We start from the raw sequence: 57,671 nt of genomic DNA on the forward strand, positions 1-57,671 counted from the left end.
TGGAGACGATGCCGAAAAAGAATACCCAAAAAGCAAGAGAACACCTAAAGGAAATATTCAGAGCTGCAACAGGAGAGATATCCAGAACGCTTAAAGACGAATTCATTGAAAAATATGAGGATGATAAACGATTTGAGAAGGTAATTAAAACGTTAGATGGTGGTTATGAAGATGCCATTCAATTTTATGTTGAACCGAAAAATACGCATAAACATATCCGCACCACCAATGTATTGGAAAGGCTAAATAGTGAAATAAGAAGAAGAGAACATGTCATTAGAATATTTCCAAATCAAGATTCCGCGTTCAGATTAATAGGTGCTGTATTGCTGGATTTAGATGAATCCCTTGATCCAGGAAACAAAAGATATATTTATGAAAGAAACCAGTAAAATTCATAAAATTATAAAGCACTCATATATGTTGCCTTATTCATATTGTTTTTTAAATCGGGGTAATTTGACATGGAGCCTCTAGCGAGTGTGATTTCATTACCCAGAAGCCAGGTAAAAGTACAACCTGGCTATGCCGAAACAGGCTATCACACTCGCCCCTCCATATCAAATTGTGGATTAGCGTTATTTATCTCAGTGCTTTGTAATTTTGATTATATAATATGCCACCTGATCGGTTAACATTGTAAAACTAATTTACACAGGATTTGGGACTTGACTGGATTAACATCTCATTTAAAGCAGTTTTTTGAATCTGAATATGGAGATGTAGATATTATCAATAAAGGCATAGATAATCTAACGTCAAAGGGGTTATTAAATAACATTGAACGGAATGAAGAAGTACGATCCGTAGTGTCCAAGACCAATATTGTTTTGATTAATATCGGAGGGAATGATTTAATAAGACGCTTTAAAAAAGGGGGGCCGAAAGAGATTGTTTTAAATATATTTAGGATCCGCAAAAATTATAACCGTAACCTGGAAGCAATTATTGCGCATATTAAAGAACTTAATCCTTCCGCCGCGATTATCGTGAATAGTTTATATAATAGCCTGGATGAAAATTATCAATATTTTGGGTTTACAACAGTACTATTTAAGTTATGGAATATGTCCATTAAGCAGGAATCGATCATTAAAGTAAACACCAAGGGTTTATCGCGGGATAAAGATATTTGGGTTGATATGGTTCATCCCAACGATAAAGGATATGAAGAACTCTCTAAGATAATTATCCAACAATTAAAGCCCTTTCTAATCGATGAAAGTTAAAATATGACTTAGATAAATTATGGGCAGTTTCTCATACACAGTAAACCTTCTAATAAAGAAAGATAAAAAAGTGGCGTACTTCTTATAAAGGAGAACACCACTTTCAATTTGCGTTACTAACTTGCATACATTTCTTCGATTTGTTTCTGTAATTTCCTATCACTTACATACTCATCATAGCTGGTCTCTTTATCGATCAGACCATTTGGTGTAATTTCAATCAGTCGATTTGCAATACTGTTGATAAACTGATGGTCATGCGATGTAAACAGGATGGACCCTTTAAATTTCATAAGACCGTTGTTCAGCGAAGTAATCGACTCCAGATCCAAGTGGTTTGTTGGTTCATCTAGCAACAGTACATTCGCATTGCTGAGCATCATTTTAGATAACATGCAACGAACTTTCTCCCCACCGGATAAAACATTCGCTTTTTTAAGTGCTTCTTCACCTGAGAACAACATCCTGCCTAAAAATCCGCGTAGGAATGTTTCTGTTTGATCTTCTGGTGAATATTGGCGTAACCAATCTACTAAAGGCAGTTCATTGTTTTCAAAGTAGGGTGCATTGTCTTTCGGAAAATATGACTGGGATGTTGTGACGCCCCATGAATAAGTCCCGGCATCTGCTTCCATTTCACCCATGATAATTTTGAATAGGGTTGTTTTTGCAATATCGTTTTTACCGACGAATGCAATTTTATCATCCTTGTTCACGATAAAGCTTACATTGTCGAGCACTTTTTTACCGCCAATTGTTTTGGTTAATCCTTGGACACGCAATAAGTCATTACCGATTTCGCGTTCTGGTGTGAAAGCGATGTAAGGGTATTTACGTGAAGATGGTTTAATATCATCCAATGTAATGTTATCCAACAGTTTCTTCCGTGACGTTGCTTGTTTGGACTTTGATGCATTGGCACTAAAACGAGCAATAAATGCTTGTAAGTCTTTGATTTTCTCTTCTTTTTTCTTATTTTCATCTTGTGCCATTTGCGATGCCAATTGGCTTGATTCATACCAGAAATCATAATTTCCGATATAAACCTGGATTTTCCCGTAGTCAACATCTGCGATATGGGTGCATACTTTATTTAAAAAGTGACGGTCATGGGAAACAACAATAACCGTATTTTTAAAGTTAATCAAAAAGTCTTCCAGCCATTGAATTGCTTGGATATCCAGTCCGTTTGTCGGCTCATCCAGCAGTAGAATATCCGGGTTACCAAATAATGCTTGTGCAAGTAATACCTTTACCTTTTGGTCACCGGATAATTCACCCATATTGAGCATGTGAAGGGATTCCTCAATTCCAAGTCCTTTTAACAAAACAGCTGCATCAGACTCTGCTTCCCAACCATTCATTTCGGCAAATTCACCTTCAAGCTCTGCAGCACGCATACCGTCTTCTTCTGAGAAGTCCGGTTTCATATAGATCTCGTCTTTCTCCTGTTTTACTTTATATAACGTTTCATGGCCCATTAATACGGTATCAAGTACTTGTCGATCTTCATAAGCAAAATGATCCTGTTTCAGAACAGCAAGCCGTTCGCCTGGGGAAAGGGAAACGGTGCCGGATTGTGTATCTATTTCACCTGATAACACTTTAAGAAAAGTAGACTTACCAGCGCCATTCGCACCAATTAAGCCATAACAGTTACCAGCAGTAAATTTTATATTAACATCTTCAAATAATTTCTTATCACCAAAACGTAAACTAACATCTGTCACATTTATCATGTATCTTGTATCCTCCAATAAATAAATTGCATTCAATGATAGCTTACGGTATTTAAGGGGTTTCGTCAATGTAAAACGGTCAACTTAAGGGAAAAGAACGATTGTCTAAGCTGAATTTTCGTAAATTGTAGATAAATGGATGGAATGATGCTATTGACCATCATTATGTCAGATGTTAAAATTAAATTGATTACTTGATCAAATAATTGGTTGAGTGACCAATAAAGGGGGGGTTAATGATGGATGACAATAAATCAACCGGGGGACAATCGTTTATCGCTGAAGCCAGGAGGGAACAAATTGTTGATGCAGCAATCAAAACCCTGGATGAAATTGGATACCTGAAATCCAGTCTTGCTCAGATTGCAAAAAGAGCGAGAATAAGCACGGCACTCATTTCATATCATTTTGCAGATAAAGAGGATCTGATGAATCATTTGTTAATGAAACTTGTGGAGGAATCTACGTCATATATATTAGAAAGAGTTGGTCGGGAACAGATGCCACAAGAGAAATTAAATGCCTTTATTGTCGCCAGTCTAGCATATCAAGGAACACACCACGCGCATAATGCAGCTTTAATAGAAATTTTCTTTAATGCCAGGACTCCGGATAATATCCCATACTATAAGGTGAATGATGATGAAGTAGACGCAATCATGGAGGAACTTAGGCAAATACTGCATGAGGGGCAAAAACAAGGTATCTTTGGAGAGTTCAATATTAGTGTAATGGCGAATATGATACAAGGTGCAATCGGTGAATATATGTTTAATGCTTCTATAACAAAAGAAATGGACCTGGAGACATATAGTGGCGAGCTTGTACGCATTGTTGAAAGGGCAGTAAAGGGGAGTGCAGGAAATGCGGAAGCTTCCAGTGGAGGTGTAACTTAGATGAGAGATTCACAATGGTCAAGCGAACCTAAAATAGTTATCGGTTTTTCTACAGCTACGGGAATCCTTTTGTATGGAGGATTTGGCTTTGTGGGACTTGTATTGGGCTATTTCATCCCACAAATTGTAACATTCGCCTTAAAATTTCCTTGGGTACCTTTTGAGGGACCTATGAGACTGATCCATTCGATTGATGGATCATGGGTGGGAATTGCCTTAACATTACTGGGGTTAGTCGCAGGATTGGTTGTCGCTAATATTTCCATAAGAGAGACCCTAATTATTACAATTACAGGTAGGGAAGTACAACTGGACAAAGATGGTCACACACAAACAATCGATCGAAAGGATGTCCAGACTATTTTTTTAGATGGCAAACAACTGGTTATTCTTGGTGACTCCGGCTATGAACTCGCGCGAGGGACAATCGATGAATCTCCAGTAAAGGTCAAGAGTGGCTTTGAACAGTACCGTTATCCTGAGGTCACAGAAGGTGATCCATACATGGATTTGTATCGACGCTGGATACCGGATGATCCGGCTATTTCTTCCTCTGCCAATGCGGTTATGAGAGCAAGGGAAAAGGCATTAAAAGAGAAAAACAAGGAAGAAATAGCGGACCTACGAAATGAACTTGCGAAAATGGGTTATGTCGTACGTGATGAAAAAAACCGTCAGTACTGGCGTCAGGTACCGAATGCTTAAAGGTATCCGTTTTGCTTTTATGAAAAGAGGCTTAACCTAAGCTTATTTCTACAGATATCTATAGTCAAACTTTCCCATCAGAATAAAATCCATGTAAAATATTAGAAATCAGCTTGTTTTATTGGGAAATCTTTGCAATAGTAGAAAAAAGACTATATTTTTTTACGAAAATATGTAACAATAAAGCATCACCTCAGAACATGAAGATTGGGGGAGGGAACAGATGGAGGACAGAACAATATATTTTCTCTTTACTGACACGGGAACTTATTTATCCAAAGCGATTAATTACTGTACAAGGCAAACTTTAAATCATGTATCCATCAGCTTTGACTCGGAATTGTCTGAAGTATACAGCTTTGGACGCAAACAACCGAGAAATCCTTTTATCGGTGGCTTTGTTAAAGAAGATATTCGCAGTGATTTCCTGAAAAATTCTAATTGTGCTATCTACAGCTATACGTTTACGGAGCAGGAATGTACATCTATTTTAAATAACATTAAAGAAATCGAAGCAGATCAGAGCAATTATAAATATAATTTTATAGGTCTTATCGGTGTTTTGCTGCAAATTGAAATCAATCGAAAACATGCCTACTTTTGTTCGCAATTTGTTGCAATGATGTTAAGGGATTCAGAGCACTTTAATATTTCTAAACCAGCTTGCTTCACCACGCCAACTGACATTCGTATGCATGAAGGAATGCAGTTGATATATGAAGGTAAACTCAAGGATTATCAAGTTCACCGGGTATCTCATGAAAGAAAACTAGTGAAGGGCAACCAAACCGTTCCTAAGCAATCATTTATATTTTTAATATCATCAAAGGTAAAGCGGTTTGTCATTAAATAAACAGACCCATTCACATTTGTGGATGGATCTGTTTTTTAATTGCCTCAGTTTACCTCAGGTCTGACATCAAGGTCGGGCTCAATGCCCAGTGTACTGTAAGGAATTCGGATTTTAATGGCAATGTCATTGTTTTCAAGATCAAATTGTTCTACTGCAACTTCAAAGTTACTGCGTATATCCATTTTTGTCACTGCAACATAAATTTCCTCTTTTTTAGGATCGACGGTCACCCATTCTGGCATTGGTAAATATTTCTTCAAGTATTCCATTATTTTCTTATTGGGTAATTCCAATAACCCGATGGAAATAGATTTCTGTTTCAATATCACATCACCATTATCCTGAACCTGCGGATCTAGGTGGATAGATAATGGTACAGTACTGGAGAATACCGGTAATTCCCCGATCAAATGAACGTCATCCCCTTCCAAGGAAACACTATAGTCGTGTTTTGTGCCTCTCAATAGTTGATGGATGTAGGCGTTGACAAGCTCATTTAAATTTTCCTTCGTAGTTCGCACGACAAATTCGGAGCTTTCCTGTTCGTCTGGCTCTTTTGGTGCCGCTCTTTCAGTTTCAGATACCGGCCAAAAAATCAGCCCCAAAAGCACCACCAGCACAATGATGTCTACGACCAATAATGTGTAAAAAAATTGCTTCCACTTCGTTTTATGTTTGATTCTATCTTTACGTTCGGACATGTACCTCATCCTTCATTATTAGTTAAATAGGATAAAACCCTTTTTGCCATTCGTTTATAACCTAGATCATTCGGATGGAAATTATCGTCTGCGAACAATTCTTCATCCGTATCCGGATCACTAAATAAATCATCGATTGGAATAAATGTGGCTCCTTCATAATCAGCAGTAATCGCTGTTCCAATATTATTCCACTCTTTGACAATGGTATCCAGTTCATCAATATCCTCAAAATATTTTCCAAAAGGATTATAGAAACCAATTAGATAAATTTCCGTGTTGGGATTTAGTTCCTGGATTTTATTAAAGATATCCCGGAGTCTTTGTTCATAGCCAACTCGTTCTTTTACAAAATCTTTAAAAGACAAATCGGTAATATTTTCTTTGACGACTTTCATAATATCATTAGCGCCAATTGTTATCAAAACAATATCGGAATCTTTAATAGCGCTGGAAACAGCTTCATCATCAAGCCGGTTCAGTAGCTGATCGGTGCGGTTGCCACGCACGCCATAGTTATCAAAATGAACGAGTTGGCTTTTTTCGTTGACAGTTCGATCCAATATGCCAACATAGCCACCTTCTCCCTGACTGTCACCGACGCCTTGCGTTAGCGAATCCCCAACGGCGGTAACATGTGTTTCTTTATTGGAAAAGTAGTCGACTGTTCCTTGAACAGCATCTGAAAGGACATCAGAGATTTGCCTTTTCTCTGTATCGTCATCTTTCGCCGTTTCTTTATCCTTCTTCGGTTTGTCAGCTTCCATCGCTTGTTCCGTTTTTTCTGGTTTGTTTTCAGCTTGATCTAATGGTTTATCGGGTGTTGTACCCGGCTGATTTATAATGAAAATAATAGCTATTCCTATCACAAGCAGGAGTAATGCAACGTATATCACAATCTTTTTCATGTGTACCACACCTATGCTGATATATTATATACATTGATACAGTAAATTGTCTCATGTATTCTATAAATCTGAAAGTAATTCTTATCATTTATAACAGAATTATTCACGATCTAAAAGCAAAACGGTCCACACATAAGCGTAGAATAAAAAAATCGCCTTTTATTAGGCGATTTTTAAAAAAAGGGGTTACTTCTATTTTTTCCGTTTTCAAGTGAATTTAAACCTAAATTAAGCAAGAACTTTATTAATAGTAGATATCTTTTTTGAAAATAAGGTACAGAAATCTTCTAACATGGCACTTGCGGTCGGTAACGCACCTGCACCTGGTCCAGTTAATGTTAAATTACCAATTAGATCTGTTTCAATATATACAGCATTATCAACACCCTCAATGGCGTATAAAGGATGCGTGGTAGTTACGGAAATCGGTTCAACAGCTGCATGTAATTTTCCTTCAATTTGCTGGATTGTTGCAATATGTTTTATTTTTTCCTCTGCGGTTTGGCTGTTGGCAAGATCTGCTGCAGAAATATCAGAGATCCCTATCCGTTTTATATCCGCCCAATCAGGTTGTTCGCCAAAAGTAAGCTCACTTAAAATCATCAATTTATAAAGTGCATCATATCCTTCGATATCATTGGTTGGATCAGCTTCGGCATATCCTAACGTTTGTGCTTGCTCAAGCGCGATTTCAAAGGAAGTATGCTGTTCACGCATTTCCGTTAAAATGTAATTACTGGTTCCATTTAATATACCTTGTATTTTGTGAATTTGATTCACTTGCAGTAGCTGTTGAATCGTTTGGATGATGGGAATCCCGCCAGCTGTTGTTGCATCATATCCGAGCGTTGTGTCATGCTTTTGAGCAAGTTGTTTTAGTTCAAAACCATGGCGGGCAAACATTTCTTTGTTTGCAGTAATAATACTTTTGCCTGCAATAATACATTGTTTTAAATAAGAAAATGCGGGCTCAATGCCAACGATTGCTTCGAAAACAACATCAATATCCGGATTTTGCAAAATGGTCTGGATATCGGTTGTGATTGTAATCTCTTTATCCAGATGGGTGTACTTATCCGGATGTTCAATCAATATTGCAGAGATATGGACAGGTCTCCCAGTTACCTGTTGCAGGCGATCTTGATGTGTTTGAATCGTTTGATAGACACCTTCTCCAACTGTGCCAAGCCCTAATAAGGCAACATGAATGGGTTTCAATACGACACCTCCGAATAATTTTAAAAAGGCTTTTTTCGCAAGTTGTGTTGCTTTTTAATTTTCATATTGATAGAAATTGTGACATAAGAGCATGTTGATTTCCGCTGCGGTCAGTCGCTTTCCGCAGGCAACGCTTCAAACTTCCTTGCCCCGGCAAGGGGTATGCCGACGTTGTCCGCAAAGGACGGTTTTAGTCGGCCCTCATCGCCCGCTTCCTCCGGGATTTTCAGCTGTTGCTTTTCCCGCAGGAGTCGACTGCCCTCCGCTCCAATCAACGATCACATATATTGTTTGAGAAAATCAGGCAATAAACGTAATGAAGTTGCAAAGCACAATACCAGCGGAGGAAATATACGTAGACTCCTGCGGGAAAGCGAAGACGATGAGACACCGCAGTGAGCGTTCTTTGCGAGTGTGGAGGCTCATCGCGAGCCCGCGGAAAGCGTAGTGTATTTCCGAAGCGACATGTTACGTCATAGGTTTTGACTTTGTGTAAAAAATAACGAATCTATTCGGTGGGACAAACCTTTGGTACAGTCCCCATCTTAGGGGAAAGAGCCTTTAAAAAAGGAGTGGATGTAGGTGCGATTCCACTCCTTTTCAGGTCAGATTAAAAATTTACACTTCCAAAGGAATTGCAGTAGATTGATTGTTTCTTAAACGGATTGTTTCATAATATAAGCTTTTCCCAGAAATGACAGTGATATCTGCTGCTTTTGCGTTACTTACTGTTTCGCTATTTGCCTCAGGTTCTTCCACCCATAGAATTTTCCCCTGTTTGTTCGCCAATTGTTCAATGATTGCAGACGATATAACCTGGTTATCGACCCAAACTGCGTCAACGTCACCTTCAATAGATGCTAACGGATTTTCCTTATTAACGGTAACAACTTGGAAACCGAGCGCTTTCAGATCATTCACTTGTTGTGTGAAATCATGTGTCGCTACTTCCAGTCCGATAGCTGCGATAACCTTTTTCCGAATTCCCCCGTCTTGACGTTCGAATGGGGAAGAGAGTAACCATGAAATGGCATCTTCTTCTGTTGTTTCAAGCACTGGCCTCTCATCCGTTGCGCCAGCAATTGCCTGATCTAAATCAGCTAAGATGTCCTTTGGTGTTTCAATTCCAACGGATAAGCGGATCAATGATTCGGAAACGCCGCTTTTTACCAAGTCTTCAGCACTTAGTTGCTGATGTGTGGTTGAAGCTGGGTGGATGATTAATGATTTCGCATCCCCAACGTTGGCAACGTGTGACCAAAGTTTAACCCCATCAATTAATTTTCTCCCTGCTTCGCGCCCGCCTTTGATGCCAAAGGTGATAATCGATCCGAAGCCATTAGCTAAATATTTCTTCGCAAGTGCATGTGATGGATGATCTTCTAAACCAGGGAAGTTTACCCATTCCACTGCTGGATGACTTTGCAAGTAGCTTGCCACTTGTTTTGCGTTCTCATTATGACGTTCCACACGTAAATGTAGCGTTTCTAAACCTTGCAGTAATAGAAATGCACTTTGTGGACTTAAAGATGGACCAATATCTCGTAGTAGCTGCACCCGTAGTTTCGTTGCAAATGCCGCATCACCTACATCGACATAGTGAAGCCCATTATAGCTTTCATCGGGTTCTGTAAAACCAGGGAAACGTCCGTTACCCCAATTAAAACGGCCACCATCGACAACGACGCCACCGATTGTCGTTCCATGTCCGCCGATCCATTTCGTTGCAGAATGTACGACAATGTCCGCACCCCAAGTTAGTGGTTTTGTACCATAGGGTGTTGCAAAGGTATTGTCGATAATTAATGGAATATCGTTTTCGTGTGCAATTTTCCCAATCGTTTCTATATCAAACACATTCAGGCTAGGGTTGGTAATCGTTTCACCAAAAATCGCCTTTGTTTTATCTGTAATCGCTGCTTTAATTGCTTCTGGTTTTGTACCATCGACAAATTTGACATCAATGCCATAACGCGGCAATGTATGTGCGAAGAGGTTATAGGTCCCACCATACAAATTACTGTCGGCGACAATTTCATCGCCTGCACCAGCAATATTTAAAATGGCTAATGTAATGGCAGCCATGCCGGAAGCAGTTGCAACTGCGGCAACCCCGTCTTCTAAATGGGCAATGCGTTGTTCAAAGGCATCGACAGTTGGATTCATAATCCGAGTATAAATATTTCCTGGTTCAGCTAGACCAAATAGGTTTTGTGCATGTTCCGTGTCGCGAAAAACATATGAAGTAGTTTGATAGATTGGAACAGCTCTTGAGCCTGTTGTTGGATCTGGTACTTGCCCTCCATGAAGTAGTACTGTTTCTGGATTGTGAAAATTGAATTGTGACATAAATAAATTCCTCCCTGTGTTTTTGCTCTGCAATTGCAGGTAGTGCCTTTATTCGTCTGGATGAAGAGGGTAAACAAAACACCCCCTTCCTAAGAAGAGGGTGTTATATGTAACGATCCTCCCCTTATCTTCCAGATCATGATTGATCTGTAGGATTTGGCACCGAAAAAACAATGGCTAGATCGCTTTAAGGTTGCCGGGCTTCAAAGGGCCTATTCCCTCCACCGCTCTTGATAAGAGATTCAATTTTTAATTAATACCGAGTATAATACTTAGTATTCATTCTGTCAAGTCTATTCTGAAAACAAATTATATTTGCGGCGTTACTAACTTAATTTTCGCACCATTAAAATACGTTCAAAGGGTTAGATGAGTTAAACCTAGAATGTTTCTAAAACTTCCCTTGACAACCTTGTGAAATAAAGGATTGTTTTTTACACAAAAGATAAAAACTGCGACGTATGCGTGAGGTTGTTATCAGCTGCGGACCGTTGCTTTCCGCGGGCCCGGCTTCAGCCTCCTCGAGAAGCCCACTCTGCGGGGTCTTCAGACACGTGCTGTTCCCGCAGGAGTCAACGGTCCTCCGCTTCAAACAACCATCATAATAGTGGGAACGGGTTATCTAGTACTATTGCTAAACACCATGTTAGTGGAGGAAATACATGTAGACTCCTGCGGGAAAGCGAAGACGATGAGACCCCGCAGCGTTTTTTGCGAGGAGGCTCAGCGCGAGCCCGCGGAAAGCGAAATGTATTTCCGGAGCGATGAAATAGAAAGCCTAATTACGTCGCAGTTTATATAAATGCGATAATACAAAGCGACAAAATTAATGAAAAGGCTCTATCAAGGCGTATTTGTCAATTTTAGTCTGCTTTATATGCATTGTCCCTTTTCACCCTTATCGGTTTTTTATAGGAAGATAGCATATAGATGATTAATGCGGACCAGATAAATATAAACGCAATAAGGTGCGCTTGGGTAAAGGCTTCATTATAAAGGAATACCCCAAGAAGCAGCATGATGGTTGGCGCAATATATTGTAAAAAGCCGAGCATTGCTAAGGGAATCTGTTTTGCCCCACTTGCAAATAAGAGTAATGGAATTGCGGTAGCAACTCCAGCCCCGACTAATAACAGATTGGTGGCAGTCGTTATATTCCCAAATGTAAAGGCGTTTTCCGGTAATGCGGCAAGATAAATAAGCGCAATTGGGGTAACAATCATTGTTTCTATCGTTAAACCAAACATTGCACTGACATTGACCATCTTTTTCAATAAACCATAAAATCCAAATGTAAATGCCAAAAGAAAAGAGATCCATGGAAATACACCAAAATTGAATGTCAGGTAAAGGACGCCGATTCCTGCAAGCACAAAAGAGAATGACTGATTTCTAGTCAGTTTTTCCTTTAAAATAATCATACCGAGTAAAATGCTGATCAATGGATTAATATAATAACCCAGGCTTGCCTGGATTACATGATCGGTATTTACAGCCCATATATAAGTGAGCCAGTTCAGGCTGATTAAAATAGACGCAAGGGAAATACCAATCAGTGCCTTTTTGTCTTTGATAATCTGTTTGCATTCCTTGATAAACCCGTGCCAATTACGGGTGAACAGGACGATGACAATCATAAATACAAACGACCAAACAATCCGATTAGCCAATATTTCTCCAGGTGAAACAGAATCGATAAACTTCCAATAGATTGGTAGAAATCCCCATAATATGTAGGCACCTATTGTATAAATAATACCAATTTTTTCTTGATTGCTATTCATGTTGCCCCCCCTTATATTTGAGGTGGGGATTTTACTGCCCACCAAACTGCGATAAATAAGCTAATTCTAGAAGAAATAAATGAATAAAGCAAAGATCAAGCTTGGCGAATTATTGTATACGCTTTCAAGTAGAAGTGGAATAGCTTATAATATAGCTAGAACAAGTATGGATATTGTGGAATGGGGAGGTCTTTTTCATGTCAAAGAAACATAAGCATTTTGAAACAACGGTTATTCATGAAGGCTACGATGCAAAGGAAATGTTAGGTAGCTTAGCGACACCATTATTTCAAACATCTACCTATACATTTGAATCTGCGGAACAAGGAGAACGGCGATTTGCTGGGGAAGAAGCAGGTTATATTTATTCCAGGTTAGGCAACCCGACAGTACGTGTATTGGAGGAACGGATTGCGGCACTCGAAAATGGGGAGCGCGGACTTGCTTTTGGATCAGGTATGGCAGCAGTTTCGGCAGTGTTAATTGCATTGACCAAGGCAAACGATCATATCGTCTGCTCATCGGGGCTATATGGCTGTACATTTGGATTATTAACAATGATGCAGGAAAAATATAATATTTCACATGACTTTTCAACAATGGAAACGAAAGAAGAAGTACGTGCAATGATCAAACCGGAAACAGCATGTATTTATGTGGAAACACCGATCAATCCAACGATGAAATTGATTGATCTGGAAATGGTTGCGGAAGTTGCTAAGGAATTTGCCATACCCGTTGTGGTTGATAATACATTCTCGTCACCCTATTTACAGCGCCCGCTTGATCTGGGGTGTGATGTTGTACTCCACAGTGCAACAAAATATATTGGTGGACATGGTGATGTGATTGCGGGCTTAGTCGTTGGAAAAAAGGACTTTCTTGATGGGGTTCAGATGACAACACAAAAGGATATTGGTGGCATCATTTCGCCATTTGATGCCTGGTTGTTAATCCGGGGATTAAAGACGTTACCGATAAGACTTGATCGGCATTGTGACAACGCAGAGAAAGTCTTCGAAAAGCTAAAAAATCACCCGAAAGTCGCAAATGTCTACTATCCGAATGATGCAAGTCATCCGGATTATCCGATCCGTAAGCGGCAAATGAAACGCGGTGGCGGGGTGATTGCGTTTGACATTAACGGAACAAAAGAAGATGCGCAGGCATTATTAAACAATCTGTCGTTTTTAAAAATTGCCGTTAGCTTAGGAGACGCAGAAACATTGATTGAGCATCCAGCAACAATGACACATGCAATCGTTCCGGAAGCATCAAGAAAAGAAATGAAAATAACGGATCAGCTTCTGCGTTTATCGGTTGGGCTTGAAGCGTGGGAAGATATTTGGGCAGATCTGGATCAGGCATTAAATAACTTATAATAATAGTGGATAAAACACGTCTGTCGAAGGGAACTAAAAGAACAGACGTGTTTTCTTTTACTTTAAAAAGGGGATGAACCTATATACATGGGAAAATCTTCAACTCGAACGGTATGCTTGGAACTCGACTTTATCGCAGTTTGGTGGTCAGTAAAACCTCCACCTCAAAAATATTGGGGATTCAGAAAAATGTATGAGGTGTAACTGACCGCACAAGGTAGATTGGCTTAACTAACATTCAGTGGAGAAAAAGGAAAAATAAACCTCCCACTGAATGAAACTTCACTTTCTGTTATATTTGTTATAAAATACAGTATTGATGTTTGATCATACGTGAACAATAAGGATGGTTTCCGGGAGGGAGATTTTATAGTGGAAATACTGCCCTATATATTGGTCTTTTTTATTGTATTTAATATTACTTTAGGTATTTCTATTATTTTTCTGGAACGAAAGGATGCAAGTGCAACATGGGCATGGCTGATGGTCTTGCTTTTTATTCCGATAGCAGGGTTCTTTCTTTACTTAATATTCGGCAAACCGATCAGTAACCGACGTATTTTCACTTGGGATACGAAAAGCAGGTTAGGTGTAAAAAAAGCTGTTCAGTCACAGCTAAGAGCATTGGAAGAAGGCAGTTTTACGTTTAAGCATCAGGAAATTGCGGAATATGAAGATCTTTTTTATTTGCATTTGCGCAGTGATGACGCTATTTATACGCAGGATAATCAGGTAGAGATTTTTACGGATGGTGAAGAGAAGTTCGACGCACTAATCCGCGATCTGGAAAACGCGACAGATCATATTCATTTATTGTATTACATTATCCGTGATGATGAGTTAGGGAAACGTATAGCAAATGTGCTCATCAAGAAGGCAAGTGAGGGTGTGGAAGTACGGCTGATTTATGATGACATGGGATCACGAGGATTAAAACGTAAATATATTCGCAGCATCCGAAACTCGGGTGCTTTGGTAGAAGCATTTTTTCCGCCGAAAATACCAAAGATAAACTTCAAAATTAATTACCGCAATCATCGTAAATTGGCAATCATTGATGGGCAGATTGGTTATATCGGCGGTTTTAATATTGGGGATGAATACCTCGGCGTGACGAAAAAGTTTGGCTATTGGCGGGACACACATTTGAGGATCGATGGGGATGCTGTTCGTAACATGCAAACCAGATTTATTCTTGACTGGAATCAGGCATCACGTGATCATATTGTCTATGAGGATCGTTATTATAATGCTTTACCTAAAGGCGATGTTGGTGTACAGATTGTCTCCAGTGGCCCCGATTCTGATTGGGAGCAAATTAAACATGGTTATATCAAAATGATTATGTCTGCTAAAGAATTTGTGTACATTCAGACCCCTTATTTTATCCCGGATGAAAGTTTAAGGGATGCACTTAGAATTGCTACATTATCTGGGGTAGATGTTAAAATAATGATTCCGAACAAACCTGATCATCCATTTGTTTATTGGGCAACATTATCTTATATTGGTGATTTATTGGAAGCGGGCGCGGATGTTTATGTTTATCAAGGTGGGTTCCTACATGCCAAGACAATTGTCGTAGACGGGAAAATAGCCTCGGTAGGTACAGCGAATATTGATGTGCGCAGTTTTCGTTTAAATTTTGAAGTGAATGCCTTTTTATATGATAAGGAAATTACACAACGCTTGGTCGATGCATTTATTTTAGATGCTTCCCAATCAACACAAATGACAAAAAAACTTTATGAGAAACGATCACTTGGGATCCGTTTCAAAGAATCTATTTCACGATTAATTTCACCTGTATTGTAATTACGCTTTTTCAAACAGATAATAGGAGGAGTGCAACGATGGAAAAAAAGGCCTGTGCTTATTCACTAACTGTCAAGACATCCCATGTGCTGCCACCGGATACAAACGCACACGGTACATTATTTGGTGGGAAATTAATGGCGCACATTGATGATGTAGCGGCGATTGCGGCAGAAAGACACGCCAGAAAACAGGTAGTAACTGCTTCTACGGATTCCGTTGATTTTTTGGCGCCAGTAAAAGAAGGACATTCGATTTGTCTCGAGTCCTTTGTAACCTGGACGCACCATACATCGATGGAGGTTTTTGTTAAAGCTGTTGCAGAGGATTTGCAAACAGGAAGCAGACAAGTGTGTGCGACAGCTTTTTTAACATTTGTAGCGGTTAATGATCAGGGAAAACCTATATCCGTTCCACCGGTTTATCCAGAGTCAGAACATGAGAAAATGCTACACGATCGGGCACCTGTCCGGGCAGAATATCGAAATGAACGACGTAAACAATCCAAAGAGATGGCTGCCGAATTTGGAACTGATTTTCCATGGCATCGTGGGTAACAATCATTGGAATGGGGAAAAGAAATAAAAAGGCATTCCGTTAAGAGAGGAAGACAGGAGCAATGAACATGTTAGGTATAGCAGAGAGTATAAGTGACTTTTTATATACGTATATTTTAATTATTGTCCTAGTTGGTTTAGGACTATGGTTTACGATCAAGACGGATTTTGTTCAGTTTAGAAACTTCCCGGAGATGTTTCGGGTTATCTTTGATAAAAGGGCTGTTAGTGCAAAAGGGAAAAAAGGAACATCCTCTTTTCAGGCTTTTGCTATTAGTGCTGCATCAAGAGTAGGGACTGGTAACTTAGCCGGTGTTGCTTCAGCAGTAGCACTTGGTGGTCCTGGTGCTGTATTTTGGATGTGGGTCATCGCGCTCTTGGGTGCAGCTTCAGGATTTGTGGAAAGTACGCTAGCCCAGGTCTATAAAGTACCGGAAAAAAATCAGTATCGTGGCGGTCCTGCTTATTATATGGAAAAGGGACTGAAGAAACGCTGGTTAGGAGTTGTGTTTGCTGTAACGATTACACTTACATACGGGCTCGTATTTAATTCGGTGCAGGCAAACACCATTAGTCTGGCGTTTGAAGGCCAATTTGGTATTAATACAAAATTAATCGCAGCATTTCTGGTTGTGTTAACAGCAGCAATTATATTCGGCGGTTTAAAAAGTATTGCCAATGTGACGCAAATTATTGTTCCAGTGATGGCTATTCTTTACATCTTTTTAGCACTTTTTGTACTCATTGCAAACATTGCTGATGTTCCGCAAATGATCTCATTTATATTTTCCAATGCATTTGGTTTTCGTGAAGTTGCTGGTGGTGGCTTCGGTGCAGCAATCATGATGGGGATTAAGCGTGGGCTCTTCTCCAATGAGGCTGGTATGGGTAGCGCCCCGAACGCTGCCGCAACTGCTGAGGTCACGCACCCTGCTAAACAAGGGTTAATTCAGGCCTTTGGGGTATTTTTCGATACGATTCTTATTTGTAGTGCGACAGCATTTATCGTCATCGCTGCAGGTGGGTATGAAGGCAGTGAAGCAGATGGTATCCAAATCACACAAAATGCATTTGCTTATCACATTGGTGATTGGGCTGGTATTTTTATTGCAGTAGCTATCTTCTTATTTGCATTCAGTTCTGTTTTAGGAAACTATTATTACGGAGAAAACAATATTGGTTATATCAAGGAAAGCAAAACCAGTCTACTGATTTATCGCTTAGCAGTATTGGCAATGGTAGTGTTTGGTTCAATTGCCAGCTTTGATTTCGTTTGGGCGTTGGCAGATATTACAATGGCTATCATGGCATTAATTAACTTGTACGCAATAACCAAGCTATTTAAAATTGCAAATCGAGTGTTGCAGGATTACCGGGAACAACGAAAAGCTGGAAAAGATCCCGTGTTTTACCGTGATATATTAGATAATCAGGATGGGATTGAATATTGGGGTCGAGAAGATCATGATTCCGATCAAGATGCTTAACTAAGAAAGCTGTTTTATAAAAGGTTGTTGCTTTTTGGGTCTCTTTATTTTACCGCTTCGGAAATACACTTCGCTTTCCGCGGGCTCGCAGGAAGTGGGGTTGGCTTCCAAGGAAGCTGAAGCGTTGCCCGCGGAAAGCGACTGCCAGTAGCGGAAATTAACATTCCAATGATGTCGAAGTTTATATCTATCACAATAAAGTATACGAAAAGGGTCAATTTGAAACACTGTTTTTCGCAGTTTGGCGGGCAGTAAAACCCCCACCTCCAAAATATAGGGAAACCGAAAATTTTAGGTGGGAGATAACTGCCCGTACAAGCCCGATTGTTTTTAACAGTGTTTTTTAGTTGCGTAATTAATAGAGAGCGCTTACAATTAATGTGCGAGGGAAACTGAATTGTCTGAGGTGTTTATATGATTCATCATAAAAGAAATATTTATATCATCTATACCAAATATGCAGGAGGCATGGTTTAAAACCATTGCCTCCTTTTCATTTGTCTGCTTTATTATGCTAAATCAATACTGTGGAGGTGCAATATGGTTATATTAACCGGCAAAGCATTAACACTGGACGAGGTGGAGCGCGTTGTCTGGAAGCAGGAGCAGGTTACATTATCAAGAGAAGCTGTTGCAAAAGTGCAAGCAAATCGAAATACAGTAGCGCATTTAATTGCCCAAAAGAGAACAATGTATGGAATCAATACAGGATTTGGCAAGTTCAGTGATGTCGTGATTGAAGATGCGGATTTGGATGACTTGCAGTTGAACCTGATTCATTCCCATGCCTGTGGAGTGGGTGAACCTTTTTCTGAAGTGATTAGCCGGACAATGCTTTTATTGCGTGCCAATGCGTTAATACAAGGCTACTCTGGCGTTCGCCCACAGTTAGTCAATCAATTAATTGAATTTGTCAATGCAGGAATTCATCCAGTCATTCCCCAGCAAGGTTCCCTGGGGGCAAGTGGTGACCTGGCTCCCCTCTCCCATTTGGCATTAGCCTTAATGGGGGAGGGAGAAGTTTTCTATCATGGGGAACGCCTACCAACGCTGGAAGTCTTAACTGAAATCAGCATAACGCCATTAACATTAAAAGCGAAAGAAGGATTGGCATTGATTAATGGTACGCAAGCAATGACTGCTGTTGGGGTTGTGACATATTTGGAAATGGAAAAGCTGCTCCATCAAAGTGAACTTACCGCAGCCATGACGGTGGAGGGCCTGCAAGGAATTATGGATGCTTTTGATCCAGATCTACACCGCATTCGCGGGCACCAGGAACAGATCGATGTGGCAGAAAGAATAGCTTACATTTTACATGACAGTGAGCTGACAACCAGACAGGGAGAAATTCGTGTACAAGATGCTTACTCATTAAGGTGTATCCCACAAGTGCTCGGTGCATGCTGGCAGTCTGTCTTATATGCGAAAGAAAAACTGGAAACAGAAATCAATGCGGTAACAGATAATCCGCTTATATTTTCTGAGGAAAACAAGGTAATTTCCGGTGGTAATTTTCACGGACAGCCAATTGCTTTTGCGATGGACTTTATCAAATTAGGGATTGCTGAAACGGCAAGTATTTCAGAACGACGAATTGAACGATTGGTTAATCCGCAGCTAAATGATCTACCTCCATTTTTAAGCCCGAATCCTGGTCTGGAATCTGGTGCGATGATCATGCAATATAGCGCAGCATCACTTGTATCAGAAAACAAGACACTGGCCCATCCAGCGAGTGTTGATTCTATTCCTTCATCGGCAAATCAGGAAGATCATGTCAGTATGGGAACGATCGCTGCAAGACATGCATTAAGCATGCTTACCAATACAAGGCGTGTGGTAGCAATTGAGTTGATTTGTGCCATGCAAGCTGTCGAATATCGCGGTCTAGAAGGTATGGCGACAGCTACAAAGGAATTTTACCAGCAGGCAAGAAGGATTGTACCACGGATCATAAAGGATCGTGTATTTTCGACAGATATTGAAAATATCTCCAATTGGTTGAAGGAAGCGAGGGAAAGCGATGTACGTCAAAATTTGACTAAAGGCGGGGTAACGCATGAATAAAATCAAGAATATGACAAGTAGGGTAGCGGCATATGTCATGCTACAGTTTATAAAAAAACAAAGAGCTGTTAACGTGTATAACAGCTCTTAAGGCAAAGTAACGCTTATTTAACTGATTCATTTAATTCAACATGACTGTCTGCCCAAACCTGTAACGCATTAATAACGGGTTCGAGTGCTTTGCCTTTATCGGATAATATATATTCGATACGAACCGGAAACTCCGAATAAACATTTCGGATAACAATTTCTTCCTTTTCGAGCATCTTTAAACGATCAGAGAGCAATCTTCCGCTAATAGGCAAATCGGCTTCCATTTCTGAAAAACGTTTTGTGCCTTGAAGCAGCTCAGATAAAATAAGCCCTACCCAGCGTTTACTAATAAGCTCCATCGCTTTTTCAAAACGGGGACATAAGTTATTCTCCATGATCATCACCCCAGTCTATTTAGATTAGCTTTCGGATTTAGTGATAACTTTCAGCTATTGTGATTACAAAAAGTAACCTAATACAATAGTAACACACTATGTTGCACCCGTAAACATGGATCAGCAGTCCCCTGTTTTTAAGGAAGAAGGTGATTTTTTCCAAATAGCAAATAATTTGGTAATTTGGGCATCTTTATGAAATAATAACGATAGATAAAAAATAAACTTGGAGGTAAGATGATGGCAGATCAACAAACACAGGAAAAGTATGCAGCATTGGCACTACGTACCGGAGTGAATTTGCAAAAGAACCAGGCATTAATGATCAATGCTCCAATTGAAGGAGCGGATTTCACGAAAATAGTTGTCCGTAAAGCTTATGAAATGGGGGCAAAAGACGTACATATTAACTGGGTTGATGATGAGTTAACTTTGTTAAAATATGAAAATGCGCCAGACGAAGTAATTGAAAACTATCCGGATTGGAAAGTGATGTTACATGATTCATATGCAGAGGATGGGGCAGCCGTATTGAGCATTCGTTCAACCAACCCGGATTTACTCCAGAATATTGATCCGACCAGAGTGGCTAAGGCAAACAAAGCATCTGCGCAAGCAATGTCTAATTTCCGGAAATATACGATGAATGATAAAATCGCCTGGTCGATTATCTCCATTCCGACTGGTGATTGGTCACAGAAAATTTTCCCGGAAAAATCACGTGAGGATGCGATTGCAAGTCTTTGGGAAGCTATTGTAAAAATTGTTCGTGTTGACCAGGATGATCCGATTGCAGCTTGGGATGCACATAACGAAACACTAAGGATAGCACGTGAAGTGTTAAATAAGAAAAACTATAAAAAGTTAGTATATAAAGCACCTGGAACGGACCTTGAAATAGAGCTGCCTGAAGGTCATATTTGGAAGGGCGGATCTGCAGAGAGTGAAGGCGGTGTTACCTTTAATCCGAATATGCCAACGGAAGAAGTATTTACGCTTCCACACAAATATGGTGTAAATGGAACAGTTTCCAGTACGAAGCCACTTAATTATGGCGGCAGCTTAATTGATAATTTTAGCTTAACTTTCAAGGACGGAAAGGCAGTTGACTTTAAAGCGGAACAAGGGGAAGAAATACTAAAACATTTGCTTGATGCAGATGAAGGTGCTCCTCGTTTAGGTGAAGTCGCACTTGTACCACATGAATCTCCGGTATCCCAATCGGGCTTAATTTTCTATAACACATTATTTGACGAAAATGCTTCCTGTCACATTGCATTAGGAAAAGCATACCCGACCAATCTGGAAGGCGGATCGGCAATGGATTCAGTGCAATTGGATAAACACGGTGTGAATGATAGCCTGATACACGTTGATTTCATGATCGGTTCCGAAAACCTCGATATCGACGGTGTCAAAGCAGATGGAACAACAGAAGCTGTATTCCGTAATGGAACATGGGCATTGAATATAAAATAACACATATGGGGACAGTCCCCCACTACGCTAAAGTGGTGGGGGACTGTCCCCAATGCTTACATCAATTCATTTTTAACCAAGACTGCTTTAATTTTTGTATAATCATAACCATCAGGTAGTGCTTCTTTTAAGGTTTTTAACCGCGGTTCATCAATCGTCTCGCGTGCTGCTAATACTTTGGCTTCTTCTTCCTCGTTAAAAAAGATTGGCCATGCGATCGGATGCCCGTCCTTGAATGCTTTGAAAATATGACTCTCAATTGTCTGTTTTGACATCTCACGAATCACTGCGATATCTTTCATGGACTTTCCTGATTGAAACATTTGGTAACTGATCAAATGACTTGGTCGGTCATCTGCTGTTTTCTTTCGCTTTGGTGTGGGAGAATCAGCAATTCGGATTTTTTCTTTTACATCGGGGTGCTCCCCGCGCCATGTTTTGATTACATGCAGAAAGTCTGCGCCAAATTGTTCATACTTCTTCTCACCGACGCCTTTAATGTCCAGCATATCATCCTTTGTAATCGGAATATAACGGCTTAATTCTTTTAATGTTGCATCAGAAAACAAGACGTAAGGTGGAACGTTTCTATCGTCAGCAAGTTGTTTACGCAAGGCTCGTAATGATGCGAATAGGTCTTCATGATAATCAGCTTCTTCACTGGTTGGAATAGGCGCCGTATACATCCAGACGGTCCGCTTTCCCTTTAGAACGTCCACAGAGTTTAGATTCAATTTTAAGGTTGGATATTTACCTTCCTCAGTAGCTAGTAACTGTTCTGCAATGAGAAAATGGATCCATTCAGTGAGCTCCTTTTCGGTATAGGCGGATAAAATACCGAATGTAGAGATCGCAGTTAAGTTAAACTGTCTGATCTTTTTATCCTTTGATCCTTTTAAAACCTTCGCAGTCATTCCAACACCATAACGCTCATCCATCCGCTTCACACAAGATAAGATCATTTGTGCTTCCTCGGTGATGTCCATTTTTTCCTGGCGATTGATACAATTACTGCAGCGACCACAATTGGCCGCGGTAGTCGTATCCTCGAAGTAATTCAAAATAAAAGCGGTTAAACAGCTATGGGTATGACAATAGTTAATCATTGCCTGCAGTTTCCGGTATTCACTTTGCTTTTTATCTTCGTCCTCGATGAGGGATTGTTCAATCAAAAACTTCTGTAATTGCACGTCTTGAGGTGAAAATAACAAAATACAGTCACTTTGTTCCCCATCACGGCCCGCACGACCAGCTTCCTGGTAATAGGATTCAATATTCATTGGCATCGCATAATGGATCACATAGCGCACGTTCGATTTATCTATTCCCATACCAAATGCATTGGTTGCGATCATGACCGCTTTTTCATCATGAATAAAAGCAGCTTGGGCTTGTATGCGTTCTTCCTCTGATAATCCAGCATGGTATTTGGCAACGGTAATCCCACGCTTGGAAAGTTGTTCATACAATCCGTCTGCCTGTTTTCGTGTTGCAGTATAAATAATGCCGGATTCATCTGGATGTTCATTTAAGAAGGATCGGATATACGTCGGCTTATCTTTTCCTTTCACAATATGGAACGATAAATTTTCTCGTTCAAAACCAGTGTTGATAACGTGATCGTTGTTAATATTTAATAATGCTTTGATATCTGAAATTACTTCAGCCGTTGCGGTAGCGGTCAACGCAACAAAAACAGGGATATTCGATAACCTTTTCAAATTGGGTACAATGGAACGATAGCTCGGTCTGAAATCATGTCCCCATTGTGAGATACAATGGGCCTCATCGAAAGCAACCAATGATAGTGGAATCGATTTAATGGTATTGACAAATAACCCGGATTCAAATCGCTCTGGCGCAACATAGACGAATTTATATCTGCGGGCTTTGATATCGCGCAAGCGGGCTTGTTGTTCACCTGCTGGCAACGAACTATTAATATATGTAGCAGCAATTCCTAAGGCGTTTAATGCGTCCACCTGATCCTTCATTAGCGATATTAACGGAGAGATAATAATTGCTGTTCCTTCCATGGACATGCCAGGGATCTGGTAGCATAGTGACTTACCGCCACCAGTTGGCATGACAGCAAGTGTATTGTTTAAATGGATGACATGATCGATTGTTTCTTTTTGCCCGGGGCGAAACGTCTCGTAGCCAAAATAGGTTTGTAGGATTTTTTCTTCTTTTACAAGCATATGGATCCTCCTCTTACTAGACATAGCTTAACATATATTTTCACGAAAAGTGAGAGAGGACTTTAAAAACGAGCTGAATATGAATCAGCTCGTTTTTAAAGTTTTATTCATAAATAGCAATCCAATTAATCCACCAATGATAGCTGGTATCAGCCACCCCAATCCAATCGAGAAGAACGGCAACTTTTCCATGAATGGTGTGATTGTTGGAAGCGTGAAGCCAAATTCTACCAGCCCATCGTACAGGCTGACGATGGCTGTGAATGCAATAGCTCCAATATAAACAGAAGAAGCTTCGCGAAAGAGCTTGTTCATAAATGTAAGCAGAATCAGTACAATGGTGATCGGATAAATAAATACAAGTACAGGAACCGAGTAACTAATAATCGTATCAAGTCCCTGATTTGAGATGATATAACTTGCCAGTGTGACAATGATGATCACCCAATTATAGGATAAATTCGTAATTCGATTAAAGAATTGACCTGCAGCAACAACCAGTCCGACCGAGGTGGTAAAGCATGCGAGTGTAACGATGGCGCCTAAGAGTAATGCCCCAAAGCTGCCGAATATCGTATCAGCAGCAACAGATAAAATTTCTCCACCATTTGTAAATGGGCCCTGTCCCGCCATTTTTGCCCCGATCCAACCGATGGAAACATAGACTGCAATTAAGGCAATTCCTGTAATGACTCCTGCTTTTAATGTTGCTTTGACCAGTCCTTCCTTTGTCCGAATGCCGCGTTCTTTAAAAGCATTCACAACAATAATTCCGAATGCAAGTGCCGCGATTGCATCCATTGTCAAGTATCCTTCAACGAACCCAGTGAAAAAAGGAGAACTCGCATATTTATCAATCGGTGCTTGTAAGGGCTGATCTAATAATAAGAATCCACCAATAGCTAAAGCGACAATCGCCAGTAATAAAATCGGTGTCAAATATTGACCGATTTGATCGACCATTTTTGATGGGTTTAGACTAAAAATAAATACGAGTACAAAGAAAATGGTTGTAAAAACAAATAATGGTAGACTGGAGGAGCCCCCTGTAAAAGGCTCCACACTCATTTCGTATGCAACAGTAGCTGCGCGCGGGATCCCGAAAAATGGACCAATCGCAAGATATACAACCGAAGTAAATACTAATCCGAATATAGGATGGACGTGGTCGGCTAACTCCCGCGCGTCATTTTTTACAAAAGAAATGACTGTTACTGCCAGGATCGGTAATCCCACGCCAGTAATAACAAATCCGATAATTGCGGACCAATAAGAGGTTCCGCTATCAATACCTAATGTAGGTGGATAAATTAAGTTTCCTGCACCGAAAAACAATGCAAAAAGCATGAACCCGATAATAAAGGTATCTTTTTTCATGATTGATGAACCTCCTTGATGATGTTTAGAATGATATTTTCATGGAAAACTGTTTTATCTGAAAATATAGGTAATTGAGATAGCAAAATAGACCATTTAATTGCAAACATAGCATAGCGTAACAACTGCTATATAGGTTGTCAATGCATTTTTTGGATAATTAATAACAAATGCGTGGCAATTCACTATAATGAGAAGAAACTTAAATGATTAAAATGGTTTACATTCTTCGGTTTCCCAATTAGAATGTCTTTATATTTATTGAGAATAGGGAGGGATGATATGGGTACTACACTATTATTCGAAATTACATTAATAGGTCTTTTGGGGATTGGGTCTCAATGGATAGCATGGCGCTTTCGTATGCCAGCAATTGTTGTGATGTCCATTACAGGGCTGCTTGCTGGTCCGATTTTTGGCTTCATGAACCCGGAAGTAGATTTCGGTGACCTATACGGTCCAATTATTTCTGTAGCGGTTGCCATCATTTTATTTGAAGGTAGTTTGAATTTAAGTTTTAAAGAACTTAAAGGACTTGGTAAACCTGTATTTCGAATTGCTACGGTTGGTGCCTTTATCGCATGGATACTAGGCTCATTGACCGCACACTATATAGCCGGCCTTTCCTGGGCAGTAGCATTTGTCATTGGCGGATTGTTTATCGTAACTGGTCCGACTGTGATCATGCCATTGCTCCGTCAATCAAAATTAAAACCGCGCCCAGCTAAAATATTGAAATGGGAAGGAATCATTGTCGATCCCATTGGCGCCCTATTAGCGGTGTTTGCGTTTGAAATAATTGCTTATTTTACATCAACCAATCCAGATGAAACAGCATTGCTGTTGTTCTTTGCTGCATCTGTTTTTGCCGCGATCTTTGGTTGGGCTTGTGGTCGGGGAATAGGTTGGATGTTTGAGGTTGGGCACATCCCGGAATTCCTGAAATCACCTGCAGTATTTATTGTTGTTATTTTCTGTTTTACCGGCGCAGACTTAATTATGCACGAAACAGGGCTATTATCTGTAACAGCAATGGGAATTACATTGGCAAATATGGGGATTAGCTCCATCTCGGATATGCGCCATTTTAAAGAAAACCTTTCCGTGTTGCTAATATCCGCTATTTTTATTATGCTGACAGCTTCATTGAAAATAGAAACATTGCTTCAGATATTTAGTCCGAATATTATTGGTTATGTACTGCTAATGATGTTCATTGTCAGACCACTGTCCATATTTATTTCAACCATTGGCACGCGCTTAACCTTTAATGAAAAGGCGCTGGTGGGTTGGATTGCACCAAGAGGAATTGTTGCTTTAACGGTATCCAGCTATTTTGCTTCCATATTAAAGGATGCGGGATACGAGGATGCAAATATTTTAACAACTTTAACATTTGGTTTGGTATTTTTCACTGTTATTGCCCATGGATTTTCAATTGGACCGTTAGCGAAAAAGCTTAACTTGTCATTAGAAGGCAAGCCAGGAACATTGATTGTGGGCAGTAATCCATTTACGGTAGAATTAGCGAAATCACTACAGAAACTTAAAATACCTGTTATTATTGTCGATTCATCGTGGGAGAGATTGCGTAAAACGCGTGAAGCAGGTATCCCGTTTTACCGTGGTGATATGATTTCAGAGCAGACGGAGTATGTATTAGATACAATTCCATATGAATATTTCATTGCTTTGACCGACGATCATTCTTATAATGCACTGATTTGTACAACATTTATGCCTGAATATGGCAGAACCAATGTGTTTAAAGTAAGTCCGTTTAATCAAATTGACCGCAATTCCACAGATATCGTATCGAAAGTTGGCGGGAGAATCTTATTTGATAAGAAGTTTTCGATGGACGAATTAAATGATAAGCTTTATGCTGGCTATGTTTTCAGGCAAACAACATTGACCGCGCAATATAATTATAAGCAATATGTTCATGATAAAGATAACTCAACGGTATTCTTATATTTAATTACACCGACAGGAAAGCTTAAATTTTATTCAGAAGAAATGAAAACAGCACCTGCCATTGGCGACACGATTGTAAGTTTAACACCACCAAGTAAAGAAAAAGAAAAAATACAAAAGAAATTAAACAATCAACGTAGCAATGGACAGGAAAAGGGTGAATCTTCTCGTACAGCACCGACAAGCTAAAGCAAGGAATACCATGACGGTAAGGATTTCTTGCTTAAGATTCCGAGGTACTAGGCGCTGACCTAGACAGAAAAACGTGAAGCCCTCATGGGAGCTTCACGTTTTTTAAGTTTTATTCATCAATTTCATCCAACTGGCGATTGACTGCCGCAATTTCTTCTTCTAAACGAATTAATTGTCCTTCAGCAGAGGAAACCCTTCCTTTTACATACTCCAATTTATCCATGTCGCTTTGGATACGGACATAATCTGATTTCAATTCCACTAACTTCGCCTGTAGTTCTTGTTTCTCCATCAGTAATCACCTCAATTTCCAGTTTAGCCGAATTTTTCTTTATATTAAAGCATCCTCTTTATTTTCCTTTGACTTTTCATACGTTTGATAGAAATGAACGATAATGGTTTTGATAACTGCATAGAATGGGACGGCAAACAGTATACCAATGAACCCTGCAATACTACCAGCAGCTAGAATAACTGTAATGACGGTTAACGGATGCAGGTCTAAGGATTTCCCCATCACAGCAGGTGAAAGCACGTTGCTTTCTACTTGCTGGACAATCAGCGTGATGATAGCAACCCAAAGAATCATGATTGGATCCTGGAACGCACCGACAATCAATGCAGGGGTAACGGCAATAAACGGACCAAGAAAAGGAATAACATTCATGAGCATGGCGAACAATGCCAGGGTTAATGAATAGTTTAGTCCAATAATGAGATAACTGATAAACAGCAAAATCCCAAGTATAAAACTAACCATCATTTGCCCCTGAATATAGGAAGTTAATGTTTCATCCATTTTGCTTAACAGGCTGTGAATATTTGCTGCCTTTTTCTTGGAGAAGATACGTGTAATGAACGGAATGAATTTTTCTCCGTCCTTGAGCATAAAGAACAGGAAGAACGGAACCAGTATGATTGATGTAATAAAGCCAATCAGCTGGCCGACAACTCCAAATAAATAGTTCAAGATATTTTCTGCGTACCCTTGCAGATTATCTGTGAAGTTGTTGATCGCATCGTCGAGTTGTTCCGGGATAGCGATTTGACTGGATTGCACATCTACAATGATATCTTGCGCCCAATGGATCATTTTAGGCATGTTACCAATGAGGTTGTTAAATTGATACTGGGCAATTGGTCCAACGTATCTCACGATAAAAAACGCGAAAAGCAGCAAGACGATAAATACTAATAGAACGGAAAATAACCGGTTTATTTTACATTTCTCAAATAAGTGCATCAACGGTTTTGTTAAGTAATAGAGTATTCCTGCACCGATGAACGGGACAATAACTGCGCCCAAGTATTTTACTAAAGGGTCGAAAATAAAGTTCGTTGCAGCAATTAACAAGATTAATAGAAAGACAAGAATAAAAAACACCAATATTTGAAACCATCGTTTATTAAACAAACACACCCACTACTTTCAATATCATATTATTTAATATTCATTTTACCTGCTAATGTTTAGAATGGAAAGGGTTTTTCCCTATTCTACTTATTATAACCTTAAATGAAATCGTTTAGTCTAAGATATAGAATCTTCAATAAGAGTATGCTAGAATTTGATCATACAAAGATGATGGGGGATGGCTGTAATGAGTAGCTGGAAAAAAGTCTACCACAAGTGGAATTCATTTCAAAATCTGGAAACCTCACTGAAAGAAGATCTGGATAAAATAAAAGATAATGAACAGTTGCTGGAAGATGCTTTCTATCAAGAATTAACTTTTGGTACTGGCGGGATGAGAGGGATATTAGGACCAGGTATTAACCGCATGAACGTTTATACGGTGCGGAAAGCGGTTAATGGGCTGGCAAACTATTTACTAGCGAACAGAACAAATGTAAAAGACCGTGGCGTTGTTGTGGCATATGATTCAAGGTACATGTCACCTGAATTTTCTATAGAAGTAGCAAAAGTGCTCGGTTCGTACGGAATCAAAACACATGTATTTGAATCACTTCGTCCGACACCAGTTCTTTCATTTGCGGTTCGCCATTTAGGAACAGCAGCAGGGATTATGATTACGGCAAGCCACAATCCACCAGAATATAATGGGTTTAAAGTTTATAATGAAGACGGTGGGCAGATCACGCCGGCAGAAGCGGCTGAAATTATTACAGCGATCCAGCAAACAGAAGATGAATTATTAGTTCCGATTATAGAGAAGGAAGCGTTGGAAGAAGATAATTTATTGCACTGGATTGGAATTGATGTTGACAATGCCTATTTAAAGCGGCTAAAACAAATAACGAGAATGGATAGAGCGCTTCAACAGGAGGACAAGGATTTAAGTATTGTGTTTACCCCCTTACATGGTACGGCTTTGGATCTTGTGTTGGAGGGGCTGAATCAATTACATTTTACCAATGTCCATGTCGTTGCTGAACAAGCCAAACCAGATCCGGAGTTTTCAACGGTGGCATCGCCAAATCCGGAAGAGCACCAAGCATTTACAATGGCAATAGAACTCGGGAAACAGTCAGATGCAGATATACTACTTGGTACGGATCCGGATGCAGATCGTTTGGGGGTAGCTGTCAAGGATAAGGCAGGGGAATATCAAGTTTTAACTGGAAATCAGTTAGGTGCATTGTTACTCGATTATATTCTTTCCCACAGTGATCCAGCATCATTTAAAAATGCATGCATGATTAAAACGGTCGTCACGACAGAACTCGGTCGTGCTATTGCGGATTCCTACAAGGTAAAAACGATCGATACATTAACAGGATTTAAATTTATTGGCGAAAAGATAAAAGAATTTGAGAAAACAGGAGAAAACTTTATCTTTGGCTTTGAAGAAAGCTATGGTTATTTAATCAGTAGCTTTGCAAGAGATAAAGATGCTGTACAGGCTGCCGTGATGGCTACTGAAATGGCCCATTATTGGAAGAACAAGGGTAAAACATTACTGGAAGCACTTGATGTACTATATGAAAAGCATGGATTTTATCTGGAAGGCATGTCTGCTTTAACCCTAAAAGGAAAAGAAGGGTCAGAACAAATAGCAGCCATTATGGCTGGGATTCGTGAACAACCACTAACAACGATCGCGGGTTTGAAGGTTGAAAAGATAGAAGATTATTCATCGGGTGTACGTACCTTCATTGGGGATGGGAATAAACAAGAAACGATTCATCTGCCTAACGAAAACATGATGAAATTTATTTTAGAAAAAGACAGCTGGGTTTGTCTACGCCCTTCCGGAACAGAGCCCAAAATTAAATGTTATTACGGTGTACGTGGAGACAGCGGTCAAGATAGCGAAGTGACTTTAGCGCAGTTAAAGGAAACCATGGAAGGTCATATGGAGAAAATAATTTCCTCCTATTAATGCGTAACTATTGGTATACGTGAATCAGAATTCAAAGTTTTCAGCGCTCACGGCCCGAGGTCCGGCGCTCACGCTTCGGGGTTCATCGCCCGTGTCCCGAGGTCCGGCGCTCACGCTTCGAAGTTCATCGCCCGCGTTCCAAGTTCCGGCACTCAAGCTTGAGGGTTCAGCGCTCGCGGCCCAAGTTCCGGCGCTCACGCTCCGGGGTTCAGCGTCCGTCCCAAGGTCCGGCGCTCACGCTCAAATGTTCATCGCCCGCGTCCCAAGTTCCAGCGCTCACGCACGAATGTTCATCGCCCACGTTCCAAGTTCCGGCGCCCACGCTCCGGGGTCCAGCGTCCGCCCCGAGTTCCGGCGCTCACGCTTGAGGGTTCAGCGCCCACGGTCCAAGTTTCAGCGCTCACGAACCAATGTTCAGCGAAATAACAGGTAATAATCCTACAAGCCTAGAAAGTTTCATTTGACATTTTCTGTTTAAAACGTTTTAATGAAAGTAGAATATATTCCTAAAGGGGAGTAGCTGTACAATGGAAGTCGTCAATACGAGATAATATCTCCGGCTTCATTGGCAACGTACGTGTTGTTAGCGAGACCTTTACCACTAACAGGTAAAGGTCCCTTTTTTTATGGTCTTACCTGTTGGTAGGACCATTTTTATTTAGAAGGAGAGCTAACATGGATGCTTCATTATTAATTGAGTACTTATGGGTTTTAGTTGTTTTGATCGGTTTGGAGGGATTGCTGGCAGCAGATAATGCGCTAGTATTAGCGATTATGGTGAAACACCTGCCGGAAAAACAACGAAAAAGAGCCTTGTTTTATGGACTGGGAGGAGCGTTTATTCTACGCTTTGGTTCCCTATTTATGATTTCGTTTCTTGTCGACTTATGGGAAGTACAGGCAATCGGAGCAGCCTACTTATTATTTATTTCGATTAAAAATCTTTATGACAGAATAAAACATAAAGAACCAGAACACCCAAAGGAACCACAAGAAGCCAGTGGCAGTGGTTTTTGGATGACCGTTCTCAAAGTGGAATTTGCAGATTTAGCATTTGCTGTCGATTCGATTCTAGCAGCAGTTGCATTGGCAGTTGCGTTGCCAGCAACAGGTTTAGGACAGATTGGTAGCCTAGATACTGGGCAGTTTCTTGTCATCTTCGCTGGGGGAATGATTGGTTTAATTATTATGCGTTTTGCGGCCAATATCTTCGTCGATTTACTTAATAAACGTCCGAGCCTTGAAATTGCGGCGTTTTTAATCGTAGGTTGGGTTGGGGTGAAATTAGCAATCCTCACGCTCGCACATGAGGATGTTGGTATTATTCCATACGCATTCCCACATTCGACGTTGTGGAAGGCGACTTTCTATGTTGTGTTAATCGGTATCGCAGTAATCGGCTGGATCGTCTCCGGCAGAAAACTGAAACACGAAAATGAATAATTAAAAAGCAATCATCGCTCGGTAGGGCGCTGATTGCTTATTTTTTTTACTAACGGGTAAAGATAATAATAGAATCACAAAGGAGGAGTAAAAATGCCAGTGAAAGTAAAAAGGGTTTATGAGGATGCAGCGGATAATGATGGTGTTCGCGTGCTTGTTGACCGTGTATGGCCGCGGGGCATGTCAAAAGAGGAGGCACGGCTTGACCATTGGATGAAAGAGGTTGGCCCATCCAACGATTTGCGCAAATGGTTTGGTCATGATCCAGATAAATTTAATGATTTTAAGAAAAAATATAAGGAAGAGTTGAAAAGTGGAGATCAAGAGAAAGAACTGGAGGAATTAAAAAAGTTAACCAAGCAACATAATAAAAAACTCACCCTATTATATGGTGCAAAGGATGAGAAGGACAACCAGGCGAACGTGCTAAAGGAAATATTAGATCAGCAGTAGGTGTGTTTGAAAAAGCGCTGGCGCAAATTAGCCCCAGCGCACTGCCGGGCTAATTACTACTGTTATTGGAAGAAGCTGCAGCGGCTGTTGTACTGGCGATCGTTGCATACATCACTGCCTGCTGTGCTTGGATAATCGTTTCCATCGTGGTGTATATGCTTGTTTCCGATAGCTTCGAATTATTTAATCGACCACTTACATAAAAATTAATAGCCATAATAAGATTCATATCTTTTTGCCATTTGAAATGTTTTTCCTTATTAAGTTGTTCGTATATATCTGTAATTGCAGTCATATTAACTTCACCTGGAGGAAGCAATGTAAGCATCCCCATCACCGGGTAATACAGTGATTTGGCCTTGATTTTATAAGAAGCGAATGTATCGTGCATTTGTATCGCCTGACTGACCAACGTATTAACATTTTCTTGATTATTTAATGAAAGAACATGACTAAGAAATTGTAGGTCATTTCCTTTTCGAAACCCTTCCTGATTTAAACGATCATAAAATAATTCTGTACGTGCAATTAGATCATCGACTGGTTCATCTGCTTGCGCAAGTAATGTCACTAACGGATAGTCTCCTTTGTTTGTTAAAAAGGCATGTTCTTTTTTCATTCGTTGATAAAGTTTCATTGCCTTATTTATAACCGCTGTGTTATCAGTGGCTGACTGTTCATTTGTCAACAGTACGGACGCAGCAATGTACGTAAACGAACCGCGCTGGAACTTTGCCTTTACAAACTGATTATATAAATCAAGCAACTGCTCAATCTGATGGATCGGTTGCTCGAAGTTTACATCCAGCATGCCAGCAGTTGTGAATCCTTGATAGGATCGGAGTACGGAGAACATACCGGCTTGTTTTTTAATAGCGGCTACAATGTCCAGAAAGTTGCCCGCATGAAAATCCCTCTGATTCACTACATATAAGGAAGCAATCATCATGTTTACGCGGTTGTCAGGTACCTTCCATTTTAAAATATCCCTTAGTTGTTTATGAATTTCGATATATTTTGTCGTTTTTTCCTGTAAGCTGTTTGAACTCATCTTAATCCCGCCCCATCCACATATTACTTCATATACATACGTAAGAGCTGATAAAAGGTTTCATCTTTAGGGGATTTAACATGCAATGTTAAAAAGTAATCCTATTTTTTGTCAAAAAATAGCGTTACGTTAAAATAGAGGGTGAGGTGATTACATGGCAAACCATCATTTTCATTTAAAAGCGGACTGGGCTGGTGGCAGAAATAGTGAAGGCTATATTGAAGCGGGGAATTTGCAGACGAAGATCTCTATCCCGCCCGAAATGGACGGACCGGGAGTTGGCACAAATCCGGATGAAATGTTATTAGGAGCGGCAGCAACCTGCTATCTCATTACACTTGCAGCAATGATTGAACGTGCGGCATTACCATTAAAGGAAATATCCCTTGAATCAGAAGGCATCGTGGATGTAACGAAGGGCGTCATAACATACAAGAAAATCATCCATAAACCAGTAGTAGCACTAGATGCAAATGCAACGGATAAAGAACATCAAAAGTTGGAAAAACTAGTCGAAAAGGCAGAAAAGAGTTGTATGATCTCCCGTGCATTGCAAGGAAATGTTGAAATTGGATTACAAGCACAGCTCTCATAATAAGATGGCACATGGTTTTTACTAGACCATGTGCTTTCTTATTGCAGATTAATGGGCGTAGATCCCCCTTAAAATGACGGACAATCGAAAAGCATTGTCGCAACATCTGGGGCTGCGCTATCGCCCGCCCCATCGAAAACCTTTGCACTAGCACGTCCTGTGCGTCGAAAACTCTCCCTGAATGAAGTTTCACTTTATGAAAATCATTTTCTTGACACTTTTCTTAAATCATTGTATCGTATTCAAAGTCATACTAATTTTATCGGATTTGTACATCTTGCATATGATATATGTAAAGTACTTAGATACAGGTATTAGAAAATGGGGGGAAAGGGAATGAATTTATTCTTTATCATTATTAATATAGTGATTTTATTAGCGCTCATCGGATTGCTTATCTGGATGCAGAAAAAGCATTTCTCGTTTACGAAGCGCGTTTTTACTGGTTTGGGATTAGGTATTGTCCTTGGTGCTGTATTGCAGGCTATATATGGAGCAGATTCAGAAGTTCTAACCGGAACAACAGAATGGTTTAGTATTGTTGGGAATGGATATATTCAACTGTTAATGATGATCGTAATCCCTTTAGTTATGGTATCCATTATTCAGTCGATTATTAACTTGGAAAAAACATCTCAATTGGGAAAAATGTCTGCCTGGATTATTGGTATTCTGATTACTACCACAATGGTTGCGGCGCTCATTGGGATTGGAACGGCGACATTATTTGATCTAAGTGCGGATCAAATTGACATGGGTCAAGATGAAATGGATAGAGGTTCTGAACTTGAATCCACATTAGGTGAAGTAGAAGAACAATCAACTCCTGAGCGAATATTGAGCTTCATTCCATCGAATATCTTTATGGATATGACAGGTGAACGTCCTACATCCGTTATTGCCGTTGTTATATTTTCTATGCTTGTTGGAATAGCGGTTCTCGGATTGCGCCGGAAAAATCCGGAGCAAGCAGAAGTATTTACAAAGATAGTAAATTCCTTTTATGCGGTCGTTATGCGAATCGTAACTTTAATCTTACGACTTACACCGTTTGGTATTTTAGCGTTAATGGCAAATACCGTTGCGAGTACGAATATCGCAGGGATTTTGCAACTGGGTAAATTTGTGATCGCATCCTATGTAGCCATCTTGCTCATGTTCATCGTTCATATGGTGCTCGTAGGGGTATTTGGTTTAAACCCATTATCCTTTATCAGAAAGGCGCTACCAGTACTGCTCTTTGCTTTCACATCACGTTCAAGTGCAGGTGCGATTCCATTAAATATCCAGACACAGAAAAACTCACTCGGTGTTGATCAAGGGATTGCCAACATGTCCGCTTCATTCGGTGCAACGATGGGGCAAAACGGTTGTGCAGGTATTTATCCGGCGATGCTGGCAGTCATGATCGCACCAACCGTGGGCATTGATCCACTCTCTTTCGGCTTTATTGTACAATTGGTGCTCATTATTGGCGTCAGCTCCTTTGGAATTGCTGGTGTCGGTGGCGGAGCAACTTTCGCAGCATTGATTGTGCTATCATCGATGAATATGCCAGTTGCCTTAGCAGGTATTTTAATATCTGTCGAAGCGCTGATCGATATGGGACGTACAGCCTTAAATGTAAATGGAAGTATGGTTTCTGGAACACTCACATCACGTATCTTAAAGAACTTTAATATAGAAAAATTCAATGATAAAGAAGCAGTAGAGAAAAAAACTGCATTGTAAAAAATAGCCGCTCCTGCTGGGAGCGGCTATTTTTTCGGAGAGAGCCTGGGGATCGGAAAGTAAACCGAAAAGTTGGATGCCACACCCGCGCGTCTAGGCTCTCACCATCTCCAATAATTTATCCAAATGCTGCTCACGCCCCACATCAAAATATCCAGTAAAAGGACAACCAAGCACCCGTATACGTTCTGGCACGCTTTGAGTGGTAAATAGCTCAGGGCGCAAATTGCTTACAACCTCATGCCAATAAAGTGGCGTGGCGACGGTCGCATCTGACGTTTTTCTAGTTGAGTACGGGGCAATTAATGTTTTATCCTTTCCGTGCTGGACATAGTCAATGTATAAGCGTCCCTGTCTATTTTTCTTTAATCGCTCCGTTGTAAACAGATTTGGATAAGCATTTTCCACCGTCCAGGCGATGGCTTGTGTAAAGAGGGCTGTTTCATCATATGTCATGCTGCCTGCGGGAATTGGAATATGAATTTGCAGTCCTTTATTTCCAGAAGTTTTAACAAAGGATATAAGGTCCAAATTATCTAGTAAAGGCTTTATAATTTGAGCAGCTTGAACAGCTAAATTAAATTTTTCTCTTCCCGGTGGATCTAGATCAAAAACAATTTCATTTGGATATTGATCACTATTTATCAGTTGAAAAGGAACATGGTATTCTATCGCCCCGTGATTGGCAAACCAAACTAATGCATCCAGCTCATTACAAACAATCAGTTTCTCGCCATCAATAGCAACAAAATCGACAAATGCGGGCGCATAAGGGGGAAGATGCTTCTGAAAAAAATACTCCCCTTGCACACCATCAGGGGCACGAATAGTGGTAAGTGCCTTTTCTCTTAAAAATGGTAGCATATAGGGAGAAACGTCCCGTATAAAAGTGAGCAAATCGCCTTTGGTCACCCCTTTTTCAGGCCAAAAAACTTTCGCAGTATTTGTCAGTTCAATTGTAGAAGGGATCATTGCTAGATCAAGATTTAACTGCTCCAAGGTGCATTGCGTTGGTGGGACAGTAGGTAAGAGTTGTTTAAATTCCGGCTCACGAAGCTCATTTTTAAGTAAATCAAGGGTATGAACAGCTGCACAAATTGCTGGTGGGAGCGTATAGACATTATCCTGTTTTTTCCCTTTTGTTAAAAAGAGTTGCTTTAATGTTTGCATTGCTTCTTCATCCAGTCCATGTTTACACTTTCCGATTGTTTTGATCGTCTCCTGTTCATAAACACCAATCGTAAAATAATCATTTTCCGTATTCATCCGCGTCAAGAATCCTTGAACTGTCCGCCAGTTTTTTATTTTGAACCAATCATGATGTTTTTTCCCTTTATAGTAAATACTGCTTTTCCGCTTCGCAATCATGCCCTCTCCTTTATAATTGTTAATCGTTTGCCATAATGAATCGGGATCTTCGTATGCAGTAACCATGCGGATTTTTGCGTCCATTACTGTCTCAGAAAACAAAGTTTTCAGTGACCTTTTGCGATCCTGAAAGCTTCGATGTAGAAGAACCTCTCCTTTTTGCTGTAGTAGATCAAAAGCCATAAAGCTTGCTGGCCTTGTTTCCATTGCCTTTTGAATGGAGTCCTTGCTTCTGAGTCTACTCCGTTTCTGTATCCAAGAGAAATTAGCTTGATATGCATTGTTTAAAACAACCAATTCACCGTCAAGCTTTAAAGGTAGAAATTTAGTTAATAGTGTTTGTTTTTCATGGCAATAGGCAATAATTTCCGGAAAGTTATCCGTTAAATCCTTATTGTTTCCGCTTGTAAGCTTTACACTGTCCTTTTCCCAGTGTAAAACACATCGAAAACCATCAAACTTCACTTCATATAACCATTCGTCACCACTTGGAATAGCGTTACTTGCTATTGGTTTCATCATGTCCACCAGAAAAAACCTCCCTTCTTTTAAAATGGCTCATTTGGAAGGAATTAAACCCTATCGCATAAAAGTAGTCGATACCGACAAACTAAGGTCAAAAAGGAGGTCCGACCATGCATACGATGTGGAAGGGTACGATCAGTTTTGGGCTTGTTAATATCCCTGTTAAAATGCACGCAGCGACGGAAAATAAAGATGTGAAGTTAAGGCAGCTGCATAAGGAATGCCAAACACCGGTTAAATATGAAAAGGTGTGTCCTGTTTGTAATCGGGAAGTGAAAAATGAGGAAATTGTTAAAGCATATGAATATGCTAAAAATAAATTTGTGGTTTTAGATGAAGAGGAATTAGAGGCATTAAGAAAAGAGCAGACAGACAAAGCCGTTGAAATTGTAGACTTCGTAAAGTTAGCCGATATCGATCCGATTTATTTTGAAAAAAGTTATTTTTTATCTCCAAATGAAGGTGGAAGCAAGGCGTATGGATTGTTGCGTAATGCCTTAAAGGATACCGAGAAAATTGGAATAGCCAAAATGATCATCCGATCAAAAGAGCAGCTCGCAGTTATTCGTGTTTATGAAAATACATTAGTTGTGGAAACCATTCACTATCCAGATGAAGTACGCAATGTACAGGACGTTCCGAATGTGCCGGATGAAGTGAAAACAGTAAAAAAGGAACTGGATACAGCTAAAATGTTGATTGAACAGTTAACAACCGAATTTGAACCGGAAAAGTATAAAGATGATTATCGGACAGCATTGCTCGAATTAATAGAGGAGAAGAAAAATAAGGACCAAACAACGACTACCGCAGCAGTAGGCGACAAACCGGGACCAGATTATGAAACCAATTTAATGGATGCGCTCCAAGCTTCCCTTGATCGGGCAAAGAAAGATAAACCCAAGCCAAAGCAGCCAAAAAGAAAGACAGCACAAAAGAAAAAGGCAGCAACATGACATTGTAAAAATAAAATGTCTCCTCTAGAAAAAGGAGGCATTTTTAATTTGCTTAACAGCTGTCACCTATTCGTCACTGAAATAAAAGATGTTTTGGAGCAGATAAGAAAGGCTAACTACTTTTTTACTGCATCAGTGCAACGAAGGCAAGTGCCATTATGGCTTGACGATTGCCACGTTTTCTAATGTGGAATTTGGTTTAAATAAATGATGTCAAATAGCTTCGTTTTACCTAGTCAGCATTTTTTAGGAGCTATTTTAACTTGTTTATCATATTTCAATTTATTTACAAATAGATAACAACTTTATGAAACCGGTAGTATTCATCATTAAACTGCTCCAAAATGGGTATATAGAGAATAAGAGTTATTATAAGTAAAAGAGGATGAAAGCTAATGGAGAGAAATGCTTTTTTTGATAATGCGAAAGTTTTATTGATTTTTTTAGTAGTGTTTGGACATTTACTTCAACCATTTATTGAGCAATCAACGGGTATGAATACACTGTATTTATGGATCTATACATTTCATATGCCTGCATTTATATTATTATCGGGTTTCTTTGCGAAAGGATCAGGGAATAAGCAATATATCATGAAGTTGGCAAAGAAGTTATTAATACCGTACCTGATTTTTCAATCACTCTACACGATATTTTATTTTTTTATTGGTAAAGATGGATGGCAAGCGGGGGTTTTCTATCCACAATGGGCATTGTGGTTCTTGTTTAGTTTATTTTGCTGGCATGTACTTTTAGCCCTCTTTAAGAAGATACCACCGATTCCAGGGATTGCTTTAGCAATTCTAATCGGTGTGATGGTAGGTTACTTTGGTAATATAGGTCACACGTTTAGCTTATCCAGAACGTTTGTCTTTTTCCCATTTTTCCTTGCTGGTTTTTGGATAACGGAAAAACAGATTATGTTGGTGAAACATCAGGGAGTAAAAATAGCATCATTAGTTGTCATGACAGGTATTGCGGCAGGTATCTATTTTGCACCGGAGTTAAACTCAGGTTGGTTGTTGGCATCTAAATCCTACGGTGATTTAGGAATGACTGAATTTGGTGGCATGGCTCGCCTGTTAGTGTATTTGACCGCAACGATGATGGTAATTAGTTTCTTAGCATGGGTTCCTAAAAGGAAGCTAAGCATTACGAAATTAGGGACACGAACATTGTATGTGTATTTATTACATGGCTTTTTCATCCAGTATTTCCGAGAAGTGGGTCTCTTTGAAGTAAATAACTTTGCAGATTTAGCTGGGTTGGCTATTGTAGCAGCAGCGATTGTATTTGTACTTTCAAGTAAACCGGTTCTTGGTATATGGCAACCGTTAATTGAGGTTAGGGCTTCGATCATGAAGCACGCGATACATGATAAGACAAATAAAGATTCCACACAAACATCTAACTAAACGCTAAGGACATTTCAGGGGAAGGAATGGTGTTAATCATGAAAGTTTGTGTATTTGGAGCCAGTGGATATGTCGGTGCATCTGTTTATAAAAGATTAAAGGACAAAGAGGCCTTGGAAGTGAGTGGCACATATTTAGATGAACCACCATTATTTGACGATCTAATCAAACTTGATATCAATGAACCTGAGTCATTTTCCGATTACTATAAAAGTGAAAATCCAGATGTTGTCGTCTGGTCTGTGATGGATGGGCCAAATGAGCATGAATTAACGGATAATGGATTGATAAACTTAATAACCTTTTTAACACCAGCCACCAAGCTGATTTATATTTCATCCGATTTTGTATTTAGTGCCGGAAAAGGACCTTACAAAGAAGCGGATCCTTTATCAACACTACCAGATGATCATGTTTATAGTACGTACGCAAATGCGAAAGTCAAAGCAGAGCGATTGATTAATCATGAATTGTCTAATTATGTAATCCTAAGGGCTGGGCCAATCTTTGGTGAAAATAAAATAGGGAAACTGGATGAACGTACAGACAAGCTTTCCTATCATTTGAGATCAGGGAAAGCGATTGCTTTTCGTGACGATTTAATCAGAACGTTTGTCAATGTAGAAGATTTGGCGGGTACCATTGTTCAAATGGTTGAAAATGATCAGGTAGGTACTTATCATACAGGATCAGGTGAAACAAAAAGTTACTATGAATTTATGAGCGCAACAGCGGAGCAACTGGGCTTTAACCCGAACATGGTTGAAAAAGCGTCAGAATATGAAGAGGCAGATCATGAAATACCAAAGAACACAGCACTAAATACAGGTAAAATAGCAAAAATCATGAAATAAAGATTCGGATAGATCGTATATTAAATTATCCCCCTATATAACGGCAACGAAGTATGCGAAAACAGCATGATGTATAAAGAAACAGACGACACGGAATAGATGTCGTCTGTTTTTTGCGTTAAAAAATGATATGTGCGATTAAGGTAATAATCGGTAGTGTAATAATTGTTCGTAACAGGAAGATAATAATTAAATCCTTGAAATTAATAGGGATTTTTGAGCCGAGTAAAAGGCCTCCAACCTCAGACATGTAAATTAATTGGGTGACAGACAGTGCCGCAATAATAAAACGCGTGATATCTGCCTCAATGGATGAACCGATAATTGCAGGTATAAACATATCCGCAAAACCAATTAATAGGGTTTGCGAAGCTTCCGCTGCATACGGTATTTGCATTAATTCGAGTAAAGGAATGAACGGCATCCCGAGCCATTGAAATACAGGCGTATATTCTGCAATCATCAGTGCAATCAGACCGAATGCCATCACTACAGGAGCAACACCCATCCACATATCGAGAATGTTTTCTCCACCTTCTTTAGCAAACTTATAAATACTATTTTCTTTTTTACCCCGATTCAGAGCTGTTTTATAACCATATGTCAATGCGTTATCACCTGCTGGAATCGTTTCATCAATACCTTCTGATGCTTCTTTTGCGTACGTATCTGCTTTCCGGGAAAGTGGTGGGATACGTGGCATAATGAGTGCGGCAATTAAACCGGCTACCAATATTGTTAAGTAAAACGGTATAAACATATCCATCAGACCTACTTCATCAAGTATAACAATGGTAAAGGTAATGGAAACAACGGAGAAAGTGGTACCGATGACTGCGGCTTCTCGCTTTGTATAAAAGCCGTCTTCATATTGCTTACTTGTTAATAGCACGCCGATTGTACCATCACCGACCCATGATGCCAGAGAGTCCACAGATGATCGACCGGGCAAGCGGAATAAAGGACGCATCACGTTGGTCATTAATATACCGAAAAAGTCCAATAGACCAAAATTCATAAGCAACGGTAAAAGCATACCTGCGAATAGAAAGACAGCGAACAAAGTATGTAACAAGCCATCCAACAGTGTTTCACCTGTATCTGGTCCATGAATAAATTCTGGTCCAATTTTGAAGAATACCATCACAGCAAATATGGCTGCAAGCACCCTAGTGATTGTCCAAAACATATTGACATGAAAAAGATTATGGAAGAAAGGGCTTTTAGCAAAAGCTTTTGGACCAAACATTTTAGCAGAAGCTGTCATGATTGCTGTAATAATGATGATGATCATCATGATGGCGGATAATTGATTTTTCAATAATTCCTCTACCCAGCCAGCTAAAACAGCAATGGGTATTGTCAATCCTTCCGCCGTTTTAATAGGTGCAATAAATAAAAAGACGCCGATAAGCGACGGGATAATAATTTTTAAATGATCGCCGAATGTATAGTTGTTTTTTCTCATAAGATCCTCCGTGGTGTTACTAGATATTTAAATTGTACTTGGTAATGGTCAGCATGTAAAATGCAACCTGAATAATTATGCAATAGAATGATAAAATATTCAAGTGTAAAAATTGTTTTAATGAAATTAGTGTACATAATGTGCGGAGAAGGGCACAAATTATTCGTAAATCACTTATGATTTATCGTTGGTTGGGTAAAGTAGGGTGAGGTGTTTATATTGAAAAGTGCTTTGAAATACAATGCGCTTTATCGTAGTACTGTTATCATTTGGATGGTCTTAAAATTTATTCTTCAAATTTACCTTTTCCATGCGCGATATAATGTTTGGGATGAGAGAACGAATGCCAAATGGGACAAATTATTGGTAAAGTTAGCGAAGGAATACCGTAAAAAGGCTATAGATCTCGGTGGCGTACTGGTTAAAGTTGGCCAATTTTTTAGTACGAGAGCCGATTTTATGCCAGATGTTTTTATACAGGAACTTAGCGGATTAGTTGATCGTGTACCACCAATGTCTGAAGCTTACGCAAAAGCGTTAATGGAGCGGGAATGGGGAACAAGGTTGGACCAGCATCTTTCATACTTTGAACCGCATTCTGTCGCCTCCGCTTCTATAGGGGAAGTATATAAGGCGACATTAAAAGATGGGTCAAACGTTGCTATTAAGGTACAACGTTACAAGATAGAGAAAATTTTCCATAAAGATTTTACCGCATTACGGATTGTATTTTGGATCTTATCTGTTTTCACTTCTTTTGGGAAAAAGGCAGATTTAAAAGCATTGTATCGCGAATTGGTTATTGTGATGAATCGTGAATTAAATTATCAAAAGGAATTGTCCTATGCAAAATACTTCCAAGAACGATTGAAGGACAATGATGCTGTTCATGTACCAATATATTACGAGTCTTTATGTACGGAAAAAGTGTTGGTCATGGAATGGATAGGGGGTGCAAAGATAACTGATCTTGCCTTTTTTTACAATCATCATATTGATGTGCAAAAGGTAGCAAAGACATTGTTTGATGTGTATTTAGATCAGTTTATCAACAGTGGTTATTTCCATGCTGATCCACATGGAGGGAATATTCTGGTTCAAGAAAATGGCATGATTTCTATTATTGACTTTGGCATGGTAGGTGAAGTCAGAAAGCAGGATACAAACTATTTTAAACAGCTGATCCGTAGCATCGTTGTGGATGATTATGACAAAGTGATTGAAACGCTGGATGAAATGAACTTCTTACTGCCGAACGCCAACCGAAAAAAGTTGAAAAAGATGATTAAACAAACGATAGAATTATATCAAAATGGTTCATTTAGTAATATGGATGAACATACAATGGAACAAATAAAGGATGATATCAGTATTTTCATCAAAGACCAGCCTATCCAATTACCAGCAGAATATGCCTATTTAGGTAGGGCCATGTCAATTGTGGTTGGTATATTATTTGAATTATATCCGGATGTTGATATTCAAAAATGGGCAAAGCCAAAAATAAAACAATGGTTCGGTGGCTTTGTGGAGGGTATCTATGTACAGACAGCGGTGGACATGGCTAAACCATTGTTATCTTTTCCAAAAGCAATGTTACATTTTCTCGAAAGTGGGGAAAAAGATAGACAGTGGGATAAAGAAAAACAAAAGAAACAATTAAAGCATCAGTTCTTTGTCGTGCTTGAGCTAATTACTTTTGTTATGGTGCTGTGTAGCGCCGGATTGATCATATATGGCGTTCATATCAGCTTACAGCCATTGACCATCAGCGGTATCATTGCAATAGGGTTGTTTATTATCATGATAAATATTATACTTTTCATACACTATCGTATGATTCGTTCGAGCATGTGAGGGGGTGTTAAGAATGAGCGATTATCTAAAAAAAGGATTTTTGTTAGGGCTTGGAGCAGCTGTTAGCGGCAAAGAAAAGTTCGAACAGAAATTAAAAGAATTAGTAGATAAAAATGAACTGTCAACCAATCAAGCCAAAGAAGTTATGCGGGATTTCGTTGAAAAAGGCGAAATGAAAAAAGATGAATGGGACGTAAAACAATCTACAAAAACACAAGAAATGGCAAAAGATATGGGAATAGCAACAAAAGAAGATATCCAGGAATTACGTGCACGAATTACTCAGCTGGAAGCACAATTGGAAGAAAAAGTAGAAGAAAATTAATTAAACGAAAAGGAACCAACCGGAAAAATCAGGTTGGTTCCTTTTTTCGTATGTTTTTTTTAAAAGGTTGTTCCTTTTTACCCCCACCGCCCGTCTACAATTTGGTGCTAAAACTGTTGAATTCCACTGCAGGCGGACGCTTTACGCGGGCACGGCTTTCGACGCACAGGATGTGCTAGTGCAAAGGTTTTCGGTGGGACGAACCCGTGGTGCAGTCCCAGGACGTCGCGTACTTAACCTGCCTCGAGAAACCCACACTAAGGGGCCTTCAGACATGTGCTTTTCCCGCTGGTGTCTTCGCCTTCCGTTCCAATCAACGATGTAGTGCTCCGAATTAATGAATGATTAAATGATGGCGTATCTAATATTTAGAACTATGGATAAGTTCAAGTGCTTATGAAATTGGCTACTATTAACCAAAACAGTAAAACAAACTGCCGAAAATGAAAATCCATCCCAGCAAATGGAATATGCGAGACCCCATGGAAAGCGAGTATATTCCATTCTCGTGATGATACTTTCATCTAAATCCTCCAACAGGTTTGGCGACCGGAAACGATGGGAAATAGATGACTAACTGACAATTACAGAAAAGGTTGCTGTTAAAAATGAAAAAGCTATCTATTTTACCTATATTCTTATTTCTCGCTGGCTGTAATATAACGGTGCTAGATCCAAAAAGTAGTACGGGCAAGGAACAATCCTTTTTAATTTGGTTTAGCTTTGGATTGATGACAATCGTTGTGATTACGGTATTTATTTTATTTGCTTGGTTTGTGTTTAAATATCGTTATACCAAGGAAAAGGATGACGTTATACCAAAAGATGTGAAGGGAAATCTAAAACTGGAGTTAACCTGGACAATATTGCCTGTCCTCTTATTGGCTGTACTTGCCGTCCCAACGATTGCGATTACCTATGACCAATCACCGGTGTCGGATGCCAAGGAGGAGTTGGATGGTGTTCCTATTGATGTTAAAGCAGAACAATTCAAGTGGACATTTACCCACGAAAATGGCAAAGAAGTAACGGATGAATTGGTTATACCGGAGACGGATGCGGTTATTTTCCATCTGAAATCAGCAGACATTATCCATTCCTTTTGGGTACCTGCTTTGGCTGGGAAAGTGGACGTTTTCCCTGATAAAGAACTGACATATGAAATTAAAAACCCAGAAGCAGGCACATACAAAGGAAAATGTGCCGAGTATTGTGGCTTGCAACATGCTGATATGACCTTTGATGTCAAAGTAGTTTCAGCAGAAGATTACAAAAAATATATAGAAGAGGAGGAGTGAGGCACATGAATATTCCTTTTTTCGGGGATCTGCCGTCAGACGTTTTAGTAGCATGGATTTTTTCTGTTATTTTAGGAATTATTGTATCAATATTTATCATTAAAAAGAAGAAGTTGCCTGTCATTTGGGAGTACATACGCACTACCAATCATCGTAAAATTGGAACAATGTATATCTTGTTTGGCGTTCTTTTCTTTATTCGGGCTGGGATAGATGCTTTATTTATTCGTACACAGTTAGCATTACCCAATAATGAGTTTTGGGTGTTTCAATATGAAAAATATAATGAGGTTTTTACCACGCATGGAACGATGATGATCTTCTTTGCAGCGATGCCACTATTGCTAGGTCTCATGAATGTGGTCATCCCACTACAGATCGGTGCCCGCGATCTGGCATTTCCTTTTCTGAATGCGGTAGGCTTTTGGCTGTTTTTAGCCGGAGCGATCTTTTTCAACTTGGCCTTTTTCTTTAATACAACCCCAGATGTGGGCTGGACAGGCTATGCACCGCTATCGACTTCAGAATATACCCCAGGACCATCGACCGATTATTATGTGTTTGGGGTGCAAATATCCGGGCTCGGGACTATTTTTACGGCGCTAAATTTAATTGTAACCATTGTGCGTCACCGTGCTCCGGGAATGAAGCTGACACGTATGCCACTCTTTTCTTGGGCAGCATTAATTACTTCTTTCTTAATATTAATTGCATTTACAGTGTTGGCGATTGGCTTGTACTTATTGATGTTTGATCGGTTATTTGGAACAGGGTTCTTCTCAGGCGATGAAGGAAGTCCCGTTTTTTGGCAGCATCTGTTTTGGATATTCGGTCATCCAGAAGTATATATTCTGGCATTACCAGCGTTTGGAATGTTCTCAGATATCATTCCGACGTTCGCCAAGAAACGGATTTTTGGCTATCCAGCAATGGTCATATCACTAGCCTTGATTGGCTTTTTAGGATTTACGGTATGGTCGCACCACATGTTTACGGTTGGACTCGGACCAATGGCGAATACGTTTTTTGCTATTACAACAATGTTAATTGCTGTGCCAACAGGCATTAAAGTCTTTAACTGGCTGTTTACCATCAGGGGCGGTGTGCTAAGAATGACGGTACCGATGTTATTTTCACTTGGGTTTATCCCGTCTTTTGTGATGGGGGGGGTGACCGGGGTCATGTTATCTGTTTCGGCGGCAGATTTCCAATTTCATGATTCCCATTTTGTTGTGGCCCATTTCCATTACGTTATTCTTGCCTCCACTATTTTAGGGATATTTGCCGGATTGTATTATTGGTATCCTAAAATTACTGGCTACATGCTCGATGAAAAGCTTGGAAAATGGCACTTTTGGTTATTCTTAATTGGTTATCACCTGACATTCTTCCCAATGCATATTTCTGGGCTACAAGGAATGCCACGCAGGGTATACACTTACGGAGCGGATGAAGGATTGACGACGTTAAATTTCTTGAGTACAATCGGTGCTTTTTTAATGGGGGTCAGTATGTTGTTTGTGGTTTGGAATCTGTATAAAACCCATACCAAGAAAGAAAAGGTTGGCAATGATCCGTGGAATGGCCGGACATTGGAATGGACAGTCGCCTCACCATCACCAGAGCATACGTTTGACCCAATGCCTGTTGTCAAGGAGATGGATCCGTTCTGGTATGCAAAGCAGGAAAACCGTGAACTGGAAACAACGACGAAAACACGTGCAGCGCCGATAGCAATCAACACAATCATTCCGATCTTAATGGCATTTTCGTTGTTTGTAGTTGCTGTAGGCTTAACGTTTACATGGTATTGGTTAGCAATAGCTGGTGGGGTGCTGTTATTTAGTTTATTCATTATCCGTTCACTGACAGATGAACGGAAGGACCACTATGGAAAAGGGGTGGAAACAAATGAATGATTATGAAATCGCATTGTTCAAGGACAAACAAATGGGTTTCTTTATATATCTGGGAGTAGAAGCGATCATGTTTGCTACATTATTTGCCACCTACTTTATTTTTACCCCGGCAGTAAAGGGCCCGCACCCGTCAGATATATTTGAATGGAAAAGTTTATTGTTATCGTCCTTTTTTTTACTGTCGAGCAGTGGTACGCTTATTTTAGCGGAAAAGGGATTTACACAAGGAGATAAGCGAAAATTTCTTATCGGGCTGGGACTGACATTTATCTTTGCGCTTGTTTTTCTTGGGTTAGAGTTTTCCGAGTTCTACCGATATGTGCAGGAAGGGTATGGGATTAGCGCGAATACATTTCTATCCGCGTTTTATGTCCTCGTTGGTCTTCACGCAGCACATGTTTTATTTGGCGCCTGTTGGATGATTGTGCTATTCATTTTGTATAGAAAAAAAACATCAACTGCCTTGTATACGGAGAAATTAAAAATATTTTCTTATTACTGGCATTTTGTTGACGTCATCTGGATATTTATTATTGTACTCGTTTATGTACCATATCTGATGTAAGGGAGAGTGAGTTCTGATGGAAAGCGGTTTACTAATCACCATTATAATTATTGCAGCGATTATCGTTATTGTACCGCTATATTTCTTCTTACGAATCTATTTTCAGGATGCAAAACAAAAACAGCACTCGATATTGAGAAATTACCCTGTGTTAGGGAAAATACGCTATATGATGGAAAAAGCAGGTCCTGAATTCAGACAATATTTATTTAATAATAATAACGAAGGAAAGCCATTCAATCGAAGAGAATTTGAATATGTTTATAAAGCGGCAAAATATAATGATCGTATGATTGGCTATGGATCAGAACGCACTTTTGAAGAAGAAGGCATGTATATAGTCAACAAAATGTTCCCCATGCAACGGGAAGAAATGAAAATTGACCAGCATCCAAAAATTAATACGAGATTATACGAGATTGATAATGAGAGATTGCTCAGTCGAAAAGAACATACAGAGTCGGGAGTGCTGGATCCATTTTATTTACCGGATGATGACGCGATTGTACTTGGTAGGGATACGGTGAGAAACCCATTTAAAATCAAAGGTCTTATTGGCCAATCTGCGATGAGTTTCGGTTCTTTGGGCGATCATGCGATTACAGCTTTGTCGAAAGGGCTTGGAATGGCAGGCGGTACCTGGATGAACACGGGCGAAGGCAGTTTGTCTCCCTATCATTTAAAGGGAGACGTTGACATTATCATGCAAATTAGTTCAGGATTGTTCGGTGTTCGTACGGTGGAAAGAGAATTCTCCTGGGAGTTATTTAAAGAGAAAAGTGAGATGGAACAAATAAAAGCATTTGAACTCAAGCTTGCCCAAGGTGCCAAACAACGTGGTGGCCATGTAGAAGGTGACAAAGTTACAGAGGAAATTGCTGAGATCCGTAATGTTGAACCTTGGCAGACGATTAATAGCCCCAACCGTTTTGATGAATTTGATGATGCTCAAGGTTTATTGGAGTTTCTTGATAGAATGCGAGATGTCGGTGGCAAACCAGTAGGAACAAAGATTGTCATCGGCAGTGAGGCAGAAGTCGAAGCATTTGTGGTTGCCATGAAAGAAACGAACATTGTGCCAGACTTTATTACAGTGGATGGCAGTGAAGGCGGTTCAGGCGCAACCTATTATGAACTAGCTGAATCGGTCGGGTTGCCGGCGTTTGCTGCTCTGCCATTACTGGATGATATGTTAAAAAAATATGACCTACGGAACCGCACACATATTATTGCGTCTGGTAAACTATTAACACCGGATAAAATTGTGATGGCCTTAGCCCTAGGAGCAGACATGATTAACGTTGCCCGTGGGTTTATGCTTAGTGTTGGCTGTATCATGGCAGAAGTTTGTCACACCAATAACTGTCCGGTAGGTGTTGCTACGACCGATCCTAAATTACAAAAAGGCTTGAGTATTGAAGAGAAAAAGTATCGTGTTTGTAACTACCTCGTTGCTTTGAGGCAGGGTGTTTTCGAGTTGGCAGCTGTTGCTGGAATTGACTCACCACGGAAATTCACAAGAGAACATATTGTTTACAAGGACCGCTTTCATAAAGTAAGTAAAATGGCCAGCTATTCCAACATTAGTTGAATCAAGTGTCTGTGAATTCGGCAAATTAGTAATATAGTGTTGATTTCACTGAAAAATAATGGTAAGATACGATATAACTAATACATGACTTCGATATAGGGGGAAATTAGCGTAATGATAAGCTTTTTGCAAGTATTGGATGATACAGAGGAGAAGCTTGGCAGACAATTGTGGGAGAATGAAGTTATTTTTTTACAGTGGGTTTATGAACGCTATACGAAGGAAGAAAAGCAAAAGATTAATTTTTTATCTTAGATAAAAAGTCTTTCATGCGAAAAAGTAAGCGGACGTTTAAGTCTTGGAAACTTGCCAAGGCTTTTTTATTTGGACAAATCGTGCTAATTAACTCGGCTTTTTAACATTGATAGGAAAGTATAACTTTTATATAAGTTCAAGGGCTTATGAAATTGGCTCCTATGAACCAAAACAGTAATACAAACTGCCGAAAATGAAAATCTACCCCAGCAAATGGAATATGCGAGACTCCTGTGGGACAGCGAGCCTAAGAGACCCCACAGTGAGCGTTTTTTTGCGAGCGAGGTCAATGACAAACGTCACGTCCTGTGACGTCATCGACACTAGTACGTCCTGTACGTCGGAGGCTCGTGGTGAGCCCAGGGAAAGCGAGTATATTCCATTTGCGTGATGACCATAGTCCCAAATATAAGATACACCATCATTTAATCATTCATTAATTCAGAGCACTACATCGTTGATTGGAACGGAATGCGGCGACTCCAGCGGGAACAGCGCGTGTCTGAAGACCCCTTAGTGTGGGTTTCTCGAGGAGGCTGAAGCCGTGCCCGCGGAAAGCGTCCGCCTGCAGTGGAAATCAACGGTTTTAGCAAACAGTGTAGACGGGCGGCGGGGCAAACAGATCCAACTATTATCAGAAAAGCCCAGTAGGTGTTTTGGTTAATAATGACGATTAAACGTGGTACACTTAAGTGTGTATGGATACATAAGAAAATAAGGAGCGATTATAATGGCGGTGGCAAATGAGAAAATTATCCGCAAAATGATCAATGAATTACAGCAGGCATTGGAAACAGAAACCAATCAGCAAAAAATGATACAGCATATTTCTAATGTGAAGCTTTTATGTGAGTTAATTGTTGAAGATGAATCCCCAGGGGAAAATCGTACAAAAATATCAACAGAAGAAATGAAGGCAATGATCGGAGAAGCGGGACAAACGAAAGGGAAAGTAATTCGTTCTGTAGATGTCGATCACGATGATGCAAATGGAGATTCTATTTTAGATTTCTGACACTGCTACATATAACTTTCTTAAGAAACGAGTAGAAGTGTAACGAAGGATAAGGCTTTCACCTTAAGGTTTAGGGAAAAGCCAACGTAACTATCAAGTGAGAGGTGTAGGAAATGAAACTTTTTTTAATTTTAGGAGCAATCAATGGATTTTTGGCAGTTGCTTTAGGTGCCTTTGGTGCGCACGGCTTAGAAGGTAAAATATCTGAAAAGGCAATAGGAACATGGGAGAAGGCGGTAAACTATCAAATGTTCCATACGATGGCACTGCTTGTAACGGGTTTTCTAATGACCAAAATACAAGGTGCAGGGATTGCATGGGCTGGATGGATGTTTTTTATCGGAATCATCCTATTTTCCGGATCCCTTTATCTTTACGCCACAACAAGCGTCAAAACATTTGCGATGGTCACGCCACTTGGTGGGGTAGCATTTCTAGTTGGTTGGGTGTTAATTGGTTATGTAGTAGTGAAGTTTCTATAGATGAAAAACGAGAAATGTAATAAGAAAAATAAGCATCATTGCGCGCAGTATTTGTTTTCCCGCGTCCAGTGTCCGATGTAATTGCCAATGGATCAAAGCATCGAAAAACAAACTAATCGTGATAATGTAAAGGCTCATTAAAATCAGGAACAGATACCCCTGGATGAGTGCAACGAGTCCAAATAGGACAGCACAAAGTATAAATATAAGTTCCATTTTGATGAATTTTTCATATGGATGTTTCATGGAATCATCCCTTCTAAGGCTGAATAGAAAAGGATGACATGATATGGAGATAGATCCGCATGCGCGTTATGGATCATTTCTGTACATGTCATCCTTTTTTAGTAGACTATGATCTGGGGGAATAGGTTGCCATTTGCCCGCTATCAAATGGATAGGAATAATTAATTTCTTCATCAAATGTAATGTAGTCCAGGTAAACCATTAATAATAAATAACGTTTACTTGTTTGTGGGTCACTTAAGATAATATGGTCCCGACCTGCAGCCTCGACGATTCCTTTGAAGGTTTTTGCATTTGCACCTTCAAAAGTCATATAAACAGTAGCGAGTTTACCTCTGTTTAAACGTAAAATATTTTCAATATAGGATTGCTGAAGCGGCATCTGACCCTGATTCCCAGCACCTTGTGTTGGGAATGTCTGTTGTGTGGGCTGGGACGGTTGTGGTTGCTGTCTTGTCTGATACATTGGATAATAGGCTGGAGATGTTTGCGGATAGTAGTAATAGGGCTGGGCTGGATATGCATTGGTATGCGGTTGATTTGGGTCGTTTTGATTTTCACTCATAAAAAAACCTCCTGATTAATAAATTGCACGTTCATCGATACACGGCTGGACAATCAGCTTCGGAAGGGGCGTAAAAACAATGCGCTTTATATCTGCCTGTGTTCCACTGGTTATACCATTGCGGCGGGCAACTTCCTTCTGGCTGAAAAAACCACAATGCATTTGACGCAGGGTGCTGTTGCTCCCCTTGGATGGCCCGGCGTGCTAAACGTTTATCTACTTCACGTGCCCGTTGATAAAAATATCCTTTCTGTGTAGCTTCAAATCCTCCGGGACTTTGGAAAACCATGTCCCTGATGTTTCGTAAATCACCAAAGTCAAGACAATCAGAAATAACGCGATTAACCCCAGTATTTCCAACCATCAGCATGCCCAGTTCACCATCCCCCTCACCCTCGGCACGCATAAGTCTTGCCAATAGATCAATATCCTTGTCGGTGTGTGCAACTAAAGCCATCAAACATACCTCAATTCTATAAATCCTGATGTTGGATTCAATAATTATATGTATGAGGGGTGGGCTTGGTATATGACTACGACGGGGATGTTTTTTGGATGTCATCGAACGCTCAAAATAAAAGAGCCCTGCTACGTTTGAAGTAGCAGGGCTCTGTAGTGAATCATTATATTTTTAAAAATGCAGCAACGGCTTCTCGTGGTAAATGATTACCCACGAAGAACTCGCCAAACTCGGCATAGCGGGAGCTTGCTACGTCAAATCGCATTTCATAAACGATTTTTTTGAATTGTAATGGGTCATGTGCGAATAATGTAACGCCCCATTCCCAATCATCCAACCCCATGGAGCCGGTAATGAATTGTTTCACTTTTCCGGCGTATTTTCGGCCGGTTTTACTATGTTCGTAAAGGAGTTGTCCACGATCGGCTTTTTCTAATGTATACCAATTGTTTTCCCCGTCACGGCGTCTGTCCATTGGATAGAAGCAAATGTGCTCCCATTTTGGCAGAATTGGTTTTAAGCGTGCCTGTGTTTCCGGTAATGTCTCCGGATCAACACCATCTTTTTGCGGGCGGTATTTAGAAAGTTCGACAACGGATACATAAGAGTGTGTCGGAATTAAAAACTCAGCAAACTTGGATTTATTGAATTCTGTTTCAATGTCTGTAAGTTCATTCGTTGTTGGACGTAAGAACATGAACATTAAATCAGCTTTTTGCCCGATAACCTGATACAAGACATGACTGCCGTTTTTTTCCGCTTCAACAGCTTCCCATTTGGAAAGTAATTTATCAAAGCCGTCAATTGCTTCCTGCCGTTCCGCTTCAGATGCTAATTTCCAGGAATTCCAATCGATACTGCGTAAATCGTGTAGCGAATACCAGCCATCCATGGTTTCTACTGCTTCAACCATTATCTATCTCTCCTTTTATTTATCAATTTTACTATCGACGTTTTTACTATATCATAATCGGGGTAGGTTATTCATATAGAAGGCCCCCAAAGGCGGTAATGTCATCGGTCTGTCAAATTTGCGCTGCCATTGGATGGATTGCTTTATATTTGATCATAACTCGGCTATGATTAGGGTATAGCTATATAGGAGGTTGGTATCAATGAGCCAATTATTTGATCAATTAAAGCAGAAGATTGCTGCGAAAAACAAACAGGTTGTATTCCCTGAGGGGATGGATGAGCGTATATTAACTGCGGCGAGCCAGCTGGGCGCTGCAGGTATATTAACACCGATTTTAATCGGTAATAAAGGAAGCATGAAAGAAAAGGCGGAAGCAATTGGAGTGGATATTTCATCCTGCGAATTGTTGGATCCCACCGAATTTGAGGAATTTGATTTAATGGTTGAAACTTTCGTGGAGCGACGCAAGGGCAAGGTAACCACGGAAGAAGCGGTGAAGATTTTACAAGATGAAAATTACTTTGGTACGATGCTTGTGTACATGAATCAGGCCGATGGTTTAGTAAGTGGTGCGGTACATTCCACGGCAGACACAGTTCGACCGGCGCTGCAAATCATTAAAACGAAGGAAGGCATCAAGAAAACTTCCGGGGTATTTGTCATGGTTCGTGAGGACGAAAAATATGTGTTTGCTGATTGTGCCATCAATATTTCGCCGGATAGTGTTGATCTTGCTGAAATTGCAACAGAGAGTGCCATTACTGCTGAATTGTTCGACGTGGACCCGCGGGTTGCCATGTTAAGCTTTTCAACAAAAGGATCGGCACGAGTGGAAGAAACTGAAAAAGTAGCAGAAGCATTAAAGATTGCCAAAGAAAAAAATCCATCACTTGTGATAGATGGGGAATTTCAGTTTGATGCGGCATTTGTACCGGAAGTTGCCGAGAAGAAGGCACCTGATTCAGTAATCAAAGGGGATGCGAATGTATTTATTTTCCCTAATCTGGATGCCGGAAATATAGGTTATAAAATTGCGCAGCGTTTAGGCGGATTTGAAGCGGTTGGTCCCGTATTGCAAGGACTGAATAAGCCGGTAAATGATTTGTCGCGCGGCTGTAGTGCGGAGGATGTCTATAACCTGGCATTAATCACGGCAGCACAATCAGAATAAGCTAGATGTAAAAACGTGTATTCGCCAAGTGAATACACGTTTTTTGATGCTGGACCCGGTTCCTGGCGAACTTGAGTAGCAAACCCTCGAAGTTGAGCGTCAACCGTGCAAAGTTGAGCACCAATCACACCACGAACATACGCGCATCTGGTCATTGCATACTTGCAACCGCCTCATTACGCTTTTCCATTTGCTGTAAGCGCTTTTCGAAAGTCTCGATCTCTCCTGCTGAGAAATTTGTTTCGATGATCTGCGAGCTAAAATTTTCCAATGCCTTATATACACGGGATTTCATATCTGCCACCGTTAATGCTGTCCCTAACAGCTCTGATAATGATGCCATTACATTCGGATCGACGGTAGGAAAGTCAAAATTGGTTTCCGCATCCTTCTTACTAATCGCATAAAATTGCCGGATGATGGCAGCACGCTTCTGGCTGTTGCCCGCGACGTCCAAATAAATTTGAATAGCTGCACCGTCTTTGATCCGTCGTTGTGAGATGCCGGCGAACTTTTTCCCGTGAATACTTAAATCATAGTCCCCGGGGCAATAGGATCCGACAATTTCATATGCTTCAATTTCGTTTGTTAAATCGCGGAGCATATATTTTACAAAACTGACCATTGCCTCATAGCAGTCGTAAATCGAGATGTTTTTCACACCGGGTAGAACAAGTGAAATATTTAATACACCGCGATCAAGATTAACGGCAAGCCCGCCCGAATTTCGTACCACTACATGATATCCTTCATCAGCTAAGAACCGAACCCCTTCTTGAATATAAGGAAGTCTGGCGTCAGGTATACCAAGCACAATGGTATCAGGATGTACCCACAACCGGACTGCAGGTGGAGAATCCCCATCACTGACAGAGAGTGCTAGCGTATCATCAATGGCAAACGATGTGATAGCTGTATAAGGTTTGTGCTGGAACATGGACAAACCCGTCTGGTCCAAATAACGAAAAGTAGTATGGCTGATAATATCTTTCCAGTTTTTCATAATTTTCTCCTTCATTCCACGGCTGATATCTTGCGTCTTCTGACATATAAAAACCCAGAGAGCGCAGAAGTTGCTTTTGCCTCTTTTATCCTCTAGCTAACTATTATATAGTGAACCTCCCGGCATTGAAATACCGGGCATCATCTGACTACTCAAGGGAAAACGTCCTTATTGAAAAAAGTATGCACAAATCCCCCGATCGTCATCCGAATGCGCCTTCGATCAGCGAATAGCGAATGAGCTATTATAAACTCGAAGATTTTTCCCTAATGGTTGGGTAGAGAGGTTCATCTGGCTATATAAATGGCTAAGAAACCCGTTTTATATAGCTACAGTGACGTGTATAGAATAATTCCTTAAGCGCTTTATGGCGTTTTTGTGTGTTGTGTTTATACAAAGCAACAATATTTGCAACTTCGGTATCCAATGCACGTTCCCGGATGTTTAGAGAGGCGTTATGATCAGCATCGGCTGTATACTTGCACACGGTACAAGTAAAACGTTTGCCTTTGCGATTATCATCGTGAATATTATGACACTTGGAACAAATTTTCGATGTGTAAGCAGGATCTACTGTTTTATAATCAAACCCGTGCCACTCTAATAATGCTATTATTTTTTTCATTAGTTTCCCTCTGACCCAGGAACTGTCACGCTTGTTTGCTTTTTTACCGCGGTCAAACGCAGCAATATCGAGGTCCTCAAATACCGGCATGTATTTGTTATCTTTTATTTCGTCAAATAACTGTTTGGAAGAATTACTGATTTCCATATCAACGACATGCGCGTAACCCCTTCGCATTTTCTGTAATGATTTCTTGCCATTTAAGTTATCTGAGATATTATTTATTTTCTTTTTAAGCAAATCCTTTTCATAGGGATTCGTTGTCTTCTTTAATTGCTTTTGATATTCTTTTCGCTTGTTCCGGAGAGAAGAACGGTTGCCGAGTTTCTTTTCTACTACTAACCCATAACGGTTCATCATTCCTGTGAATGTGCCATATTTATTTTCGGTACTGGTGTGAAACAGGTCTGTGATTCCTAGGTCGATGCCGAGCAGTTTTTTTTGTTTTTGCTTGTTGATTTTTTTAGTTACAGGAATACCAATTCTTATTTTTCCATTCATCAGCGTGGCTGTCATTGATCCGTTCTTATACTGCGCTAATCTTCTCAGGCCATTTTTGCTTGTATTAACAGGAACCTCCTGACGTTTTGTTTCATTTAATAGCTTCATAGAAACCACGTAATTTTCTTTTGTGGAATGTGATTTTTCGAGTTTAGACACACGGGCGTCCAATTGAAGTGTCGCCTTTTTTACGAAAGGACGTTTCCAATGTTCTATTTTTTCATAAAATAGGATGCGCACATATCCCCTATTCGAGGCGCGTTGTTCTTCGGTCAACTTGGATAAATGCTTGCGCAAACTCTTATACACGTCGATTAATTGCTCATT

51 protein-coding genes and 1 riboswitch (1 of these 52 running past the window's edge) are annotated in these 57,671 nt (G+C 40.0%); of the genes, 31 read left to right on the forward strand and 20 right to left on the reverse strand.

The window, feature by feature from the left end:
* Both JOC34_RS17195 and JOC34_RS17200 read left to right on the forward strand, forming a co-directional pair.
* On the forward strand, nucleotides 1–392 hold a 392-nt coding region (locus JOC34_RS17195; RefSeq protein ID WP_205138020.1), incomplete at its 5' end, for a transposase.
* Nucleotides 393–668: 276 nt separating this feature from the next.
* The gene (locus JOC34_RS17200; RefSeq protein WP_205138021.1) at nucleotides 669–1,229 is read left to right on the forward strand and encodes an SGNH/GDSL hydrolase family protein; all 561 of its coding nucleotides are present in this window, start codon (nucleotides 669–671) and stop codon (nucleotides 1,227–1,229) included.
* Between the two features lie 116 nt (nucleotides 1,230–1,345).
* Here the strand turns inward: JOC34_RS17200 and JOC34_RS17205 are convergent, their stop codons facing one another.
* Complete coding sequence (locus JOC34_RS17205) at nucleotides 1,346–2,968, reverse strand: ABC-F family ATP-binding cassette domain-containing protein (protein ID WP_205138022.1); 1,623 nt, start codon at nucleotides 2,966–2,968, stop codon at nucleotides 1,346–1,348.
* 239 nt (nucleotides 2,969–3,207) lie between these two features.
* Between JOC34_RS17205 and JOC34_RS17210 the strand changes: the two genes are divergently transcribed.
* The 3 genes from JOC34_RS17210 to JOC34_RS17220 all read left to right on the forward strand — a co-directional run bounded on the left by JOC34_RS17210 (nucleotide 3,208) and on the right by JOC34_RS17220 (nucleotide 5,422).
* Nucleotides 3,208–3,864 (forward strand): TetR/AcrR family transcriptional regulator, encoded by a 657-nt coding sequence (locus tag JOC34_RS17210; RefSeq protein ID WP_205138023.1) that lies wholly within the window; start codon nucleotides 3,208–3,210, stop codon nucleotides 3,862–3,864.
* Nucleotides 3,865–4,569, forward strand: coding sequence for a YqeB family protein (locus JOC34_RS17215; RefSeq protein WP_205138024.1), 705 nt, complete (start codon nucleotides 3,865–3,867; stop codon nucleotides 4,567–4,569). It abuts the gene before it with no gap.
* Nucleotides 4,570–4,792: 223 nt separating this feature from the next.
* Nucleotides 4,793–5,422 carry a hypothetical protein gene (locus JOC34_RS17220; RefSeq protein WP_205138025.1) on the forward strand — a complete coding sequence of 210 codons (630 nt, stop codon included), beginning with the start codon at nucleotides 4,793–4,795 and terminating at the stop codon, nucleotides 5,420–5,422.
* A gap of 44 nt (nucleotides 5,423–5,466) precedes the next feature.
* Here the strand turns inward: JOC34_RS17220 and JOC34_RS17225 are convergent, their stop codons facing one another.
* The 5 genes from JOC34_RS17225 to rarD form a co-directional block, all read right to left on the reverse strand.
* On the reverse strand, nucleotides 5,467–6,123 hold the full coding sequence (locus tag JOC34_RS17225; RefSeq protein ID WP_205138026.1) for a YpmS family protein: 657 nt from the start codon (nucleotides 6,121–6,123) through the stop codon (nucleotides 5,467–5,469).
* 5 nt (nucleotides 6,124–6,128) lie between these two features.
* Nucleotides 6,129–7,031 (reverse strand): SGNH/GDSL hydrolase family protein, encoded by a 903-nt coding sequence (locus JOC34_RS17230; RefSeq protein WP_205138027.1) that lies wholly within the window; start codon nucleotides 7,029–7,031, stop codon nucleotides 6,129–6,131.
* 228 nt (nucleotides 7,032–7,259) lie between these two features.
* Nucleotides 7,260–8,249: a homoserine dehydrogenase gene (locus JOC34_RS17235; protein ID WP_205138028.1), complete on the reverse strand. Its 990-nt coding sequence runs from the start codon at nucleotides 8,247–8,249 to the stop codon at nucleotides 7,260–7,262.
* Nucleotides 8,250–8,867: 618 nt separating this feature from the next.
* A complete protein-coding gene (locus tag JOC34_RS17240; RefSeq protein WP_205138029.1) occupies nucleotides 8,868–10,598 on the reverse strand; it encodes an O-acetylhomoserine aminocarboxypropyltransferase/cysteine synthase family protein in 1,731 nt (576 codons plus the stop codon).
* Between the two features lie 121 nt (nucleotides 10,599–10,719).
* Nucleotides 10,720–10,838: riboswitch (SAM riboswitch) on the reverse strand.
* Between the two features lie 623 nt (nucleotides 10,839–11,461).
* Nucleotides 11,462–12,382 carry an EamA family transporter RarD gene (gene rarD, locus JOC34_RS17245; RefSeq protein WP_205138030.1) on the reverse strand — a complete coding sequence of 307 codons (921 nt, stop codon included), beginning with the start codon at nucleotides 12,380–12,382 and terminating at the stop codon, nucleotides 11,462–11,464.
* Between the two features lie 79 nt (nucleotides 12,383–12,461).
* On the opposite strand from rarD, the gene JOC34_RS22035 reads away from it, so the two are divergent.
* The 6 genes from JOC34_RS22035 to hutH all read left to right on the forward strand — a co-directional run bounded on the left by JOC34_RS22035 (nucleotide 12,462) and on the right by hutH (nucleotide 19,693).
* A complete protein-coding gene (locus JOC34_RS22035; protein WP_275577714.1) occupies nucleotides 12,462–12,596 on the forward strand; it encodes a hypothetical protein in 135 nt (44 codons plus the stop codon).
* The gene (gene megL, locus JOC34_RS17250; RefSeq protein WP_205138031.1) at nucleotides 12,580–13,764 is read left to right on the forward strand and encodes a methionine gamma-lyase; all 1,185 of its coding nucleotides are present in this window, start codon (nucleotides 12,580–12,582) and stop codon (nucleotides 13,762–13,764) included. Before JOC34_RS22035 ends, megL begins: the two co-directional genes overlap by 17 nt.
* A 372-nt stretch (nucleotides 13,765–14,136) precedes the next feature.
* Complete coding sequence (gene cls, locus JOC34_RS17255) at nucleotides 14,137–15,579, forward strand: cardiolipin synthase (RefSeq protein ID WP_205138032.1); 1,443 nt, start codon at nucleotides 14,137–14,139, stop codon at nucleotides 15,577–15,579.
* A 38-nt stretch (nucleotides 15,580–15,617) separates the two neighbouring features.
* A complete protein-coding gene (locus tag JOC34_RS17260) occupies nucleotides 15,618–16,136 on the forward strand; it encodes an acyl-CoA thioesterase (RefSeq protein ID WP_205138033.1) in 519 nt (172 codons plus the stop codon).
* Nucleotides 16,137–16,204: 68 nt separating this feature from the next.
* Entirely contained in the window at nucleotides 16,205–17,623 is a 1,419-nt protein-coding gene (locus JOC34_RS17265; RefSeq protein ID WP_205138034.1) for an alanine/glycine:cation symporter family protein, read from the forward strand.
* Nucleotides 17,624–18,163: 540 nt separating this feature from the next.
* Complete coding sequence (gene hutH / locus JOC34_RS17270) at nucleotides 18,164–19,693, forward strand: histidine ammonia-lyase (RefSeq protein WP_205138035.1); 1,530 nt, start codon at nucleotides 18,164–18,166, stop codon at nucleotides 19,691–19,693.
* 104 nt (nucleotides 19,694–19,797) lie between these two features.
* On the opposite strand, the gene JOC34_RS17275 is transcribed toward hutH, so the two are convergent.
* Nucleotides 19,798–20,121, reverse strand: a complete 324-nt coding sequence (locus JOC34_RS17275; protein ID WP_275577715.1) for a winged helix-turn-helix transcriptional regulator — start codon at nucleotides 20,119–20,121, stop codon at nucleotides 19,798–19,800.
* Nucleotides 20,122–20,361: 240 nt separating this feature from the next.
* Between JOC34_RS17275 and JOC34_RS17280 the strand changes: the two genes are divergently transcribed.
* On the forward strand, nucleotides 20,362–21,600 hold the full coding sequence (locus tag JOC34_RS17280; RefSeq protein WP_205138036.1) for an aminopeptidase: 1,239 nt from the start codon (nucleotides 20,362–20,364) through the stop codon (nucleotides 21,598–21,600).
* A 56-nt stretch (nucleotides 21,601–21,656) separates the two neighbouring features.
* Here the strand turns inward: JOC34_RS17280 and recQ are convergent, their stop codons facing one another.
* Nucleotides 21,657–23,801, reverse strand: coding sequence for a DNA helicase RecQ (gene recQ / locus JOC34_RS17285; protein WP_205138037.1), 2,145 nt, complete (start codon nucleotides 23,799–23,801; stop codon nucleotides 21,657–21,659).
* An 84-nt stretch (nucleotides 23,802–23,885) separates the two neighbouring features.
* Entirely contained in the window at nucleotides 23,886–25,178 is a 1,293-nt protein-coding gene (gene brnQ, locus JOC34_RS17290) for a branched-chain amino acid transport system II carrier protein (RefSeq protein ID WP_205138038.1), read from the reverse strand.
* A 282-nt stretch (nucleotides 25,179–25,460) separates the two neighbouring features.
* On the opposite strand from brnQ, the gene JOC34_RS17295 reads away from it, so the two are divergent.
* A complete protein-coding gene (locus tag JOC34_RS17295; RefSeq protein WP_205138039.1) occupies nucleotides 25,461–27,344 on the forward strand; it encodes a cation:proton antiporter in 1,884 nt (627 codons plus the stop codon).
* A 112-nt stretch (nucleotides 27,345–27,456) separates the two neighbouring features.
* Here JOC34_RS17295 and JOC34_RS17300 read toward each other — a convergent pair whose 3' ends face one another.
* Both JOC34_RS17300 and JOC34_RS17305 read right to left on the reverse strand, forming a co-directional pair.
* Nucleotides 27,457–27,639 (reverse strand): SE1832 family protein, encoded by a 183-nt coding sequence (locus tag JOC34_RS17300; RefSeq protein ID WP_205138040.1) that lies wholly within the window; start codon nucleotides 27,637–27,639, stop codon nucleotides 27,457–27,459.
* Between the two features lie 39 nt (nucleotides 27,640–27,678).
* Nucleotides 27,679–28,761, reverse strand: coding sequence for an AI-2E family transporter (locus JOC34_RS17305; protein ID WP_205138041.1), 1,083 nt, complete (start codon nucleotides 28,759–28,761; stop codon nucleotides 27,679–27,681).
* A gap of 187 nt (nucleotides 28,762–28,948) precedes the next feature.
* On the opposite strand from JOC34_RS17305, the gene JOC34_RS17310 reads away from it, so the two are divergent.
* The 3 genes from JOC34_RS17310 (at nucleotide 28,949) to JOC34_RS17320 (ending at nucleotide 32,587) form a co-directional block, all read left to right on the forward strand.
* Nucleotides 28,949–30,691 (forward strand): phospho-sugar mutase, encoded by a 1,743-nt coding sequence (locus JOC34_RS17310; RefSeq protein WP_205138042.1) that lies wholly within the window; start codon nucleotides 28,949–28,951, stop codon nucleotides 30,689–30,691.
* Between the two features lie 675 nt (nucleotides 30,692–31,366).
* The gene (locus JOC34_RS17315) at nucleotides 31,367–32,134 is read left to right on the forward strand and encodes a TerC family protein (RefSeq protein ID WP_205138043.1); all 768 of its coding nucleotides are present in this window, start codon (nucleotides 31,367–31,369) and stop codon (nucleotides 32,132–32,134) included.
* 93 nt (nucleotides 32,135–32,227) lie between these two features.
* The gene (locus tag JOC34_RS17320; RefSeq protein WP_205138044.1) at nucleotides 32,228–32,587 is read left to right on the forward strand and encodes a DUF488 domain-containing protein; all 360 of its coding nucleotides are present in this window, start codon (nucleotides 32,228–32,230) and stop codon (nucleotides 32,585–32,587) included.
* 49 nt (nucleotides 32,588–32,636) lie between these two features.
* Here the strand turns inward: JOC34_RS17320 and JOC34_RS17325 are convergent, their stop codons facing one another.
* Nucleotides 32,637–33,638 (reverse strand): DUF4003 family protein, encoded by a 1,002-nt coding sequence (locus JOC34_RS17325; RefSeq protein ID WP_205138045.1) that lies wholly within the window; start codon nucleotides 33,636–33,638, stop codon nucleotides 32,637–32,639.
* 154 nt (nucleotides 33,639–33,792) lie between these two features.
* On the opposite strand from JOC34_RS17325, the gene JOC34_RS17330 reads away from it, so the two are divergent.
* The gene (locus tag JOC34_RS17330; RefSeq protein ID WP_205138046.1) at nucleotides 33,793–34,233 is read left to right on the forward strand and encodes an OsmC family protein; all 441 of its coding nucleotides are present in this window, start codon (nucleotides 33,793–33,795) and stop codon (nucleotides 34,231–34,233) included.
* A gap of 336 nt (nucleotides 34,234–34,569) precedes the next feature.
* The gene (locus JOC34_RS17335) at nucleotides 34,570–35,964 is read left to right on the forward strand and encodes an L-cystine transporter (RefSeq protein WP_205138047.1); all 1,395 of its coding nucleotides are present in this window, start codon (nucleotides 34,570–34,572) and stop codon (nucleotides 35,962–35,964) included.
* Nucleotides 35,965–36,057: 93 nt separating this feature from the next.
* On the opposite strand, the gene JOC34_RS17340 is transcribed toward JOC34_RS17335, so the two are convergent.
* Nucleotides 36,058–37,854: a DNA ligase D gene (locus JOC34_RS17340; RefSeq protein ID WP_338062699.1), complete on the reverse strand. Its 1,797-nt coding sequence runs from the start codon at nucleotides 37,852–37,854 to the stop codon at nucleotides 36,058–36,060.
* A 113-nt stretch (nucleotides 37,855–37,967) separates the two neighbouring features.
* Here JOC34_RS17340 and ku point away from each other — a divergent pair, with 113 nt between their 5' ends.
* From ku to JOC34_RS17355, 3 genes are all read left to right on the forward strand, one after another.
* Nucleotides 37,968–38,813 (forward strand): non-homologous end joining protein Ku, encoded by an 846-nt coding sequence (gene ku / locus JOC34_RS17345; protein ID WP_205138049.1) that lies wholly within the window; start codon nucleotides 37,968–37,970, stop codon nucleotides 38,811–38,813.
* 395 nt (nucleotides 38,814–39,208) lie between these two features.
* On the forward strand, nucleotides 39,209–40,228 hold the full coding sequence (locus JOC34_RS17350; protein ID WP_205138050.1) for an acyltransferase family protein: 1,020 nt from the start codon (nucleotides 39,209–39,211) through the stop codon (nucleotides 40,226–40,228).
* 38 nt (nucleotides 40,229–40,266) lie between these two features.
* A complete protein-coding gene (locus JOC34_RS17355) occupies nucleotides 40,267–41,082 on the forward strand; it encodes a sugar nucleotide-binding protein (protein WP_205138147.1) in 816 nt (271 codons plus the stop codon).
* A 118-nt stretch (nucleotides 41,083–41,200) separates the two neighbouring features.
* On the opposite strand, the gene JOC34_RS17360 is transcribed toward JOC34_RS17355, so the two are convergent.
* Nucleotides 41,201–42,550, reverse strand: a complete 1,350-nt coding sequence (locus tag JOC34_RS17360; RefSeq protein WP_205138051.1) for a YjiH family protein — start codon at nucleotides 42,548–42,550, stop codon at nucleotides 41,201–41,203.
* 219 nt (nucleotides 42,551–42,769) lie between these two features.
* Between JOC34_RS17360 and JOC34_RS17365 the strand changes: the two genes are divergently transcribed.
* The 9 genes from JOC34_RS17365 to JOC34_RS17405 all read left to right on the forward strand — a co-directional run bounded on the left by JOC34_RS17365 (nucleotide 42,770) and on the right by JOC34_RS17405 (nucleotide 51,857).
* Nucleotides 42,770–44,407 (forward strand): ABC1 kinase family protein, encoded by a 1,638-nt coding sequence (locus tag JOC34_RS17365; RefSeq protein WP_239544546.1) that lies wholly within the window; start codon nucleotides 42,770–42,772, stop codon nucleotides 44,405–44,407.
* Nucleotides 44,408–44,420: 13 nt separating this feature from the next.
* Nucleotides 44,421–44,732: a phasin family protein gene (locus tag JOC34_RS17370; protein WP_205138052.1), complete on the forward strand. Its 312-nt coding sequence runs from the start codon at nucleotides 44,421–44,423 to the stop codon at nucleotides 44,730–44,732.
* A 608-nt stretch (nucleotides 44,733–45,340) separates the two neighbouring features.
* Entirely contained in the window at nucleotides 45,341–46,030 is a 690-nt protein-coding gene (gene coxB, locus JOC34_RS17375; RefSeq protein ID WP_205138053.1) for a cytochrome c oxidase subunit II, read from the forward strand.
* Nucleotides 46,031–46,035: 5 nt separating this feature from the next.
* Nucleotides 46,036–47,949 carry a cytochrome c oxidase subunit I gene (gene ctaD / locus JOC34_RS17380; RefSeq protein WP_205138054.1) on the forward strand — a complete coding sequence of 638 codons (1,914 nt, stop codon included), beginning with the start codon at nucleotides 46,036–46,038 and terminating at the stop codon, nucleotides 47,947–47,949.
* Entirely contained in the window at nucleotides 47,942–48,514 is a 573-nt protein-coding gene (locus JOC34_RS17385; protein ID WP_205138055.1) for a cytochrome c oxidase subunit 3, read from the forward strand. The genes ctaD and JOC34_RS17385 overlap by 8 nt, the downstream gene beginning before the upstream one ends.
* A gap of 16 nt (nucleotides 48,515–48,530) precedes the next feature.
* Nucleotides 48,531–50,105, forward strand: a complete 1,575-nt coding sequence (locus tag JOC34_RS17390) for an FMN-binding glutamate synthase family protein (RefSeq protein WP_205138056.1) — start codon at nucleotides 48,531–48,533, stop codon at nucleotides 50,103–50,105.
* A 114-nt stretch (nucleotides 50,106–50,219) separates the two neighbouring features.
* A complete protein-coding gene (locus tag JOC34_RS17395; RefSeq protein ID WP_205138057.1) occupies nucleotides 50,220–50,360 on the forward strand; it encodes a hypothetical protein in 141 nt (46 codons plus the stop codon).
* A 730-nt stretch (nucleotides 50,361–51,090) separates the two neighbouring features.
* The gene (locus JOC34_RS17400; protein WP_205138058.1) at nucleotides 51,091–51,375 is read left to right on the forward strand and encodes a YwdI family protein; all 285 of its coding nucleotides are present in this window, start codon (nucleotides 51,091–51,093) and stop codon (nucleotides 51,373–51,375) included.
* A gap of 113 nt (nucleotides 51,376–51,488) precedes the next feature.
* Nucleotides 51,489–51,857, forward strand: a complete 369-nt coding sequence (locus tag JOC34_RS17405; protein WP_205138059.1) for a DUF423 domain-containing protein — start codon at nucleotides 51,489–51,491, stop codon at nucleotides 51,855–51,857.
* Here the strand turns inward: JOC34_RS17405 and JOC34_RS17410 are convergent.
* The 4 genes from JOC34_RS17410 to hemQ all read right to left on the reverse strand — a co-directional run bounded on the left by JOC34_RS17410 (nucleotide 51,852) and on the right by hemQ (nucleotide 54,041).
* Nucleotides 51,852–52,103, reverse strand: a complete 252-nt coding sequence (locus JOC34_RS17410) for a hypothetical protein (RefSeq protein WP_205138060.1) — start codon at nucleotides 52,101–52,103, stop codon at nucleotides 51,852–51,854. The two genes, JOC34_RS17405 and JOC34_RS17410, sit on opposite strands and share 6 nt — an antisense overlap.
* A gap of 106 nt (nucleotides 52,104–52,209) precedes the next feature.
* Nucleotides 52,210–52,668 (reverse strand): spore coat protein GerQ, encoded by a 459-nt coding sequence (gene gerQ / locus JOC34_RS17415; RefSeq protein WP_205138061.1) that lies wholly within the window; start codon nucleotides 52,666–52,668, stop codon nucleotides 52,210–52,212.
* A gap of 31 nt (nucleotides 52,669–52,699) precedes the next feature.
* Nucleotides 52,700–53,125, reverse strand: coding sequence for a cell wall hydrolase (locus JOC34_RS17420; RefSeq protein ID WP_205138062.1), 426 nt, complete (start codon nucleotides 53,123–53,125; stop codon nucleotides 52,700–52,702).
* A 166-nt stretch (nucleotides 53,126–53,291) separates the two neighbouring features.
* On the reverse strand, nucleotides 53,292–54,041 hold the full coding sequence (gene hemQ, locus JOC34_RS17425) for a hydrogen peroxide-dependent heme synthase (RefSeq protein ID WP_205138063.1): 750 nt from the start codon (nucleotides 54,039–54,041) through the stop codon (nucleotides 53,292–53,294).
* Nucleotides 54,042–54,243: 202 nt separating this feature from the next.
* Here hemQ and pta point away from each other — a divergent pair, with 202 nt between their 5' ends.
* Nucleotides 54,244–55,215, forward strand: coding sequence for a phosphate acetyltransferase (pta, locus tag JOC34_RS17430; RefSeq protein ID WP_205138064.1), 972 nt, complete (start codon nucleotides 54,244–54,246; stop codon nucleotides 55,213–55,215).
* Between the two features lie 151 nt (nucleotides 55,216–55,366).
* On the opposite strand, the gene JOC34_RS17435 is transcribed toward pta, so the two are convergent.
* Together JOC34_RS17435 and JOC34_RS17440 are read right to left on the reverse strand one after the other, a co-directional pair.
* On the reverse strand, nucleotides 55,367–56,218 hold the full coding sequence (locus JOC34_RS17435; protein ID WP_205138065.1) for a lipoate--protein ligase family protein: 852 nt from the start codon (nucleotides 56,216–56,218) through the stop codon (nucleotides 55,367–55,369).
* A gap of 307 nt (nucleotides 56,219–56,525) precedes the next feature.
* Nucleotides 56,526–57,671, reverse strand: the 3' portion of a protein-coding gene (locus tag JOC34_RS17440; protein ID WP_205138066.1) for an RNA-guided endonuclease TnpB family protein. Its footprint extends 441 nt past the window's final position; 1,146 of the gene's 1,587 nt are visible here — the last part of the coding sequence; its start codon lies off the right edge, out of view — the gene reads right to left on this strand; it ends in the stop codon at nucleotides 56,526–56,528.

Origin of the sequence: Virgibacillus halotolerans (assembly GCF_016908515.1) — a bacterium.
GTDB lineage: Bacteria > Bacillota > Bacilli > Bacillales > Amphibacillaceae > Virgibacillus_M > Virgibacillus_M halotolerans.

Excerpts from the sequence above, each read along its gene's own strand:
- JOC34_RS17360 (WP_205138051.1), bottom strand. The coding sequence starts at position 42,550 with ATGAGAAAAAACAACTATACATTCGGCGATCATTTAAAAATTATTATC.
- ku (WP_205138049.1), top strand. The coding sequence starts at position 37,968 with ATGCATACGATGTGGAAGGGTACGATCAGTTTTGGGCTTGTTAATATC.
- JOC34_RS17215 (WP_205138024.1), top strand. The coding sequence starts at position 3,865 with ATGAGAGATTCACAATGGTCAAGCGAACCTAAAATAGTTATCGGTTTT.
- hutH (WP_205138035.1), top strand. The coding sequence starts at position 18,164 with ATGGTTATATTAACCGGCAAAGCATTAACACTGGACGAGGTGGAGCGC.
- rarD (WP_205138030.1), bottom strand. The coding sequence starts at position 12,382 with ATGAATAGCAATCAAGAAAAAATTGGTATTATTTATACAATAGGTGCC.
- JOC34_RS17265 (WP_205138034.1), top strand. The coding sequence starts at position 16,205 with ATGTTAGGTATAGCAGAGAGTATAAGTGACTTTTTATATACGTATATT.
- JOC34_RS17210 (WP_205138023.1), top strand. The coding sequence starts at position 3,208 with ATGGATGACAATAAATCAACCGGGGGACAATCGTTTATCGCTGAAGCC.
- JOC34_RS17330 (WP_205138046.1), top strand. The coding sequence starts at position 33,793 with ATGGCAAACCATCATTTTCATTTAAAAGCGGACTGGGCTGGTGGCAGA.
- JOC34_RS17300 (WP_205138040.1), bottom strand. The coding sequence starts at position 27,639 with ATGGAGAAACAAGAACTACAGGCGAAGTTAGTGGAATTGAAATCAGAT.
- JOC34_RS17220 (WP_205138025.1), top strand. The coding sequence starts at position 4,793 with ATGGAGGACAGAACAATATATTTTCTCTTTACTGACACGGGAACTTAT.
- JOC34_RS17395 (WP_205138057.1), top strand. The coding sequence starts at position 50,220 with ATGATAAGCTTTTTGCAAGTATTGGATGATACAGAGGAGAAGCTTGGC.
- JOC34_RS17310 (WP_205138042.1), top strand. The coding sequence starts at position 28,949 with ATGAGTAGCTGGAAAAAAGTCTACCACAAGTGGAATTCATTTCAAAAT.
- JOC34_RS17410 (WP_205138060.1), bottom strand. The coding sequence starts at position 52,103 with ATGAAACATCCATATGAAAAATTCATCAAAATGGAACTTATATTTATA.
- JOC34_RS17435 (WP_205138065.1), bottom strand. The coding sequence starts at position 56,218 with ATGAAAAACTGGAAAGATATTATCAGCCATACTACTTTTCGTTATTTG.
- coxB (WP_205138053.1), top strand. The coding sequence starts at position 45,341 with ATGAAAAAGCTATCTATTTTACCTATATTCTTATTTCTCGCTGGCTGT.
- JOC34_RS17320 (WP_205138044.1), top strand. The coding sequence starts at position 32,228 with ATGCCAGTGAAAGTAAAAAGGGTTTATGAGGATGCAGCGGATAATGAT.
- pta (WP_205138064.1), top strand. The coding sequence starts at position 54,244 with ATGAGCCAATTATTTGATCAATTAAAGCAGAAGATTGCTGCGAAAAAC.
- JOC34_RS17400 (WP_205138058.1), top strand. The coding sequence starts at position 51,091 with ATGGCGGTGGCAAATGAGAAAATTATCCGCAAAATGATCAATGAATTA.
- megL (WP_205138031.1), top strand. The coding sequence starts at position 12,580 with ATGTCAAAGAAACATAAGCATTTTGAAACAACGGTTATTCATGAAGGC.
- JOC34_RS17370 (WP_205138052.1), top strand. The coding sequence starts at position 44,421 with ATGAGCGATTATCTAAAAAAAGGATTTTTGTTAGGGCTTGGAGCAGCT.
- JOC34_RS17230 (WP_205138027.1), bottom strand. The coding sequence starts at position 7,031 with ATGAAAAAGATTGTGATATACGTTGCATTACTCCTGCTTGTGATAGGA.
- JOC34_RS17335 (WP_205138047.1), top strand. The coding sequence starts at position 34,570 with ATGAATTTATTCTTTATCATTATTAATATAGTGATTTTATTAGCGCTC.
- JOC34_RS17355 (WP_205138147.1), top strand. The coding sequence starts at position 40,267 with ATGAAAGTTTGTGTATTTGGAGCCAGTGGATATGTCGGTGCATCTGTT.
- JOC34_RS17280 (WP_205138036.1), top strand. The coding sequence starts at position 20,362 with ATGGCAGATCAACAAACACAGGAAAAGTATGCAGCATTGGCACTACGT.
- brnQ (WP_205138038.1), bottom strand. The coding sequence starts at position 25,178 with ATGAAAAAAGATACCTTTATTATCGGGTTCATGCTTTTTGCATTGTTT.
- JOC34_RS17260 (WP_205138033.1), top strand. The coding sequence starts at position 15,618 with ATGGAAAAAAAGGCCTGTGCTTATTCACTAACTGTCAAGACATCCCAT.
- JOC34_RS17340 (WP_338062699.1), bottom strand. The coding sequence starts at position 37,854 with ATGATGAAACCAATAGCAAGTAACGCTATTCCAAGTGGTGACGAATGG.
- gerQ (WP_205138061.1), bottom strand. The coding sequence starts at position 52,668 with ATGAGTGAAAATCAAAACGACCCAAATCAACCGCATACCAATGCATAT.
- JOC34_RS17225 (WP_205138026.1), bottom strand. The coding sequence starts at position 6,123 with ATGTCCGAACGTAAAGATAGAATCAAACATAAAACGAAGTGGAAGCAA.
- JOC34_RS17405 (WP_205138059.1), top strand. The coding sequence starts at position 51,489 with ATGAAACTTTTTTTAATTTTAGGAGCAATCAATGGATTTTTGGCAGTT.
- JOC34_RS22035 (WP_275577714.1), top strand. The coding sequence starts at position 12,462 with ATGAATAAAGCAAAGATCAAGCTTGGCGAATTATTGTATACGCTTTCA.
- JOC34_RS17385 (WP_205138055.1), top strand. The coding sequence starts at position 47,942 with ATGAATGATTATGAAATCGCATTGTTCAAGGACAAACAAATGGGTTTC.
- JOC34_RS17275 (WP_275577715.1), bottom strand. The coding sequence starts at position 20,121 with ATGGAGAATAACTTATGTCCCCGTTTTGAAAAAGCGATGGAGCTTATT.
- hemQ (WP_205138063.1), bottom strand. The coding sequence starts at position 54,041 with ATGGTTGAAGCAGTAGAAACCATGGATGGCTGGTATTCGCTACACGAT.
- JOC34_RS17295 (WP_205138039.1), top strand. The coding sequence starts at position 25,461 with ATGGGTACTACACTATTATTCGAAATTACATTAATAGGTCTTTTGGGG.
- JOC34_RS17315 (WP_205138043.1), top strand. The coding sequence starts at position 31,367 with ATGGATGCTTCATTATTAATTGAGTACTTATGGGTTTTAGTTGTTTTG.
- ctaD (WP_205138054.1), top strand. The coding sequence starts at position 46,036 with ATGAATATTCCTTTTTTCGGGGATCTGCCGTCAGACGTTTTAGTAGCA.
- JOC34_RS17240 (WP_205138029.1), bottom strand. The coding sequence starts at position 10,598 with ATGTCACAATTCAATTTTCACAATCCAGAAACAGTACTACTTCATGGA.
- JOC34_RS17390 (WP_205138056.1), top strand. The coding sequence starts at position 48,531 with ATGGAAAGCGGTTTACTAATCACCATTATAATTATTGCAGCGATTATC.
- JOC34_RS17350 (WP_205138050.1), top strand. The coding sequence starts at position 39,209 with ATGGAGAGAAATGCTTTTTTTGATAATGCGAAAGTTTTATTGATTTTT.
- JOC34_RS17205 (WP_205138022.1), bottom strand. The coding sequence starts at position 2,968 with ATGATAAATGTGACAGATGTTAGTTTACGTTTTGGTGATAAGAAATTA.
- recQ (WP_205138037.1), bottom strand. The coding sequence starts at position 23,801 with ATGCTTGTAAAAGAAGAAAAAATCCTACAAACCTATTTTGGCTACGAG.
- JOC34_RS17420 (WP_205138062.1), bottom strand. The coding sequence starts at position 53,125 with ATGGCTTTAGTTGCACACACCGACAAGGATATTGATCTATTGGCAAGA.
- JOC34_RS17325 (WP_205138045.1), bottom strand. The coding sequence starts at position 33,638 with ATGAGTTCAAACAGCTTACAGGAAAAAACGACAAAATATATCGAAATT.